At 64.3% G+C, this 55,089-nt stretch carries 59 protein-coding genes and 1 pseudogene (2 of these 60 cut by a window edge); 26 read left to right on the top strand and 34 right to left on the bottom strand.

All coding sequences use genetic code 11. From position 1 onward, the window contains the following. From OKW27_RS34700 to OKW27_RS34715, 4 genes are all read right to left on the bottom strand, one after another. A protein-coding gene (locus tag OKW27_RS34700; RefSeq protein WP_429336090.1) for a substrate-binding domain-containing protein crosses the window boundary here: on the bottom strand, positions 1–229 show its 5' end (the start). The gene continues 776 nt to the left of window position 1, outside the view; 229 of the gene's 1,005 nt are visible here — the first part of the coding sequence; it begins with the start codon at positions 227–229; its stop codon lies beyond the left edge, outside the window. A gap of 29 nt (positions 230–258) precedes the next feature. After that, positions 259–1,299, bottom strand: a complete 1,041-nt coding sequence (locus tag OKW27_RS34705) for an ABC transporter permease (protein ID WP_429336091.1) — start codon at positions 1,297–1,299, stop codon at positions 259–261. After that, entirely contained in the window at positions 1,292–2,113 is an 822-nt protein-coding gene (locus tag OKW27_RS34710; RefSeq protein WP_221307813.1) for an ATP-binding cassette domain-containing protein, read from the bottom strand. Before OKW27_RS34710 ends, OKW27_RS34705 begins: the two co-directional genes overlap by 8 nt. A 785-nt stretch (positions 2,114–2,898) precedes the next feature. Continuing rightward, complete coding sequence (locus OKW27_RS34715; protein WP_429336092.1) at positions 2,899–3,933, bottom strand: AraC family transcriptional regulator; 1,035 nt, start codon at positions 3,931–3,933, stop codon at positions 2,899–2,901. Between the two features lie 144 nt (positions 3,934–4,077). Between OKW27_RS34715 and OKW27_RS34720 the strand changes: the two genes are divergently transcribed. From OKW27_RS34720 to OKW27_RS34750, 7 genes are all read left to right on the top strand, one after another. Continuing rightward, on the top strand, positions 4,078–4,485 hold the full coding sequence (locus OKW27_RS34720; RefSeq protein WP_429336093.1) for a carboxymuconolactone decarboxylase family protein: 408 nt from the start codon (positions 4,078–4,080) through the stop codon (positions 4,483–4,485). 45 nt (positions 4,486–4,530) lie between these two features. After that, positions 4,531–5,586 carry a 3-keto-5-aminohexanoate cleavage protein gene (locus OKW27_RS34725; protein ID WP_429336094.1) on the top strand — a complete coding sequence of 352 codons (1,056 nt, stop codon included), beginning with the start codon at positions 4,531–4,533 and terminating at the stop codon, positions 5,584–5,586. 74 nt (positions 5,587–5,660) lie between these two features. Next, complete coding sequence (locus tag OKW27_RS34730) at positions 5,661–6,938, top strand: MFS transporter (RefSeq protein WP_429336095.1); 1,278 nt, start codon at positions 5,661–5,663, stop codon at positions 6,936–6,938. A 5-nt stretch (positions 6,939–6,943) separates the two neighbouring features. Beyond that, a complete protein-coding gene (locus tag OKW27_RS34735; RefSeq protein WP_429336096.1) occupies positions 6,944–7,780 on the top strand; it encodes an SDR family NAD(P)-dependent oxidoreductase in 837 nt (278 codons plus the stop codon). Between the two features lie 230 nt (positions 7,781–8,010). Further along, the gene (locus OKW27_RS34740) at positions 8,011–9,651 is read left to right on the top strand and encodes a 3-(methylthio)propionyl-CoA ligase (RefSeq protein ID WP_429336097.1); all 1,641 of its coding nucleotides are present in this window, start codon (positions 8,011–8,013) and stop codon (positions 9,649–9,651) included. A gap of 91 nt (positions 9,652–9,742) precedes the next feature. Next, positions 9,743–10,867, top strand: a complete 1,125-nt coding sequence (locus OKW27_RS34745) for a porin (protein WP_090803927.1) — start codon at positions 9,743–9,745, stop codon at positions 10,865–10,867. Between the two features lie 124 nt (positions 10,868–10,991). Beyond that, a complete protein-coding gene (locus OKW27_RS34750) occupies positions 10,992–11,366 on the top strand; it encodes a BON domain-containing protein (protein WP_429336622.1) in 375 nt (124 codons plus the stop codon). Between the two features lie 259 nt (positions 11,367–11,625). Here OKW27_RS34750 and OKW27_RS34755 read toward each other — a convergent pair whose 3' ends face one another. Next, positions 11,626–12,021, bottom strand: a complete 396-nt coding sequence (locus tag OKW27_RS34755) for a VOC family protein (protein WP_429336098.1) — start codon at positions 12,019–12,021, stop codon at positions 11,626–11,628. A gap of 317 nt (positions 12,022–12,338) precedes the next feature. Between OKW27_RS34755 and OKW27_RS34760 the strand changes: the two genes are divergently transcribed. Both OKW27_RS34760 and OKW27_RS34765 read left to right on the top strand, forming a co-directional pair. Next, entirely contained in the window at positions 12,339–12,785 is a 447-nt protein-coding gene (locus tag OKW27_RS34760) for a lipocalin-like domain-containing protein (protein ID WP_429336099.1), read from the top strand. 392 nt (positions 12,786–13,177) lie between these two features. Next, positions 13,178–13,501 (top strand): hypothetical protein, encoded by a 324-nt coding sequence (locus OKW27_RS34765; RefSeq protein WP_090803934.1) that lies wholly within the window; start codon positions 13,178–13,180, stop codon positions 13,499–13,501. A 273-nt stretch (positions 13,502–13,774) separates the two neighbouring features. Here OKW27_RS34765 and OKW27_RS34770 read toward each other — a convergent pair whose 3' ends face one another. The 7 genes from OKW27_RS34770 to OKW27_RS34800 form a co-directional block, all read right to left on the bottom strand. Next, entirely contained in the window at positions 13,775–14,923 is a 1,149-nt protein-coding gene (locus tag OKW27_RS34770; RefSeq protein ID WP_429336100.1) for a WD40/YVTN/BNR-like repeat-containing protein, read from the bottom strand. An 83-nt stretch (positions 14,924–15,006) separates the two neighbouring features. Continuing rightward, positions 15,007–15,276 carry a MoaD/ThiS family protein gene (locus tag OKW27_RS34775; protein WP_090803938.1) on the bottom strand — a complete coding sequence of 90 codons (270 nt, stop codon included), beginning with the start codon at positions 15,274–15,276 and terminating at the stop codon, positions 15,007–15,009. A gap of 271 nt (positions 15,277–15,547) precedes the next feature. After that, complete coding sequence (locus OKW27_RS34780) at positions 15,548–15,994, bottom strand: copper chaperone PCu(A)C (protein WP_244145121.1); 447 nt, start codon at positions 15,992–15,994, stop codon at positions 15,548–15,550. A 115-nt stretch (positions 15,995–16,109) separates the two neighbouring features. Further along, on the bottom strand, positions 16,110–17,015 hold the full coding sequence (locus OKW27_RS34785) for a CopD family protein (RefSeq protein ID WP_429336101.1): 906 nt from the start codon (positions 17,013–17,015) through the stop codon (positions 16,110–16,112). Between the two features lie 2 nt (positions 17,016–17,017). Beyond that, positions 17,018–17,383 (bottom strand): copper resistance CopC family protein, encoded by a 366-nt coding sequence (locus tag OKW27_RS34790; RefSeq protein ID WP_090803941.1) that lies wholly within the window; start codon positions 17,381–17,383, stop codon positions 17,018–17,020. An 18-nt stretch (positions 17,384–17,401) separates the two neighbouring features. Continuing rightward, a complete protein-coding gene (locus OKW27_RS34795; RefSeq protein WP_090803942.1) occupies positions 17,402–18,295 on the bottom strand; it encodes a hypothetical protein in 894 nt (297 codons plus the stop codon). Positions 18,296–18,401: 106 nt separating this feature from the next. Beyond that, positions 18,402–18,782: a DUF2946 domain-containing protein gene (locus OKW27_RS34800; protein WP_090803944.1), complete on the bottom strand. Its 381-nt coding sequence runs from the start codon at positions 18,780–18,782 to the stop codon at positions 18,402–18,404. A gap of 354 nt (positions 18,783–19,136) precedes the next feature. Here OKW27_RS34800 and OKW27_RS34805 point away from each other — a divergent pair, with 354 nt between their 5' ends. Genes OKW27_RS34805 through OKW27_RS34815 form a run of 3 tightly spaced genes read left to right on the top strand, consistent with a single transcriptional unit; the run spans position 19,137 to position 21,048 of the window. Then, the gene (locus tag OKW27_RS34805) at positions 19,137–19,904 is read left to right on the top strand and encodes a sugar phosphate isomerase/epimerase family protein (RefSeq protein ID WP_429336102.1); all 768 of its coding nucleotides are present in this window, start codon (positions 19,137–19,139) and stop codon (positions 19,902–19,904) included. Positions 19,905–19,907: 3 nt separating this feature from the next. Beyond that, a complete protein-coding gene (locus OKW27_RS34810; RefSeq protein WP_429336103.1) occupies positions 19,908–20,540 on the top strand; it encodes a Gfo/Idh/MocA family protein in 633 nt (210 codons plus the stop codon). After that, a complete protein-coding gene (locus tag OKW27_RS34815; protein ID WP_429336104.1) occupies positions 20,437–21,048 on the top strand; it encodes a Gfo/Idh/MocA family protein in 612 nt (203 codons plus the stop codon). The genes OKW27_RS34810 and OKW27_RS34815 overlap by 104 nt, the downstream gene beginning before the upstream one ends. A gap of 105 nt (positions 21,049–21,153) precedes the next feature. On the opposite strand, the gene OKW27_RS34820 is transcribed toward OKW27_RS34815, so the two are convergent. Together OKW27_RS34820 and OKW27_RS34825 are read right to left on the bottom strand one after the other, a co-directional pair. After that, positions 21,154–22,401: an MFS transporter gene (locus tag OKW27_RS34820; protein ID WP_090803946.1), complete on the bottom strand. Its 1,248-nt coding sequence runs from the start codon at positions 22,399–22,401 to the stop codon at positions 21,154–21,156. Continuing rightward, on the bottom strand, positions 22,398–23,483 hold the full coding sequence (locus OKW27_RS34825; protein ID WP_429336105.1) for a PRC-barrel domain-containing protein: 1,086 nt from the start codon (positions 23,481–23,483) through the stop codon (positions 22,398–22,400). Before OKW27_RS34825 ends, OKW27_RS34820 begins: the two co-directional genes overlap by 4 nt. 444 nt (positions 23,484–23,927) lie before the next feature. Here OKW27_RS34825 and OKW27_RS34830 point away from each other — a divergent pair, with 444 nt between their 5' ends. Both OKW27_RS34830 and OKW27_RS34835 read left to right on the top strand, forming a co-directional pair. Next, positions 23,928–25,322: an NCS2 family permease gene (locus OKW27_RS34830; RefSeq protein ID WP_429336623.1), complete on the top strand. Its 1,395-nt coding sequence runs from the start codon at positions 23,928–23,930 to the stop codon at positions 25,320–25,322. A gap of 89 nt (positions 25,323–25,411) precedes the next feature. After that, positions 25,412–26,158, top strand: coding sequence for a DUF899 domain-containing protein (locus OKW27_RS34835; protein WP_090803951.1), 747 nt, complete (start codon positions 25,412–25,414; stop codon positions 26,156–26,158). Positions 26,159–26,258: 100 nt separating this feature from the next. Here OKW27_RS34835 and OKW27_RS34840 read toward each other — a convergent pair whose 3' ends face one another. Continuing rightward, complete coding sequence (locus OKW27_RS34840; RefSeq protein WP_018418561.1) at positions 26,259–26,441, bottom strand: hypothetical protein; 183 nt, start codon at positions 26,439–26,441, stop codon at positions 26,259–26,261. Positions 26,442–26,571: 130 nt separating this feature from the next. Continuing rightward, positions 26,572–27,486, bottom strand: a complete 915-nt coding sequence (locus OKW27_RS34845; RefSeq protein WP_090803952.1) for an NAD-dependent epimerase/dehydratase family protein — start codon at positions 27,484–27,486, stop codon at positions 26,572–26,574. 158 nt (positions 27,487–27,644) lie between these two features. Here OKW27_RS34845 and OKW27_RS34850 point away from each other — a divergent pair, with 158 nt between their 5' ends. From OKW27_RS34850 to hutG, 8 genes are all read left to right on the top strand, one after another. Further along, on the top strand, positions 27,645–28,568 hold the full coding sequence (locus tag OKW27_RS34850; RefSeq protein WP_429336106.1) for a LysR substrate-binding domain-containing protein: 924 nt from the start codon (positions 27,645–27,647) through the stop codon (positions 28,566–28,568). A gap of 328 nt (positions 28,569–28,896) precedes the next feature. Further along, on the top strand, positions 28,897–30,417 hold the full coding sequence (hutH, locus tag OKW27_RS34855; RefSeq protein ID WP_184062092.1) for a histidine ammonia-lyase: 1,521 nt from the start codon (positions 28,897–28,899) through the stop codon (positions 30,415–30,417). Between the two features lie 25 nt (positions 30,418–30,442). Continuing rightward, entirely contained in the window at positions 30,443–31,138 is a 696-nt protein-coding gene (hutC, locus tag OKW27_RS34860) for a histidine utilization repressor (protein WP_429336107.1), read from the top strand. Between the two features lie 61 nt (positions 31,139–31,199). Further along, entirely contained in the window at positions 31,200–32,888 is a 1,689-nt protein-coding gene (gene hutU / locus OKW27_RS34865; RefSeq protein ID WP_429336108.1) for a urocanate hydratase, read from the top strand. An 8-nt stretch (positions 32,889–32,896) separates the two neighbouring features. After that, positions 32,897–33,547, top strand: a complete 651-nt coding sequence (locus tag OKW27_RS34870; protein WP_429336109.1) for a HutD/Ves family protein — start codon at positions 32,897–32,899, stop codon at positions 33,545–33,547. An 84-nt stretch (positions 33,548–33,631) separates the two neighbouring features. Beyond that, on the top strand, positions 33,632–34,861 hold the full coding sequence (hutI, locus tag OKW27_RS34875) for an imidazolonepropionase (RefSeq protein WP_429336110.1): 1,230 nt from the start codon (positions 33,632–33,634) through the stop codon (positions 34,859–34,861). Positions 34,862–34,876: 15 nt separating this feature from the next. Further along, positions 34,877–36,262 carry a formimidoylglutamate deiminase gene (locus OKW27_RS34880; protein WP_429336111.1) on the top strand — a complete coding sequence of 462 codons (1,386 nt, stop codon included), beginning with the start codon at positions 34,877–34,879 and terminating at the stop codon, positions 36,260–36,262. 51 nt (positions 36,263–36,313) lie between these two features. Further along, positions 36,314–37,126, top strand: coding sequence for an N-formylglutamate deformylase (hutG, locus tag OKW27_RS34885; protein WP_429336112.1), 813 nt, complete (start codon positions 36,314–36,316; stop codon positions 37,124–37,126). A gap of 278 nt (positions 37,127–37,404) precedes the next feature. On the opposite strand, the gene OKW27_RS34890 is transcribed toward hutG, so the two are convergent. Continuing rightward, positions 37,405–37,539: a hypothetical protein gene (locus OKW27_RS34890; protein ID WP_279613323.1), complete on the bottom strand. Its 135-nt coding sequence runs from the start codon at positions 37,537–37,539 to the stop codon at positions 37,405–37,407. A gap of 342 nt (positions 37,540–37,881) precedes the next feature. On the opposite strand from OKW27_RS34890, the gene OKW27_RS34895 reads away from it, so the two are divergent. After that, positions 37,882–38,544, top strand: a complete 663-nt coding sequence (locus OKW27_RS34895) for a hypothetical protein (protein WP_090805671.1) — start codon at positions 37,882–37,884, stop codon at positions 38,542–38,544. Between the two features lie 187 nt (positions 38,545–38,731). Beyond that, positions 38,732–40,651 (top strand): DUF3857 domain-containing transglutaminase family protein, encoded by a 1,920-nt coding sequence (locus tag OKW27_RS34900; protein ID WP_429336624.1) that lies wholly within the window; start codon positions 38,732–38,734, stop codon positions 40,649–40,651. A gap of 58 nt (positions 40,652–40,709) precedes the next feature. On the opposite strand, the gene OKW27_RS34905 is transcribed toward OKW27_RS34900, so the two are convergent. The 5 genes from OKW27_RS34905 to glgC all read right to left on the bottom strand — a co-directional run bounded on the left by OKW27_RS34905 (position 40,710) and on the right by glgC (position 46,897). Continuing rightward, positions 40,710–41,861, bottom strand: coding sequence for a branched-chain amino acid ABC transporter substrate-binding protein (locus tag OKW27_RS34905; protein ID WP_090803969.1), 1,152 nt, complete (start codon positions 41,859–41,861; stop codon positions 40,710–40,712). A gap of 429 nt (positions 41,862–42,290) precedes the next feature. Beyond that, positions 42,291–42,752 (bottom strand): hypothetical protein, encoded by a 462-nt coding sequence (locus OKW27_RS34910; RefSeq protein ID WP_090803970.1) that lies wholly within the window; start codon positions 42,750–42,752, stop codon positions 42,291–42,293. Between the two features lie 145 nt (positions 42,753–42,897). After that, positions 42,898–43,764 (bottom strand): pyridoxal kinase PdxY, encoded by an 867-nt coding sequence (pdxY, locus tag OKW27_RS34915; protein WP_090803972.1) that lies wholly within the window; start codon positions 43,762–43,764, stop codon positions 42,898–42,900. A 270-nt stretch (positions 43,765–44,034) separates the two neighbouring features. Further along, positions 44,035–45,495: a glycogen synthase GlgA gene (gene glgA, locus OKW27_RS34920; RefSeq protein ID WP_429336113.1), complete on the bottom strand. Its 1,461-nt coding sequence runs from the start codon at positions 45,493–45,495 to the stop codon at positions 44,035–44,037. A 139-nt stretch (positions 45,496–45,634) separates the two neighbouring features. After that, positions 45,635–46,897, bottom strand: a complete 1,263-nt coding sequence (gene glgC / locus OKW27_RS34925) for a glucose-1-phosphate adenylyltransferase (RefSeq protein ID WP_090803975.1) — start codon at positions 46,895–46,897, stop codon at positions 45,635–45,637. Positions 46,898–47,373: 476 nt separating this feature from the next. Between glgC and OKW27_RS34930 the strand changes: the two are divergent. Together OKW27_RS34930 and OKW27_RS34935 are read left to right on the top strand one after the other, a co-directional pair. Beyond that, positions 47,374–47,796: pseudogene (locus tag OKW27_RS34930) on the top strand (alpha/beta fold hydrolase); the annotation flags it as partial. Positions 47,797–47,866: 70 nt separating this feature from the next. Beyond that, positions 47,867–49,657, top strand: coding sequence for a recombinase family protein (locus OKW27_RS34935; protein ID WP_429336114.1), 1,791 nt, complete (start codon positions 47,867–47,869; stop codon positions 49,655–49,657). A 45-nt stretch (positions 49,658–49,702) separates the two neighbouring features. On the opposite strand, the gene OKW27_RS34940 is transcribed toward OKW27_RS34935, so the two are convergent. From OKW27_RS34940 to OKW27_RS34995, 12 genes are all read right to left on the bottom strand, one after another. Then, a complete protein-coding gene (locus OKW27_RS34940; protein WP_429336115.1) occupies positions 49,703–49,984 on the bottom strand; it encodes a hypothetical protein in 282 nt (93 codons plus the stop codon). Positions 49,985–50,132: 148 nt separating this feature from the next. Next, positions 50,133–50,354: a hypothetical protein gene (locus tag OKW27_RS34945; protein ID WP_429336116.1), complete on the bottom strand. Its 222-nt coding sequence runs from the start codon at positions 50,352–50,354 to the stop codon at positions 50,133–50,135. Continuing rightward, a complete protein-coding gene (locus OKW27_RS34950) occupies positions 50,320–50,529 on the bottom strand; it encodes a hypothetical protein (RefSeq protein WP_429336117.1) in 210 nt (69 codons plus the stop codon). The genes OKW27_RS34945 and OKW27_RS34950 overlap by 35 nt, the downstream gene beginning before the upstream one ends. An 8-nt stretch (positions 50,530–50,537) precedes the next feature. Beyond that, positions 50,538–50,765 carry a hypothetical protein gene (locus tag OKW27_RS34955; RefSeq protein WP_429336118.1) on the bottom strand — a complete coding sequence of 76 codons (228 nt, stop codon included), beginning with the start codon at positions 50,763–50,765 and terminating at the stop codon, positions 50,538–50,540. After that, positions 50,752–51,258 (bottom strand): hypothetical protein, encoded by a 507-nt coding sequence (locus OKW27_RS34960; protein WP_429336119.1) that lies wholly within the window; start codon positions 51,256–51,258, stop codon positions 50,752–50,754. The genes OKW27_RS34955 and OKW27_RS34960 overlap by 14 nt, the downstream gene beginning before the upstream one ends. Then, positions 51,255–51,803: a hypothetical protein gene (locus tag OKW27_RS34965; RefSeq protein WP_429336120.1), complete on the bottom strand. Its 549-nt coding sequence runs from the start codon at positions 51,801–51,803 to the stop codon at positions 51,255–51,257. The genes OKW27_RS34960 and OKW27_RS34965 overlap by 4 nt, the downstream gene beginning before the upstream one ends. A gap of 3 nt (positions 51,804–51,806) precedes the next feature. After that, the gene (locus OKW27_RS34970) at positions 51,807–52,319 is read right to left on the bottom strand and encodes a hypothetical protein (RefSeq protein WP_429336625.1); all 513 of its coding nucleotides are present in this window, start codon (positions 52,317–52,319) and stop codon (positions 51,807–51,809) included. Further along, positions 52,316–52,555, bottom strand: a complete 240-nt coding sequence (locus tag OKW27_RS34975) for a hypothetical protein (RefSeq protein ID WP_429336121.1) — start codon at positions 52,553–52,555, stop codon at positions 52,316–52,318. The genes OKW27_RS34970 and OKW27_RS34975 overlap by 4 nt, the downstream gene beginning before the upstream one ends. A 5-nt stretch (positions 52,556–52,560) precedes the next feature. Next, complete coding sequence (locus OKW27_RS34980; RefSeq protein WP_429336626.1) at positions 52,561–53,634, bottom strand: hypothetical protein; 1,074 nt, start codon at positions 53,632–53,634, stop codon at positions 52,561–52,563. Positions 53,635–53,639: 5 nt separating this feature from the next. Further along, entirely contained in the window at positions 53,640–54,548 is a 909-nt protein-coding gene (locus tag OKW27_RS34985) for a YqaJ viral recombinase family protein (RefSeq protein WP_429336122.1), read from the bottom strand. Positions 54,549–54,574: 26 nt separating this feature from the next. Next, positions 54,575–54,895, bottom strand: a complete 321-nt coding sequence (locus tag OKW27_RS34990; protein ID WP_429336123.1) for a hypothetical protein — start codon at positions 54,893–54,895, stop codon at positions 54,575–54,577. A gap of 18 nt (positions 54,896–54,913) precedes the next feature. Then, positions 54,914–55,089 carry the 3' portion of a hypothetical protein gene (locus tag OKW27_RS34995; protein ID WP_429336124.1) on the bottom strand. 112 nt of this gene lie beyond the right edge of the window, so 176 of the gene's 288 nt are visible here — the last part of the coding sequence; the start codon falls outside the window, past its right edge; it ends in the stop codon at positions 54,914–54,916.

Consider the following 55,089-nt stretch of genomic DNA (forward strand, 5'->3'; position numbering starts at 1 on the left):
CCGAGAACTGCTCGATCACCTTGATGCCTAAGGCATGCGCCGCGTCCGCAGCCCCGGTCTGACGTGGCAGCGTCGCGCCGTCGCCAGGGTTTCCGCCCATCTGCATATACATTGTCATACCGGCCCCGAGCGGCCCCGTCGTGGTCGGCTCGGTGGCACCGGCCGTCTGCGCGAGGCCAAACGCGAGAATACTCGCCCCCAGGAGGGATCCCGTCATGATCTTGATCATTTCTGCTCCTTTCTCCTGATTTAACGGCTTTATCGCCCCCCAAGCCTGAATCTTTCGCGCAACACGCGCAGCTTGGCGGGATTCTCTACCAACAGATGCAGCGTCACAGCGACGATGAACACCACCCCTTCGATCGCCTGTACCCAGAAGCCGGCGATACCTGTCGCAACGATTCCGGCCTCCAGCATGCCAATCACGAAAGTGCCGAAGAAGGTACCCACGATCGTCGCCGTGCCACCAAACACCGAGGTTCCGCCGATGAACACGCCGGCCAGCGCCGGCAGCAGATAGCCCTGCCCCTGGGTTGAAAAATAGTTCAGATTCTCGAGCGTGAGCAGCACCGTGGCGAAACCGGCCAGCACACCCATCAGCGTGAACAATTTCACTGTCTCACGCACGACATTGATGCCCACGACCTTCGCCACGTTTCGGTTGTCTCCGATGAACAGCAGGTGCTCGCCAAAACGGTGACGATTGAGGATGAACCACATGAACGCTGCAAGCCCGAGCGCCCAGAGCGCTTGCATCGGGACCACACCGAACAACGTGCCCGCGAATACTGCATAGGCTGAACCGTTGGCGAGCTCCTGTAGCGCATTGGAGAGCCCGCCGGACAGGATCGAAGCAACCCCAGCCCAGAGGAACTGCGTGCCGATTGTCACGATGATCGAAGGCACACCGACCACCGCGACCAGCACCCCGTTCACCACGCCGACCAGCGCGCCGCCCGCCAATGCCGCGATCACGGCTAGCCAGGCTGATCCGGTGGTGTTCACGCACCAGGCGAACAGAAAGCCCGAGAATGCCATCACGGAGGGGAAGGACAGATCAATTTCCCCCGCCGCAACCACCAGAGTGAGCCCGATCGCCAACACCGCCAGCGGTGGCACGGTGGTCAGGAACGAGAAGTAGATTGGCCAGCCTAAAAAGACGCGCGGTGCGGTTGCCATGAACAGGCCGACCACCAACGCGAACACGACCAGGCTCGGCACTCCCTCGATGCGTGCAAAATCCGGCAGGCGAAAACGCACCAGCCGCGCCGGCTGTTCGTCTTTTATCGGATCACTCACGTCCTTGCCCCGCAGCCAGCGCCGGCCCGTGCCCGCTCTGCTGTAGCGAAATCAAGAACCGGGTGAGTTCCTCGAGGCTCATCTCACCCGACTTCATATCCGCGACGATCCGGCCACGATCGAGCACGACGAGCCGATCGGCGAGCTCGTGCACATGGGCGAGGTTATGTTCGATGTAGATGCAGGCGCGGCCGGACTCCTTGATCGACCGGACGAAGTCGAGAACCTTGCGTACCTCGCTAATGGCAAGCGCAACCGTGGGTTCATCGAGAATGATCAGATCGCTGTCGAAATACATCGCCCGTCCGATCGCGATGCCCTGGCGCTCGCCACCGGAGAGTTTCGCAATCAGCGAATCCGCGTCGATCCCCACGCCGCGGAAACCGAGCTGGCGCTTCAAAATATCATTGGCAATGCGCCGCTGTTCGGCAACTTTGATGAAGCCGAACCGGTTGGTGATCTGCCGGCCGACAAAAAAATTACGCCACAGCGGCTGCTTCTCGCCCAGCGATTTTTCCTGATAGACCGTCTCGAAGCGCAGTCGGTGCGCCTCGCGCACCGAAAAGCGGTTCCAGTCGACCTCCTCGTCCCGGATGAACAGCTTGCCCGTGCTCGGCCGCACGACACCGGTCAGTACCTTGATGAGCGTCGACTTACCCGCGCCGTTATCACCGATCAGGCCGACGATCTCGTTCCGCCCAATGGCCAGATCGATGCCGGAAAGCGCCCGTATCTTGCCGTAGGACAGGCTGATACCTTGGGCGCGCACGATATGCTGATAGGCGCACGTACCGGGCGCTGCCTGGTTCGGCATCACGCCACGCTCCAGCTCGAATGACCCACAGCGATGTTGTGAACGACGACAGCCATAGATCTTTCCCCTTTGCTTATCGATCGCCGCATCAACTTACATTGGAAGTGTCCCTGAAATTTAGCAAGCCTTAGAGTCCAGTTCAAGAATCGCTTACGAGACCGCTTATATTTCATCGGGAAAATATTAGTCCTGGGCACTTGAACAACGCACAACCTGAGGGATAGAAGAAGCGCGTCAGAAGGGTCCCACAGGACGAGCGGCCACAAACGCCCGGTCAAAAAAGCGCAAAAAGCAGAGGTATCGGCATGCATCCGCCACGCCAGCGGCTATTCTTCAGACGCTACGACTAACGCGTTTCAGGCCGGCTCTGCGGGTCGTCGTCAGCCATTCCGCGCCCACGCGGAAAGGGGGGTATGTCACGTCCAGAACTTCAGATGAGCAACCCCGTCAGCTTCGGTCCCACATACGACTTCGGACCTGGCGGGGTATGGGCCATGCCCGCCGGAGCAACGCCCCCGTGCTGCGGTGGCAACTGGGTCAGTAGATGGCGAAGGCTTGTCGACAGGGTGGAACTCGACACGACGCAGATGCTGTCGTGAAAATCATTTGGGCGGGACAACTCCGGTAGGTCGGCGATGAATTGCTCCATTCGCGCGAGGCTTATCCAGTCTGCCTGGATCATCCTTCTGGCCGTGCCCTGTGCGGCATGGGCGCAATCGCAAACGATAGTCACGATCGCTGGCAATGGGGCGCAAGGGTAGAGAATCAGCGGCCCAACGCGATGGCTAGCCAGGCGATGCATCGCGGGCCCCGGCACTTCGTTGTGCATTTTTGCGGCGCCACGTCGAAACGCTGCAGCCGAAGCGGCCGTTGAACCAGCGGGAAAACGCGCTCAGCGATGAGAAGCCTACCAGCGTAGCCACTTCAGACAGCGGCCGGTCGCCGCTACTGACATACCGCATCACCTGTTCAACCCGCACCGCATCGACAATCGACAGAAAGCTGTCACCCTGACGGGCGAGGTGGCGATTCACGGTCGTGCGATCCACGCCCAGATGCTGCGCGATCCGGTCGGCCGAGCAGGTGCCAGACGGCAAAAGCGCAATGACCAGTTTCCTGACCTTGTCGGACATGGTTGCGTTGGACTGAAGCAGCATCGAATCCAGATACTGGCGCACCTGCTGCGCCATGACCGGATCGTAAGCTGGAATCGCGGCGTCGAGATCCGCTGCGAGGCACACGATGCCGTCGAAATCCTGGTTGAACTCAACGGGCGCGCCAAATACACGCGCATGCATGGCGAGGCTGGCTGGAGCGCTGTACGTGAGACAGATGGTGCGGGGCTTCCAGGCGGCGCCCAGCACCAGCCCCAGCGTCCGGTACAGGACGCCCAGTATCAACTCCGTTGCCTGGCGCATCGAGCCAGGCATGCCGCCCATGAGGTCTTCGCGGATGATGGCGAGTCCTGCCGTTTCCTCGACGCGCATCACCACCGCTTCGTTCTGCAGGCGCAGATAGTGCGCCATCGATTCGAGGGCGCGGCGCAACGTCGGCTGTTCCCGCATCGCAAAACCGAGAGGGCCAAGGTTGGAGAGGTGGCGGCTCTCGGCCATGCGCAGCGCGAAATCCTCGACGGCAGCGGCCCGGGCGGAGGTTTCCAGCAACCGCGCCACTGCCTCGGCCGGAATCATGAAGTCCGGGTTCAGCAACGCAGAACGGTCAATGCCGGCATCACTTAACTGCTGGTAGGGATCAAGGCCCACCGATCGGGCCACTTCGACGTAACTGGTCAGGGCGGCACTGCGAAGCAGATAGGACATATGGTTTTCCCTCGTGCATCAAAATGTAAATTTTTTGCCTCAATTTGTCAAACCGCTATTTGCCAGTAGTCCGATACTTGCCTCCAGAGACGCGTAATGACCAACGCGTACGGAAATTCGAGAAGTTCGAGAGGAGGCGAAACAATGAGCAATGAGACGAGCCGCAGCGCGACCCCGGTCTGCGATCAGCTGCGCGCAACCGGCAACTGGAATCCCGCCTGGGATGCGATTGCAGAACTCGATCCTGTCTGGGCCGAGAAATTCATGGCGATGGGCATGCACACCGTGATGTCGGGTGTGCTGGAACCGAAGGTGTTCGAGTTCCTCGCCATCGCGGTCGACGCGTCCTGCACTCATATGTATGCGCCGGGCACACGCCGTCACATCCGCCGCGCGCTCGAACTGGGCGCCACCAGGGAAGAAATCGCTGCGGTCTTACAGGCGGTTAGCGTCCTTGGCATTCATTCCTCCAGTCTCGGCGCGCCGATCCTGCTGGAAGAACTGGCCGACTTCGGGAAGGCAAACGTCGACGCTGCGCAGGCCGTTGCCTGACGTCAGCGCCGTCACTTCATTAATTTTCAAAGAGGAACACAGACCATGCATTTCATGGACGACTCCCTGCTGCCTGAAAACCAGGAAAAACTCGTGATCCAGGTGGCGCCCTATGGGCCGCAATGGATCCCCGGCGATTCGGACGATATCCCGGTCACGATGGACGAGCAGGTGCAGAAGGCCGTCGACTGCTACAACGCAGGCGCGACCGTGCTGCACGTGCACGTGCGCGAGGAGGACGGCAAGGGCAGCAAGCGTCTGTCGAAGTTCAACGACATGCTTGCCCGTCTGCGCGATGCTGTGCCGAAGATGGTGCTGCAGGTCGGCGGCTCGATCTCATTCGCGCCGGAGAATGAAGGCGAAGCGGCCCAATGGCAAAACGATGACACACGTCACATGCTCGCGGAGTTGAACCCCCGTCCGGATCAGGTCACCGTCGCAATCAACACCAGCCAGATGAACGTGATGGAGTTGATGACCGAGGCCGACATCGCGGGTACCTCGCTCATGAACCCGGCACTGCAGGCTGCCTATCGCGACATGATCGTGCCGTCCAATCCCTCATGGCACGTCGAACACATCAGGCGTCTCGTCGCCAACGGCATCCAGCCGCAGTTCATGCTGGGGAATCTGACGCAACTCGAAACGGTCGAGCGTCTTATTCGCAACGGTGCGTATAGCGGTCCGCTGAATATCAATTACGTGGCAATTGGCGGCGGCGCGGCCGGGTTGCATCCCGCCGACATGATCGAGTTTGCCCGCCGCACCCCGGAGGGCGCGGTGCTTACGTTCGAAACGCTGAACCGGAACGTGGTGCCGATGAATACGCTGGCGATTGCGCTGGGCCTGCATGTACGGGTCGGTATCGAAGACACGCTGTTCGGCCCGAACGGCGAGCGGGCGACTTCAGTGCAGCAGATCGAGCAGATGGTGCGCATTGCGCGCGAGCTCAATCGCGACATCGCGAGCGGCGAGGATGCCCACCGCATCTATCAGATCGGCACCCAGTGGGGTTCGGTCGACGAGACGCTCGACAACCTGCGCATGATCCCTAATCGCACGCCCGGCCGGCGCGACGTGCCGGCACGCAAGGTCGCCTGAGCGGGGATAACGGGGCGCAAGGCGGCAGCGTATCGCGTTGCGCCTCGCTCTGAACCTCTCAGGCATGGAGACAGATGATGTACTGGAAGAAAAGCCCCTCTGCGGTTCTGGCATCGCTACTGGTGATCCACCTGCTGGCACACATCGACCGCAATATGCTGCTCGGTTTCTCGCCGCAGATCATTAAAGACCTGGCGCTCAGCAACACGCAATACGGCTTTCTGGTCGGCGCGGTATGGGTGCTGAGCTTCGGCGTGATGGCGATGTTCATGGGCACCCTTGCGGACCGCTTCAGCCGCACCCGGGTCATCGCCGCCGGCGTGCTGATCTGGAGCGCCTGCACGCTGGCCTCGGGCCATGCCCAGAGCTTTGAGCAGATGGTGGTGGCGCGCTTTTTCGTCGCTAGCGGCGAGGCGGCGCTGGTACCTGCCGCGGTGGCCCTGCTGGCTGAACTCTTCTCGGAGAAGCGACGAGGCACGGCGATGGGGCTGTTCTTCATGGGGATACCCATGGGCGTCGGCTGCAGTTTCCTGCTCGCCGGCAGCTTTGGCGCCACGCATGGCTGGCGGACCACGTTCTATGTCCTTGGCATCGTCGGCGTCGCCGTTGCCTTGCCGCTGGCGCTGCTCAAGGAAGACCGTAGCCAGCTCGCACCGCGGGAACGCGGCGCGCCGTTCGTAGCCCAGGCGCTCGCGGTGTTGCGCACCGTCGGTGGCAACCGTGCGCTGGGCTTCGTGATCGTTGGTTTCGTACTGGTGCACCTCGTTTTTGCCAGCTTTTCCTTCTCGCAGTTGTGGCTCGTCAACGAGCGCGGCATGAACGCGGCTGGCATTGCCACCAGGATCGGCGCGCTACAGCTGGTGTTCGGCACGCTGGGCGCGGTGATGGGTGGCGTCATGGGCGATCGTGTGGCGAGCAAACTGCGCGGCGGACACGCCAGCTTCATGGCGCTCCTTGTCGTGATCTGCGCGCCGTTGATGCTGGCCTGCCGTTTCGTCCCGGTCAGTTCGCCGCTGTTCTACATCGGCATGTGCGCGGGATTCTTCCTGCCGCTGGCGGTGTACGGCCCGGGCGCGGCGGCGATCATGAGCATGGCACCCCAGAAGATGCGCTCGACGATCTTCGGTTTCACGATGCTCTCGATCAACGTATTCGCCCTTGCCATCGGCACCGTGGTCATCGGGATGGCCGCCGACCATTTCATCAAGGCTGGCGCCACCGCTCCGCTGACGGGTGTCCTGATCGCCACTGACGTGCTGACGATCAGTTCAGCGCTGTTTTTCGCCCTCGCGGCGCGCGCCTCGCGCAGGCAGCGTGCGCTCGCGCTGCACAACATACAACCTGTGAGGTAATGGACATGCAAGACCAACGTCGGAATCTGGAAGGGCGTGTCGCCCTCGTCACCGGTGCCGGTCGCGGGATGGGCGGTGCCATCGCCGTGGATCTGGCGCGCGCCGGTGCACGGGTCGCGATCTGCGATATCGACATGCCGGCCCTCGAAGAAACGCGCGCTGCCGTAGAAGCGGCCGGCGCACCGTGTCTGGCGCTGCGCTGCGACGTCTCGTCCAGCAGCGAAGTCGCCAACCTGTTCGCCGCGATCGTCGAGCGCTTCGGGACGTTGCACATTCTCGTCAACAACGCCGCGCTCGTGCCGAACACGCCGATCGATACGGCGCGCCGCAACAGGCATTACGCCTATCTCACCACGCCCGTGCAGCGGCAATCGCTGGCTTTCACCAGCAGCATCAGCGACGAGGAGTGGCATCGTTACTGGGACGTCAACGTGCACGGCCTCTTTTACTGCACCCGCGAAGCGCTCAGGCTGATGCAGCCGCAGCGCGACGGCAGGATCATCAACATCGCGTCGATTGCGGGCATCTCGGCCATGAGCGCCCATAGCCCGCACTACAGCGCCACCAAGGGCGCGGTGGTTGCCTTCACGAAGTCGGTCGCAGCCGAAGTCGCGGGTGCCAATATCTTCGTCAACGCGATGGCGCCAGGGGGTGTGGCCACTCCCGAATTCACGGAATACTTCGAAGCCGCCGGTGAGGAAAGGCGCAACCAGTTCTGGCAAGTGGTGCCAGCCGGACGCCTGGGCACGATGGAAGAATACGCCTCGACGGTGACCTACCTGGCCGGCGACCACTACCTGGTCGGCCAGGTGATCAGCCCGAATGGCGGCGTGGTGATATGACCGGGTGCGCCGCGTGACCTGAAGCGATCACGCCTGAAAATCCTTGCATCGACCTCTTCAGCATCTGCCATAACGATCAGTTCTGCGAATAGGATTGTGAGCGCTTCTGGAGATCGGTCTTTGACAAAAGACGACTGACCGGCGGTAAAAGACCGCAGGCGCCCAATGGCTCGAATGCTGCCGCGGGCGATGTCGGCTCGTGACTTTGCATTAAAGAATGGACGGACGAAATGAACGGTTTGATGCTGCAAAAGCAGTTGCTGATTTCCTCGCTGATCGTGCATGCCGATCGCCATCATGGGGATACGGAGATCGTGTCGCGGCGGGTAGAGGGTGACATCCATCGCTACACCTTCCGCGACTGTCACCGGCGCGCGCGACAGATGGCCAATGCGCTCACGAGTCTGGGCATCAGGCCGTCCGACCGTGTCGGCACCCTCGCCTGGAACGGTTATCGCCACATGGAGCTGTACTACGGCATATCCGGCATGGGCGCAGTGATGCATACGATCAATCCGCGCCTGCACGCAGACCAGATCGCCTACATCGTCGACCATGCGGAAGATCAGGTCCTGTTCTTCGATCTGACGTTCCTGCCGCTGGTCAAGGCCATTGCCGGCCGCTGCAAGACTGTCAAGGCGTTTGTCGCGATGACCGATCGCGCGCATATGCCGCTGGATACCGGCATTGCCAACCTGCTGTGCTACGAAGATCTGCTCGAGCGCAGCTCGTCGACCTATGTGTGGCCGAATTTTGACGAGGATACCGCCTGTGCGCTGTGCTACACGTCCGGTACCACCGGCAACCCGAAGGGCGTCCTCTACTCGCATCGCTCGTCGCTGCTTCACACCTTCGCTGCCGCACTGCCGGATGCGCTGGACTGCTCGGCGCGCGACGTGATCCTGCCGGTCGTGCCGATGTTCCATGTCAATGCGTGGGGCATTCCGTATGTCGCGTGCATGGTCGGGGCCAAGCTGGTTTTCCCCGGCCCCGGGTTGGACGGCCCAGCGCTCTACGAACTCGTCGAAGCCGAGCAGGTCACCTTCGCGGCTGGCGTGCCGACAGTATGGCAAGGCCTGCTGACCTGGCTCGAGCAAGGTGGCCTGAACTTCTCGACCCTGAAGCGCACCGTCATTGGCGGCGCAGCCTGCCCGCCCGCAATGCTTCACACGTTCCAGGATGGGTACGGCGTGGAGGTCCTGCACGCATGGGGCATGACCGAACTGAGTCCGCTCGGGACCATCGGCGCGTTGAAAGCAAGGCACCTCGCACTGGGTCCGGAAGACCGTTGCGCCCTGCAATCCAAACAGGGGCGCGCGGTATTTGGCGTCGATATGAAGATCCTCGATGAGAACGGCCAGGAACTGCCATGGGACGGCGTGAGCTCGGGCGATCTGCTGGTGCGTGGCCTATGGGTGGTGCGCAACTACTTCCGCAATGAAGGTGGCAACCCGCTGCGGATCGATGCCGACGCGCATGGCTGGTTCCCGACCGGCGATATCGCGACCATCGACGCCGACGGCTTCATGCAGATCACCGATCGCAGCAAGGACGTGATCAAGTCCGGCGGCGAGTGGATCAGCTCGATCGAGATCGAGAACCTCGCAGCCGCGCATCCCGCGATAGCGAGCGCGGCCTGCATTGCGGCGAAGCATATGAAGTGGGACGAGCGGCCACTGCTTGTCGCCGTGAAACAGCCCGGTGCACAGGTCACAGCCGAAGAATTGCTGGCGTTCTTCGAAGGAAAGATCGCGAAATGGTGGACGCCGGATGCAGTCGTATTTGTCGACGCGGTGCCGCTTGGCGCTACCGGCAAGGTGCTGAAGAACCAGCTGCGCGAAGCGTTTCAGGACTATCTGTTGCCGACTTAAGGAAGCCGGTGGCCTGGCGTGATGAGTATTGAACGTACGTCTTGAACGTACGTCGTTACGGGTGGATTAAAGCTACAAAACTGGAGACGCAATGAAACTGAAATGGGTAGCTGCGGCCGCGGTGGCCGTCCTTGGAAGTCCGGCCTATGCGCAGTCGTCGGTGACGCTGTACGGCGTCGTGGATTCCGGTCTGCTATATCAAAGTACCTCGGCGGCCTCGTTCAGCCCGACGGCGAAGAATCTGGGCAAGGTATATCGCTACAAGGATGGCGGGATCTACGCGAGTATCTGGGGGCTCAAGGGTTCCGAGGACATCGGCGGCGGCTATCACGTCAACTTCAAGCTGCAGGGGTCGTTCGACAGCGGCACCGGCAAGTTCGGCCTGGCGGATACGCCGGGCGCGGTGGCGCAGTTCAACCAGTTCGCGACGCTCGGCGTGTCGGGACCGTTCGGTACGGTGAACTTCGGTCGCCAGATCGTGCCGATGGCCTACGCGATGGCCGATACCGACGTGCGGGCGGGCCAGTATTTCGGCAGCATCCTGACGGCATGGCTGGGCATGAACCAGGCCGCAGGCTGGTCCGGCACCAGCACCAACGGACCGATCGGCGCGCTGTACGACAGCAATGCGATCGTCTACGAGTCGCCGACATTCGCCGGCGTGTCCGCAGCGCTCGAATATGCGCCCGGCGGTGTGGCAGGCAGCTTCCAGGGCGGCACGCGCGAGTCCGCCGTGCTCAAATACTCGAACTATGGCCTCAATCTGAGAGCCGTCTACTACAACGGTCACGACACCAATCCCGGACCGACGACGGTGCCCACCGGACTCGCCAACAACCGCCTCTACTACCTCGGGGCGCTGTACACCTATCACGCCTTCTCCATTTCCGCGTCATATTCCAACGGCAGGAATCCGGCGCACGCGAATCTGGTCAACCTCGACCTGTATTCGGCCGGCCTCGGCTATCAGTTCTCACCGGCATTCAAGCTCACCAGTGGCGTGTATTACCTGAAGGACGCGAACAATTCGGCCAACAAATCGCTCGAGGTCGCCGGAGGCGCCGAATACAGTCTGTCCAAGGCCACTTTGCTCTATGGCCAGGTGGGTTGGGTGAACAACCACGGAGATATGACGCAGACGATTACGTACGGCCAGCCCGTCGCGCCGGGCCTCGGGACGACGGCGGTCATGCTCGGGATACGCCACTACTTCTAGGGATCCTCCGTATTGAGCTCGAAATGAAGACCTCTGGCCGGTGAAGCGTGCCGGCTCGCCCCGCGGTAGCAGAACAGCGATTCCAACGGGGATCCCACAAGACTCAGGAAGATTGGAGAAAGCAATGAAGGTAATCAGGGCACTCAAACTGGCGGTCGGCGCACTGATCGTGACGACATGGATCAATGCATGGTCCCAGCCTGGCGAATCGGGCAGTGGGCCAGCGTCAACCGTCATGGCGTCGCCGGGCAGCGGCGCTTCGACGAGTTCCAGACAGGCCGATCGCGCGCTCGGCAGGAAGGTACGCGCTGCGCTCATGAAGGACAAGGAGATCAGTGCTTCAAACATCAGTGTCCGTGCGAGAGGTGGCGCGGTGACGCTGTTTGGCACGGTGCCCGATGCAGCGCAGATCGACAGGGCGGCCGGGGTTGCCGAAGCCGTGCCGGGCGTGACAACCGTGAAAAACAGTCTGACACTCAAACGCGTATTCGGCCAGTAAGTGGTCATCCTAAGTAAGTCCGGATCGCTGCCAGGCTTGCACCGAAGCGACACCGCTCTGCCTACGACGTCAGTCTGCCGGCGCATCTGGTTGGCGGACGGCGCAAATGGATCGATTGCGCAGATGAGCCCGGTTTCGTCGAAGGGGTGACGGCATTGGTCGGGAGGCAAAACACCCAACGTCGACCGAGCGTGCCGCACCGTTCTTGAGCTTTAGCGAATAGACGAACCGACAGAAAAGTGCTGCTGTCGGTAACGTCCTACCTTGAACGAATCTCGGCAGCACGGAGGGCGCGCTGATGTGTGGCAATCTGCCATGTGTTTCCCCACGGATCTCTTACCATCGCTCGCCTGTCGCCGTATGGCATGTCGGTCGGAACTTCGAGTGAGATCGCATTCGCCGCAATCGCTCGCAGGTAGGTCGAATCGGCGTCCTCGACGTAGACATACAGAAATGCCGGCATCGGATCGCGAAGGCCGTCTGCGCCGCTAACCATCACGACGGAATCGCCGATCATGATTTCGGCAGGCCGCCCGTGACGGAATTCGCCCAGTGCCTGAAACACCATCTTGATGAATGTGATCAGGTTTTCCGGATCCCGTACGACGATTCGGGGCGTGACGGTACGCCATCCATCGGGCTGAAATTTAGCCATCTTGGGCAGCCTCGGAAGAGATTCGCAAGGGCATTGTCCTCCGGGCGCCGGATGTCCGCAAAGGGGGGCGAACTCGGCCGAATCGGCATCCGGCTCGGTTCGTCGGCCAGAAGCGGAACTATGCAGCGGCCTCGGAAATTTCTCGTAAGCGGACGATTCCGGTCACGCGAGATTGATTGATCTGGTGAACGACTGCGAGTAGTGTCGCCAGAATCGGAGGACGGAAAGTCAGATCCGAGATACCAGAATGAGCGTCATCTAAGAGCTCGACTCAGTTTCAGGCCACACGGTGTATTTGTCTTGGAAGGGTGGAAGCTATGGCACATGAGCGACAGACCTGCACCGGTGCGCAGCTAGGAACGTGGAAGCTACAGTCCTTCACGACTGAAGACCTGGCCACCGGCCAGAAGACCGATTTGTTCGGCGCTCGCCCAAGCGGTTATCTCAGCTATGGTCCCGACGGCCGGATGTACGCAATTCTGGTCAATGAGGGACGAAGGGCGCCATCCGATCTGGTTCCTACCGACGCGGAACGCGTCGATCTCTACAGCGGGTTTAGCTCATACGCGGGGACCTACAGCATAGAGGGCGACAGGGTTAGTCATCGTATTGATGCATCGTGGAACCAGTCGTGGACAGGAACGACCCAAGTGCGTCAGTTCAGAATCGACGGCAAGTACTTGTACATTAAGACGCTGCCCGACAGGAACCCATTAACTGGCAAGGAAAGCACTTCCGTGTTGGTCTGGGTTAAGGTCGAGTAGAGTGGAAGCACGCCGGGCGTTCTCAACCCATACTTGACACACACGAGAGGCGACCACTCCCTTCCGCGCGCTTTGCGCGTGTTGGAGCGAGCGTTTTGAATGGGCGTCTGTTTTCGCAGATTGGCAACGACTGCTTGCGGCGGTGGCGAAGGACCGCACGGGTCGACTTGCGACGATCCTCCGCTGCGGGCCGGCAAGCGGTTCCATCGAACTATTGCATCGACCGGTTGAATCCGCCGACCGATATCCGAACGTTGCGATATGACAGCGCCTCTTCATCCAAAAAAACCGTCTTATTTTCGCTCGAAATCTGTCACCATTTCATGCGACACCGACCGTGAGCGTAGCGCTGGTCCTGCATTGCGGAAGTGTGTCCTAACGGGAGAGTCCTGATGAGCAAGAAGTCCGAAACGAGCGGTAAGAGCGGCGCGAATGAGTCGACCGCTGCGACGCTGGCCGCGCTGGCGAATTACATCAGTGAATTCGTCATCAATGGGACGCTCGACACCCGATGCGCCGCGAAACTAGTTAAGCGCCTGAGAAAGGAAGCGGAAACCATTTTGGAAAATGGAAGCGCGACAAAGCTGGCACAAAAGGATCTTAAGAAAGCGTTCGACACGGTTGACGCTGCAGTCCAGGACCACGATGCGAAACTGCTGGTCACAGCTAACGCAGCACTACGTACAGCAGACGAGGAGAAAAAGGCGGAAAAGTAGCACTGAAGACTCGCACGCCTTGACGCCGTAGTAGCTGCGTCCTCCGCCAAAAGCTGTCTCTCGCGCAGGAGCGTCCGCGTGACTGCTGGTGCTGATCAGACGTTCGGCGAAGTGTCAAAAGGTCTCTTGCGACAAGCCGAGCTACACCAAGCGGTTCGCCGGCGCGTACAGCTCGAAGTATCGATCCATCACGCCGATGCACGCATTCAGGCTATGTCCGGCGCATGAATGGCAATGTAGGCGTTTCATGTCTCACCAGTCCGCCCCGCGCCCTCATCCAAACCGAACACAATAAGCAGGCGGCAAATGCGCTGAAATCAAATGCCAGCTTTCGCCGCCGTCGTCGGACGTCCATAGCGCGCCGGTGGTCGACGCCATTGCGAGGCGCGTGCCGGAGTCATCTACAGCGAGCCCGTGCCGATACACGAGGTCATACGCCGGTGCAGGCGGCAACCCGTTCGAGAAACGCTCGAACGTGCGGCCGCCGTCGCGTGTGCGCGTGACGACGAACTGGCCGTCCACCGGGATCCGGCACTGGTCTTTCACGGCGGGCACAAACCACGCGGTGTCCGGCTCGCGCGGATGCACGGCAACCGCGAAGCCGAAGCTCGAAGGCTGCGCTTCGATCCGCTGCCAGTGCGCCGCGCCGTCGGTCGAGCGGAAGATCGCGCAGTGATGCTGCGTCCACAGCGCATCTGGATTTGCGGCGCATTGCACGACGCGGTGCGGGTCTTGCACGTTGGCATCGCCGCGCCGCTCCGGCGGCATGTAGTCGGCCTCCATGCCTTCGGCACTAACGCGCCAGGTCGCGCCGCCGTCGGCGGTTTGCCAGACGCCGCCACACGACACGCCGATCGTCACGTGCCGGCTGTCGCGCGGATCGACCATCACGGAATGGATGCCCGGCGCGTCGTAGCCGCCTCCGAACCATTCGCGGCGCTCCGGGCGATCCCACAGCGCCCGGTTGAGCAGCCATGTGTCGCCGCCGTCGTCGGAACGGAAGAGCCCGCCGGGAATCGTGCCGGCCCACAGGACGCCCGGCTCGTCCGGGCCGCCGGTTTCGAGCGACCAGATTTGCTGGAGCGTCCAGGGAGGAGCCGGCGGGCTGGGCACGGCCGCGCTCGGATTGTCCGCGCTCGTGTCCGCGCCGTCACCGGCATGCGTCTCGTCGGCAGGCTGCGGCGGGTAGACGGGGACCGCGCACTCTTCCCAATCCTCTACGCCCGCGCGCCGGCGATGCAGCTTCACGCCGAAGTGGCCTAGATTGAGCGCGGCATACAGCGAACCGTCGCGCGGATCAGGCAGCACCATGCTCACCGGCTCGCCGACGAAATACGGCTCACCGAGCGTCCAGCCGCCCTCGCCGTCGGCTTGCAGAACGAACAATCCCTTGCGGGTTGCAACAAGCAATCGATCGCTCATGTGGAGTGTCTCCTGTCGACCAGAGTTGGCGCTTTAGCGCTTACTCTGGTCCCATGCAAAGCTCGAGTAAGAGTGGAACCTTCTTATCCGCCCGACAACGCCTGTATGACGTAAACCCGGCTTTCCTCGCCGAGCGCATCGGACAGATGTTGTCGGTCGCGCACCGGCCGGCCGTCGACAAACACGGCGAGATGTCTTCGCAGTGAGCCCTGATCGTCAAGGATGTAGCCGCGCAGTCGAGGTTGCGCGGCGAAGACGGCCTTCAGTGCTTCGCCGAGCGTGCGCGCGTCGATCTCGCGCTCGGGCGTTGCGATATGCCGTTGAATCGAAGCAGCGAAGAAGATGTGCGCCATGGCGGGGTAGCCGAGCGGGAATGGCCTGTTCGTCGATTCTGCAGTTTAGACGATCCGCCGGGTGCTTCGGGGCATCGCCATACAACAGACGACAGGTTGCGCCTCCGAAGCGGCCGTTGCGGTGTCGCGAGTCCGAAAGTCGGCTCGGGCTCGCGTGCCGCCGAGCGCATCGAGCATCATTGACCAGATACAAACGTCCGCCGCTTGCCCGAATCGTTGCAGCCCGCGTTCTCAAGTCTCGCGATCGATTTCGCGCGGGCTGCAAGCGTCATTACTGGCCGGTTGCGCTCTTCACCGCGCATTGCCCGACGATACTCTCCCCGTCACTGAATTTGAACGTGACGGGAACCGTCGAACCGACCGTCAGCGGCTTCTTTTCCTTCTCGAACATCACGTGATACCCCCCCGGCGCGAACGCGAGTGTCCCGTTGGCCGGGACGGTCACCTTGTCGACCATGACCATCTTCGACGTGCTCCCGGTAGTCTGCGTCTGATGCAGCATGGACATCCCGAACGCATCGGTGCTAACACCTTCGAGATCGACGGGCTTGTCTCCCATGTTCATCAGCTTGAAGTAGCCGCCGGACGGCACGTCGCCCGGCATCGAGCGGATCCAGCAGTCGGACACCATCATGGCGCCCGACGAAGCGGCGAAAGCGGTTAGCGAAGCAGCCGCGAGCGGCAGCGCGATAGCCAGGCGGAAGAAGGGGTGGTGCATGGCATAACCTCCTGTTCTACGTTAAGGAAAATGTGATGGGTTGGCGGGACGTACGTCGCGGCACCGGGGCGCCGCTCGATCGTCATATCGGTCGCATGTCTATATGGTCGCTCCGCTATCCGCCCGTCGGCGACGTATGGCCCAGCACCGCAGCCAGCGCAAGTACGGCTAGCATGACGAGCGCTTCGACAGAGACAACGCCGTCGAAGCGGCGTTGCGCGGCAGGGTAGTCCGGATCGTTCCGCTCGGCAAGCACGAGCAGATCGGGCAGAATCGCCATCCGGTTCCAGCCGCCGAGCAATGTCGCCAGGACCACACATGCAAGCTTTGCGGCGAGCAACCGGCCCCAGTGTGTGCGCAACAGCGGCGCGCTGGCCTGCGCCGTGTCCTGAACGGCGTTGTAGAAACCGGTGACGAGAACAAACACGAGCGCAGTCGTCGCCAGATGAGACAGCGCCGAGCAGAACGCAGCCCTCTGGCCGGGCGGACGGCCTGGTTCGCGTTCGAGCCGGCGCAGCAGGATCGCGGCGACGATGACACTGCCGGCCCAAAGCGCAGTCGCGGAAAGGTGGACGACGTGGATCGCCTCACGCCACGAGAAGTCGCCGGAGTCGGCCGCATGGCTCGCGGCTGCCTTGCCCGCGACCCACAGGACGAACCCCGCAGCAAAGAGCGCTGAGCCGCGCTCTTTCTTGAGGCCACTCAACGCCGCGAGCAGCGCGCCGGCAACGCCGATCGACCATGCCTTACCGAAGTGGGACTGCGTCAGTACTGGGGCGATAGCCGAACCAGCTTCACCGAGCGGCGAACCGCTCATGATTGCGGCCTGAAGCCAGAGGTACGCCAGCGCGGTGAGAGCGAGTGCGACTGACGCGACGGTCCGCCAGACTCGCGTCGTGTCTTGCCCAGGCAATCCGCTACGCGCGCCCAGGACCCCGCATGCAAGAGCGCCGGTAGCGACGGCAAACAGAATGTCCTGCATCGCGGCCAGTGCAATCTGGGCGACGACGAGCGGATCCACCGTTACTTCACCGTGAACGTGTAATGCCCCTGGGTGCGATGGCCGTCGTCGGCAACGGCGACCCACGAGACGGTATAGGCGCCGGGCACGAGGGGATTTAGCCCTACCGACATGTGCTTCCTGTTCGACGGGTCAACCGCAGCTTTGCCGCTCGTCACGGACTTGCCTCGCGAGTCGGTGACGGCGATCGAGCTGAAGGCGGGCTCCAGACCATCGTCGAAATCGATCGCCACGTCCTTCTGCGAGGTCGTGACGGTCGCACCGGCCCCCGGCGCCTCCTGAGTCGGGTAGGCGTGCGCCTGCGCGAGATTGCAGCCGGCGATCATCAGCGCGGCGATGGCCGCGCGTGCAGTCGTGTGCAGTTTCATGAGAGGACTCCTTACACGTTAGAACAGCGGCTTGCCGAGCGTTTTCGGCGCAATATCGTCGAAGAAAAGATGGGCCTGTACCAGGATGCCCACATGCGAACCGCTCGCGCTGTTGATTGGTATCTGGGCTTCGACACCGAACTGGCCATAGCGGTTGATCCAGATGAACCCTGGATTGATTGTGCCAGTGGTTTGGCCCTGACTTCTCGATAGCGGAAACTCGACGATGGGAACAATGTTCGAGAGCGGCTGCGGCAAGCCGAAATCATGCACCTGCTGCTGCAGATAGGGCAGGCTGTACTGGACCGTGAAACCGTAGTCGAAAGAATTGGGCTGACCGGCCCCGGTGGTCAACGAAGGCCCAGCTTCGGCGGTAATCGCAACGGGTCGGAGATAGGCCAATGAGTCGGGCAGATCGCCCATACCCTTGCCCACGTAGATCGTCGGCGAGATGGTCGAAAAGCTGTCCGCAATCGCGTGGCTGCCGGTTCCACCCAATTCCGCATGCACCCCGACTGAAGTCATGAATTCGTGCGGGGCGTTCACATACAGCAGATACTTCAGGCCGACTCCAAAGTTATCGAACCCGCGCGCAGTCGGATTGTTCTGCATCACGTAAGCGCCGTCGACGGACAGGGCAAGCCTTGACGTGATCAGCTTGTCGTACTCGAAGCTGAACGTATTGATGCTTTGATCGCCGTTGTCTCCAGGAACACGCTGATGCCCGTATTCGAAGTTAGCTTCATCGCCGACACCTGGATCATCGACAGCCAACGTTGACGGAAAGACGCGGTCGCCCGCGATGGCATGGGCAGCGGCTGGCGATGAGGCGAGCAGGAGCGCAGTTGCGGCGAACGAGATCGTTGCCGTGGCGAAGAAGGGTTTCCCATGGCGCAAGGTATTGTTATTCATGTTTCATCCATTGATTGAGGTCGTCATCGCGCCGCCGCGAGTCTGTGAAGAGACACGACGACGCCTGGCGATGCGTTCGTGCACGGCATCGCCACCAAGGCTCAATTCAGGATGAAACGGGGGGCGCGCGCGGCTGGGCGGATGCCAGCGGTTCGACGCGACGGATGCTCTCGAACCGCGTCGCAACGCGATGCTGGATGGCCCAGACCGTGACCGCAAATTCAGGCTGGACGCTCGGCAGTACGGGCGTGTGCGCAATCAGGTTGCAGTAGCCGCAAGCATGCCAGTGAGCAGCCAGCGAGTGCGAGGTGTCCTCGTTGCCCGGCGGATTGCCTGGAGTCGAATGTGCGGAGCAGAGCGAGGCTGAAGGAAGCCCAGCCTCGTTGCGGTCAGCCAGTGCGTGCGAAACCGTCGGCGCGAGCGTTGCCATCAGGATTGCCAGCAATCCCAGATAGGAGCCCAATTTCCGGCAGAAGCAGCTCAGCATAAGGCCGACGATTCGATATTGGTCTGGTGAAGGTGAATGCGGCGCATTATGCCATGTGTTGTTACTTGCAGGCATCGACCTATGACAGCTTGCCGCGTTGCCGGAAATCTCAAGTAGCCCTGGAATGAGACGCTCGCAGGCCGCGCCTGACTGACTCCTGAGGGTCGACAACAGCCGAGCGCATCGGGTGGTAGCCGGCCCATCTCCAGCCATTCGCCCGCACCTGCTATTTGCTGATGGGTCTTCGGCTGGCTCGACTGAGCAAAAACCGCCACAGCGACGGCGCCAACCACTCGCGCCCAGCTCCGTAGGCCATCCGTGCCGCATCCACCTTGACTCTTCGGATTGACGACCATGAATCAAGCCTTGCCCATTTCCATCCAGATTTACAGCCTGCGTAATGCGGGCGAACTCGACCGGCAGTTCGACATTGCCGCTCAAGCCGGATTTCGCCAGGTGGAGCTGATCGGGTCCTTGCTCGAAAATGCGGCCGACACCCGGAGCAAGCTTCAGGCGCGCGACCTTAGCGCCTCCTCCAGCCACCTCGGCATGGCCATGCTGCGTGAGCGTTTGCACGAAGTGAGCGCGGCGTGCGAGACCCTCGGTATCACCCAGTTGGTCATGCCCGCGGTGCCGCCCGCCGAGCGCGACAGTGACGCCGCATACTGGCGGGCGCTCGGCAACGAGTTGGGCAGCCTCGCCCATCGGCTAGCCGCTCAGGGCATCGCCCTCGCTTACCACAACCATGATTGGGAACTCAGCGCCAAGGAGAACGGCGCAACGGCGCTGGAACTGCTGTTCGAGTCCGCCGGGGCAAGCCCGCTCGGCTGGCAAGTGGATGTAGCCTGGCTCGTGCGCGGCGGCGCCGATCCTCTGCCATGGCTTCGTCGTTATACGGGCCGCGTGGTCTCGGCCCATGCGAAAGACCTCGCGCCCGCGGGTGAAAAACTGGACGAGGACGGCTGGGCCGACGTCGGTCACGGCGTCATGGATTGGCCCACGCTGGCCGCCGCCTGCCGCGAAGCGGGGGCGCGTTTTCTCGCCGCCGAGCACGACAATCCCAGCGACGGCGAACGCTTCGCCCGCAATGCCTTTGCCTATCTGCACCAGCTCGGAGCCTGATCCATGAAACCTGTCTTCGTCGGCATCATCGGTTGCGGCAACATCAGCGATGCCTATTTCACCGGCGCGGCGAATTCGGAATTCGTCCGCATCAAGGCCTGCGCCGACTTGCGTCCGGAGGCCGCCCGGGCCAAGGCCGCGCAGCACGGTGTTGCCGCGATGACGGTGGATGCGCTGCTGGCCGACCTCGACATCGAAATCGTCATCAACCTTACGGTGCCGCACGCGCATGTGCCGGTAAGCCTGCAGATTCTGGAGGCGGGCAAGCACGTCTACCTCGAAAAGCCCCTGGGCACCGAGTTCGCGTCCGCACGCGCGATGCTGGCGCGAGCCGAGGCTTCGGGACTACGCGTGGGCTGCGCACCGGACACCTTCTTCGGCGCGGCCCATCAGGCGTGCCGCGCGGCGCTCGATGCGGGCCGCATTGGGCGTGCCATTGGCGGGGCCGTGGCCGTGTTGTCCCGCGGCATGGAGTCCTGGCATCCCAATCCTGAGTTTTTTTTTCAAGCCTGGCGGCGGCCCGATTCACGACATGGGCCCGTATTACGTGACGCAGTTGGTCAACCTGCTTGGGCCGGTGGCACGCGTGTCTGCTTGCGCCACCATCGGTTTTCCCCAGCGCATCATCTCCAGTGAGCCGCTGAGGGGGCAGGTCATCGAGGTCGAGGTGCCCACCACGGTCAACGGTATCCTGCATTTTGCGGGTGGGGCCAACGTGGTGATGAGCGCCTCCTGGGACGTGTGGGCCCATCAGCGTGCGCCTATCGAGATCTATGGCACGGAAGGTAGCCTGTTGGGCGTCGATCCCAATTTCTTTGGCGGGAGTCCTCGCGTGGCTGAACGTGATAGCGGCTTCAAGCCGCTCGACACACAGGTCCATGCTTTTGGCGTCGACAACTTCACGTTGAGGAGTGGTGCGCGGGTGGCCAATTACCGCGCTGTGGGCGTGCTGGACATGGCCATCGCGTTGCGTCGAGGTCGGCCGCATCGCGCGAGCGGCGAACTGGCGTTACACGTGCTGGAGGTGCTGGATGCCTTCGAACGCTCGTCGCGCGAGGGGCGGCACATCGATATCGAGACCGTCGTGCAGCGACCTGTCGTCGTGCCATTGGGTCGAGGCGAAGAGGTGTTTCTCGCCGACTGACTCACCTGACTTCCGCAGTGATCAAGCCGGTTGCGACGTGATCCGACTGCGACCATCAGATCACGCCCCGGCTCATACAGCTCGCGCGACTCACCTCGCCGCCGACTATCCACGACCGGGCACAGCCGCGCCGTCGCCGTTGCTGGCCGTCGCCGCGTCGCGCGTCTCGGGCATCGCCGCCCACACCAGCAGCACCGCGAGCGCACCGGCCGCCGCGAGGCAGAAGAAGCTCACCGTGTTGCTGAAACGATCGGCGACGAAGCCCGCCGCCGTCGTGCTCAACGTCGCGCCGATGCCGGCCGCGAGCCCGAACAGGCCGATACACAGGTTGTAGCGGCCCTTGTCGCCGGCGACGTCGGCGGCGATCAGCGGCAGCATCACCCCGAACACCGCGGCGCTCAAGCCGTCGAGCATCTGCACCGGCACGAGCAGATAGGGGCTGCTGATGCCCGCGAACAGCAGCGCGCGGATCGGCAACGCGGAGAAGCCGAGCAGCAGAATCGGCCGGCGGCCCCAGCGTTCGGCCGAGCGCCCGACCCACGGCGACATCATCGCGACGATCGCCTGCGGCACGATGATGCATGCCGCAATCACGAGCTGCACGTTGTCTCCCATGCCGGCCGTCACTTCGCCGGCGGCCAGGTTCAGCATCGCCGCGTTCGACAGATGGAACAGCACGATGCAGGCGGCGAACAGCAGCATGCGCTTGTCGCGCAGCAGCTCGCGCAGGCTTTCGCGCCGCTCGAGCTGCTCGGGGGTGGGCGCCGCTTGCGGCAGCTCGATCGTGTCGGTGCGCTGGATCATCGCGAGCGCGATCAGCGCGGGAACCGCGAGGCCCGCGGTCAGGACGAACACCGCGCGCGGCGAGTAGTACTCGCCGAACAGTCCCATCAGACCGGCCGCGACCGCGCTGCCGATCGATGCCCAGCGCGCATTGCGGCCGAGCCGGTCGCCGAGATTCGCGCGACCCACCAGCGCGAACGAGATCGCCGCGAGCGCCGGCGTCAGCATGCAGCTCGCGAAGCCGTGGAACACCTCGGCGGCGATCACCGGCAGCACGGTCGGGCTGATCGCGAGCAGCATCGCGCTGAGGATGATCGCGCCGATCGCCCACGCGGCCGCCGCTTTCTTGTTGCGCAACGCGTCGACCGCGGCGCCGCCGGGCACCTGGCTGACCATCGCGCTGATCGTGCCGACCGACAGCACCATGCCGATCTCGCCCTGGGTCCACTTGTGCGATGCGAGGTAGGACGCGATGAACGGCCCGAAGCCCGTCTGCACGTTGGCGACGAAGAAGTTGAGCCAATCGAGCGCGCGCAGACTTCGCGCCGTGACCATAGTACGGACCGTCATCGGACCGCCCGTGCGTTGGAAACCGCGACGGCCGACGACGCGGCCGGCGGCGCCGGGACCGCCGGCGCGGCGCTGGCGGCAGGCTGCGCGGGCGGCGCCGGCGACACCGCGCGAATCGGCTTGTCGCTCGCGTAGGGCGGCGTCGCATTGATCTGCGCGTCGCTCAGATCGATCTGCGGATGCAGTTCCTTGTCGCGCGTGACGAAGCGCAGCGCCGACCAGTTCGCGGCGATCGTGCGCCGGTCGGGGCTGACCAGGCCGCCGACGTCGAGGACGATCGCCTGCGGCTGCGCGTTGCCGTCGATCAGCACGTCGACCACACGGCCCACCTTGGCGCCGTTCGCGCGCTCGACGGTCGCATCGAGCAGCGGCAGTTCCAGCGGGTTCGATTTGTTCGCGGTGCTCGGCACGGCCGTCGGGTTCAGCGTGATCGGCGGCCCCTTCGCGGTCGGCGTGAAGTGGAACGCGCCCCACGGGAAGTTCACCTTGCGGTCGCCGACGCCGAGGAAGCCCTGCAGATTGACGACCATCTCGCGCGGCTTGCCGGCTGCGTCGGCGATCATGTCGACCGCGCGGCCGACCACCTTGCCGTCGGGCTTCTGCACCTGGCTGTCGAGCAGCGCGCGCGCGTCGCTGCGCTCGATCGTGCGCAGCACGATCAGCGGCGGCGGCGGCGGGGGAGGCGGCGGAGCCGGCACGACAACGGGCGGCGGCGGTTCGACCTTGTGCGGCTTCACGACCGGCTTCTTCGGTTTCTTCGGCTCCTCGGGCCCCTCGTTCGCCTCGCTCTCGACCGGCTCGGGCGCGGACGCGGCGACCGGCGCGCTTGCCGGCTCGACCGGCATCACCGTCGCATCGACGATCGGCGCCTGCTGCGTACCCCACAACAGGCTGCTGCAGCCGGACAGCGCGGCGAACGCGAACAGCGCGGCCACGGTGCACAGCCTGCGGAACAGTCGAAGCACATCGAGCGAATCAGGCGAATCAGGCGAATCAGGCGAATCGAGCGGGCGAAGCGATCCAAGCGGTCCAAACGGGACAATCGGCAGGCGCCCGGCGGGGCGCGGAAAACCGCCAGTCATCAGGAAAAACTCCACGGGCAGGTGCGGACGGGCGCGATGAGCCGCCGCGGTTGGATGGGGTACGGCCCAGAGTTTAACCTGCGCTGCCGCGCGGGCAGCCTTTCGCCGGTTGCGTTGCAGGCGGTTTCGCCGATGCGCTGGCGGTATAGCGCTGCACGCCGCGTGGCTGGAACGCGATCGCCGGGGTGGGTTCGGCGCGTTTGGCGGCTGCCCGTATGCCGTAGGTGTATACGCGCGCAGCGCTCGCGCGAGCGACCGTCGCGCAAAAGATATAAGTCGCGCGACATGTCCGGCATGCCATTCATGCGATTGGACACATAGTTCGCTTCACCTACATTTCGACTCAGAAAAGCGTTACCCACACCAACCAATCCACGAGACGAACCTGATGACGGCCGCTTTAGCGGCCGTTTCAGCGCGCTGATAAAGGAGGCACTCATCATGATGGAACCCCAGGCCCTCGCGAATGCCGACGTCGCGAGCGAATCCTTCGACACCGAATCATTCCGCGGTAAGGGCTTTCTCGACCGCTACTTCGACATTTCCGCGCGCGGCAGCACGCAGCGCCAGGAGATCGTCGCGGGCATCACGACCTTCCTCGCGATGGTCTACTCCGTGTTCGTCGTGCCCGGCATGTTCGGCAAGGCAGGCTTCGATACCAGCGCGGTGTTCGTCGCAGTGTGTCTGACCACGGCGTTCGGCTCGCTGCTGATGGGCGTGTGGGCGCGTCTGCCGATCGCGATCGGCTGCGCGATCTCGCTGACCGCGTTCACCGCGTTCGGCCTCGTGCTCGGCAAGGGCCTGCATCCAACCGTTGCGCTCGGCGCGGTGTTCCTGATGGGCGTCGTGTTCACGACGATTTCGGTGACCGGCGTGCGCTCGTGGATTTTGCGCAACCTGCCTGTCGGCATCGCGCGCGGCACCGGGATCGGCATCGGCCTGTTCCTGCTGCTGATCGCCGCGAACGACGTCGGGCTCGTGGTCAAGAATCCGGGCGCGGGGCTGCCGGTGTCGCTCGGCAATATTGCGGCGTTGCCGGCGCTGATGTCGGTCGCCGGACTCGCCGCGATCGTCGGGCTCGTGCGGCGGCGCGTGCCGGGCTCGATCCTGATCGTGATCGTCGCGATCTCGGCGATCGGGCTCGCGATCGATCCGGCCGTAGCGTTTCACGGCATCTTCGCGGTGCCGTCGTTGAGCGCGCCGGGGCATGCGTCGCTGATCGGCGCGATGGACGTGAAGGGCGCGCTGTCGATGGCGGTGCTGCCGAGCGTGCTCGCGCTCGTGATGACCGCCGTGTTCGACGCGACCGGCACGATCCGCGCGGTCGCGGGCCAGGCGGGGCAGCTCGACGAAAACGGCCGCATCATCAACGGCGGCCGCGCGCTGACCGCCGATTCGCTGAGCTCGATCTTCTCGGGCCTGCTCGGCGGCGCGCCGGCGGCCGCGTATATCGAGTCGACGGTCGGCGTCGCGGCGGGCGCGAAGACGGGGATGGCGGCGGCGGTCGTCGGTCTGCTGTTTCTCGTCGTAATGTTCTTCTCGCCGCTCGCCGCTCTGGTGCCTTCGTATGCGACCGCGCCCGCGCTGATGTACGTGGGGCTGCTGATGCTGTCGAACGTCAGCAAGCTGCATATGGACGACATGGTCGACGCGATGGCGGGGCTCGTGTGCGCGGTGTTCATCGTGCTGACCGCGAACATCGTGACCGGCATCATGCTCGGCTTCGCGACGCTCGTGATCGGACGCGTGGTCAGCGGCGAGTATCGCAAGCTCAATGTCGGGACCGTGGCGATCGCAGTCGTGCTGGTCGGGTTTTATGTCGGCGGCTGGGCGATCTGAGTTTCGTTGCGGCTCCTTGACTTTCGCGTCAGCGTCTCTAAACCTTAAGCTTGAGGTCAAGCCCTGCATCCGCAGGAAAGGAGACGCAGATGGAACCGCAACATCGCATCGGCAGCCAGGAAGAGTGGCTTGCCGCGAGCCGCGCGCTGCTCGCCGACGAAAAAGCGCATATGCGCGCCGGCGACGAACTCGCGCGCAAGCGCCGCGAATTGCCGTGGGTCAAGGTCGACAAGGTTTATACGTTCGATACGCCGGAAGGCCGCAAGACGCTCGCGGAGCTGTTCGACGGCCGCAGCCAACTGATCGTTTATCACTTCATGCTGGGCCCGGACTGGGAAGAGGGGTGCGTCGGCTGCTCGTTTCTGTCGGACCATATGAGCGGCATTCTCACGCATCTGGTCCATCACGACGTCAGCTATGTGACGGTATCGCACGCGCCGCTCGAGAAGATCGACGCGTTCAAACGGCGCATGGGGTGGACCTTTCCGTGGGTGTCGTCGAGCGGCAGCGATTTCAATTTCGACTACCACGTGTCGTTCACGCCGGAGCAGCTGGCGAGTAAAAAGGCGTTCTACAACTTCACCGAGCAGGACGTCGGCATCGACGAACAGCACGGCCACAGCGTGTTCTACAAGGACGCAAACGGCGACGTGTATCACACGTACTCATGCTACGCACGCGGCGACGAGCGCTTCGTGAACACCTACGCGCTTCTGGACATCGCACCGAAAGGCCGCAACGAGAACAGTGGTCTGACCGACTGGGTCAGGCATCACGACCGCTACGACGACCACGCGCGCGCGGCTTGCCCGGCGTGCGGATCGTACACGGTGTGAAGCGGTGAAGTGGTGAAGCGGGCCGACGAAGGGGGCGAGGGGCGCGCGCCGCGCTAGCTGGCGCGGCGCCTCTGTGCTGCACGAGCGCTGCATCAGCTCGCTACAGCGCCATCTCGAAGGCGGGTCTGAGGAACATTTCCATCGCCATCACGATGAGGCTCATCGCCGCGGCCGCGAGCGTCAGCACGCCGTATTCGTCGTAGCGCGTGTCGTACAGACACGCGACGACGAACAGAATCGCCATCAGGTTAGTCAGCCAGTCGAAGTTCAGCGCGAAGCTCATCGGTCGAATCGGGGCGTGTGCGCGACGGTGGAATTGCACCGTCAGGTGCCCGCGATTTTATCGAAAGGAGCTTACGGATTCGCAACGACCGCGCTTACATAGCTTACGTTGCGCGGCGCGCAAAGCCGCGTCAAACGGTGCTTTGCGGCCCCATCATGTCGCGTTCGATCCATTCGATCACCGACCTGCGCCGCGGTTGCCAGCCGAGCAGTTTGCGCGCGCGTTCGCCGCGCACGCGGCTGTTCGAGCCAAGACCGTACGAGGCCATTTCGTAGCCCCATTCCTGTTTCGCGTCTTCGAGCGGCCAGTCCTGCGGCGCGCCGAGCTTCATCGCGCGTGCGATCGCGGCGCTCATGTCGCGGAACGATGCTTCGCCGCTTTCGACGAAATAGAACGTGCCGGCGGGGGTTTTATCGAGTGCGAGGCGATACAGCTCGGCGACGTCGTCGATATGCACGTTCGACCAGACGTTGCCGCCGCTGCCCACATGACGCACGACGCCGCTTTTCTGCGCCTGGCGCACGAGTCGCGGCAACTGCACGCTCGCGCTGCCGGCCACCGCGCCGTGACCGTAAATCAGCGTGTTGCACAGCACGGCCGAGCGCACGTTGCGTTGCGCGGCGTCGAGCACCAGTTGATCGATCGCGACGCGCGCGGCCTTGTCGGCGGTCGGGGTGGGCAGCGCGTCTTCGTGATAGATGCGTGCTTCACCCGCTTCGCCGCCCGACGCATCGCCGACGATGCTCGACCCGCTGGTGTGCAGGAACACCTTGCCCGAACCGGCGAGTCCGTCGATCAGCGCGCGTACCGCGCCTTCGTGATCGCTGCTCGCGGCGTTGATCACCGCGTCGGCCGCTTGCGCTTCGGCGATCAGCAATGCGCGGTCGTCGAGCGTGCCGGGCACGGGCTCGATGCCGAGCCGCTGCAACTCGCCGCTGTGTTCGGGTTTGCGAATCAGCCCGCGCACCTGATGGCCGGCGCGCGCCAGATGCGCCGCGATCGAGCCGCCGATAAAACCGCTTGCACCAGTAACGAAAATCTTCAAGACGTTCTCCTGAGGGAAATGCCAAGAGCGCAATCTCTTGCATGGGATCGGAGTAAGCGCTAAAGCGCCAACTCCGATCGACAGGCACGCAGTATCGCTCGCGCGGATTCTCGCAAAAAGCGTGTTAGTCTCAAATCAATCTTGATCTGAAATCAACAATGAAAACCTCCACCGACGAATTGCTGGTGTTCGTCACCGTGATCGACAGCGGCTCGATTACCGCGGCGGCCGAGAAGCTGGGGCAGACCGTCTCCGGCGTGAGCCGCGCGCTCACGCGCCTCGAGCAGAAGCTCGACACCGCGCTCGTGCGGCGCACGACGCGGCGTCTGCATCTGACCGAGGAAGGCGACGCGTTCCTGCGGCGCGCCCGCGCGATCCTCGACGCGCTCGAAGAGGCCGAGGAGTCGGTCGCGCGCGGGCGGCAACGGCCGTCGGGGCGCTTGCGCGTCGATGCGGCGTCGCCGTTCATGCTGCATTGCGTGGCGCCGCATATGACCGCGTTTTCGGCGCTGTATCCGCAGATCCGGCTCGAATTGACCAGCAACGAGCGGATCGTCGATCTGCTCGAACAGAAGGTCGACATCGCGATTCGCATCGGCGCGCTGCAGGATTCGACGCTGCATGCGCGCGCGCTCGGCGAGAGCAGGCTGCGCGTGCTCGCGAGCCCGGCGTATCTGGCCGAGCACGGCGAGCCGACCACGCTCGACGCGCTGCACGCGCATCGGCTGATCGGCTTTACCGCGCCGGAGCATTTGAATCGCTGGCCGTTGCGCGAAGGGGGCAGGGGAACGAAGCGCGCCAAGGGGCAGCGCGACGAAGCCGCGCTGCTGAAGATCGAACCGTCGATCACCGCGTCGAGCGGCGAAACCTTGCGGCAACTGGCGCTGTCCGGCTGGGGCGTCGCCTGTCTGGCCGACTTCATGACCGCCGGCGACGTGCGCGAAAACCGCCTCGTGCCGATTCTCGGCAACCTGCTCGTCGATGAACGGCAGCCGGTGCATGCGGTGTACTACCAGAGCGCATCGCTCGCGGGGCGCGTGCAGTGCTTTCTGGATTTCATCGCGGCGCGGGTCAAGCTCTGATCCGCGTCGCAGAGCCTTCTGTCCTATAACCCAGATATCGGCGGAGCCGGCGTGTCCGGCTTCCCGCCAGCGAGAGCGCGCCAATTTTGGCCAGATGGCGACCCGCGCCGCGAAGGTGTATATACAACTGTCGGCTACATCACGGCGGCCACGACGACCCATGCGTCCAGCACACGCCGCCTACGACCTGCCGCCAAACCCGCCGCGCTCCCGCCGAGCCACGTGCCAAATAATGGAAATCCCCAGGCACGAAATCTCGAAAAACAAGTTGTATATACAAGGCCCGCCGGCTAGACTTATTTGAACTTGTATAGACAGGACGACAACCATGATTCTGAAGCCCGGCTACCTGAGCCTCCCGCAACTGCGCCAGATCGCGCGTGAGCAGGTCACCCTGCAACTCGATCCCGCAAGCCACGCCGCCATCGACGCGTGCGCGCAGGCCGTCGCCGACATCACCGCCAGGGGCGAGCCGGCTTATGGCATCAATACCGGCTTCGGCCGCCTCGCCAGCACGCACATTCCGCGCGATCAGCTCGAACTGCTGCAACGCAATCTGGTGCTGTCGCACGCGGTCGGCGTCGGCGAGCCGATGTCGCGCCCGGTCGTGCGTCTGTTGATCGCGCTGAAGCTGTCGAGCCTCGGTCGCGGCCACTCGGGCATCCGCCGCGAAGTGATGGAGGCGCTGATCGCGCTGTTCAACGCGGACGTGCTGCCGGTGATCCCGGTCAAGGGCTCGGTCGGCGCATCGGGCGACCTCGCGCCGCTCGCGCATATGTCGGCGACCCTGCTCGGCGTCGGCGAAGTGTTCGCGAAGGGCGAGCGCATGCCGGCCACCGAAGGCCTCGCGCTCGTCGGTCTGAAGCCGCTGACGCTGCAGGCGAAGGAGGGTCTCGCGCTGCTGAACGGCACCCAGGCTTCGACCGCGCTCGCGCTGTACAACATGTTCGCGATCGAAGACCTGTACCGCACGGCGCTCGTCGCCGGCGCACTGTCGGTGGATGCGGCGATGGGCTCGGTCAAGCCGTTCGACGCGCGCATCCACGAACTGCGCGGCCATCGAGGCCAGATCGACGCGGCCGCGGCTTATCGCTCGCTGCTGCAAGGTTCGGCGATCAACGTGTCGCACGCCGATTGCGACAAGGTGCAGGACCCGTACAGCCTACGCTGCCAGCCGCAGGTGATGGGCGCGTGTCTGGACCAGATGCGTCAGGCCGCCGAAACGCTGCTGATGGAAGCGAACGCGGTCTCCGACAATCCGCTGATTTTCCCGGACACCGGAGAAGTGCTGTCGGGCGGCAACTTCCACGCCGAGCCGGTCGCGTTCGCGGCCGACAACCTGGCGCTCGCCGTGGCGGAAATCGGCGCGCTCGCCGAACGTCGCATCGCGCTGCTGATCGACGCGACGCTGTCGGGCCTGCCGCCGTTCCTCGTCAAGGATGGCGGCGTGAACTCCGGCTTCATGATCGCGCATGTGACGGCCGCCGCGCTCGCGTCGGAAAACAAGACGCTCGCGCATCCGGCTTCGGTCGATTCGCTGCCTACGTCCGCGAACCAGGAAGACCACGTGTCGATGGCGACGTTCGCCGCGCGCAAGCTCGGCGATATCGCCGACAACACCGCGAACATCCTGTCGATCGAACTGCTCGCTGCCGCCCAGGGTGTCGATCTGCGCGCGCCGCACAAGACCAGCCCGAGCCTGCAGAAGGTCATGGACCTCGTGCGCAAGGACGTCGCGCACTACGAGCTCGATCACTACTTCGCGCCGGACATCGCGGCGGTCACGAAGCTCGTGCAGGCCGGCGCGGTCGCGAAGCTGAGCCCGTTCTCGTTCGCGTCGGAACAATGAGTCGTCGAGAGCGCGGATCACACCCATGAACGCACCCGCTTATCAGGGCATCAAGGACTTCATCCTCGCGCGCATTCATGCGGGCGAGTGGGCCGAAGGCGACCAGGTGCCCTCCGAAAACGAGCTTGCGCGCGAATTCAGCGTCGCACGCATGACGGTCAACCGCGCGTTGCGCGAGTTGACCTCGGAGCAGGTGCTGACACGTGTACAAGGCTCGGGTACTTTCGTCGCCCGTCCCAAGTACGAGTCGACCCTGGTGGCGATCCGCAGCATCTCCGATGAAATCGTTGCGCGCGGTCATCGCTATCAGGCGAGGGTGCTGAACATCGGCGCCAGCATCGCCGATGCGGCGCTCGCCGAAGAGATGCAGGTGAGCGCGGGCAGCCCCGTGTTTCATTCGCGCCTGCTGCATTTCGAAAACGAGGAGCCGGTGCAGCTCGAAGAACGCTGGGTCAATCCGGCCGTCGCACCCGAATACGCGCTGCAGGACTTCACGAGCACCACGCCCAACCAGTACCTCGTGCGCGTCGCGCCGCTGCAGCGCGTCGAGTACCGCATCGAGGCGCTCGCCGCCGACGAGATCACGCGCGAGCTGTTGAACATGAGTGAACGCGAGCCGTGTCTGGTGCTGCACCGGCGCACGTGGTCGCAAGGCGAGGTCGCCTCGATCGCGAATCTGTGGCATCCGGGCACCCGTTACCGCTTCACTGGGCATTTCTGAATTCGCTTTTTCGTCTTCGCCGAATCTTTATCGAACCTCTTCACGCATGATTAGGGACACCATGAACAATCCGAAACACGTCGATCCGCGTCTCGATCCGACTCGCACGATCCGCGCACCGCGCGGCGCGGAAAAGACCTGCAAGACCTGGATCGCGGAAGCCGCGTACCGGATGATCCAGAATAATCTGGACCCCGAAGTCGCCGAGCACCCGCACGCGCTCGTCGTGTACGGCGGCATTGGCCGCGCCGCGCGCAACTGGGATTGCTTCGATCAGATCCTCGCGTCGCTGAAGGACCTGAACGAAGACGAAACGCTGCTGATTCAGTCGGGCAAGCCGGTCGGCGTGTTCCGCACCCATGCGGACGCGCCGCGCGTGCTGCTCGCGAACTCGAACCTCGTGCCGCACTGGGCGACGTGGGAACACTTTCACGAACTCGACCGCAAGGGCCTGATGATGTACGGCCAGATGACCGCGGGCAGCTGGATCTACATCGGCAGCCAGGGCATCGTCCAGGGCACCTACGAGACCTTCTTCGCGGTCGCGAACCAGCACTTCAACGGTGACCCGAAGGGCCGCTGGATTCTGACCGGCGGTCTCGGCGGCATGGGCGGCGCGCAGCCGCTCGCGGCGACGATGGCGGGCTTCTCGATGATCGCGGTCGAATGCGACGAGTCGCGCATCGACTTCCGTCTGAAGACGCGCTACGTCGACAAGAAGGCGAAGACGCTCGACGAGGCGCTCGCGATGCTCGACGAAGCGAAGCGCGCGGGCAAGCCGATCTCGGTTGGCCTGCTCGGCAATGCCGCCGACGTGTTCGCCGAGTGCGTCGCGCGCGGCATCACGCCGGACTGCGTGACCGACCAGACGAGCGCGCACGATCCGATTCACGGCTACCTGCCGCAGGGCTGGACGGTCGGAGACTGGCGCGAGCGCATGAAGACCGCGCCGGAAAGCATCGTCACGCCGGCCAAGCAGTCGATGGCCAGGCAGGTGCAGGCGATGCTGACGCTGCAGGAACGCGGCGCGGCAACGCTCGACTACGGCAACAACATTCGCCAGATGGCGCTCGAAATGGGCGTGGAAAACGCGTTCGATTTCCCGGGCTTCGTGCCGGCGTATATCCGGCCGCTGTTCTGTGAAGGCAAGGGCCCGTTCCGCTGGGTCGCGCTGTCGGGCGATCCCGAGGACATCTACAAGACCGATGCGAAGGTGAAGGAACTGATCCCCGACGATCCGCATCTGCACAACTGGCTCGACATGGCGCGCGAGCGCATCGCGTTCCAGGGTCTGCCGGCGCGGATCTGCTGGGTCGGCGTGAAGGATCGCTATCGTCTCGGCCAGGCGTTCAACGAAATGGTCAGGAGCGGCGAGCTGAAGGCGCCGATCGTGATCGGCCGCGATCACCTCGATACCGGTTCGGTCGCGAGCCCGAACCGCGAAACCGAATCGATGAAGGACGGCTCGGACGCGGTCAGCGACTGGCCCTTGCTGAACGCGCTGCTGAACACGGCGGGCGGTGCGTCGTGGGTGTCGTTGCATCACGGCGGCGGCGTCGGCATGGGCTTCTCGCAGCACGCGGGCGTCGTGATCGTCGCGGACGGCACGCAAGCCGCGCACCAGCGCCTCGGCCGCGTGCTGTTGAACGATCCGGCCACCGGCGTGATGCGTCACGCGGATGCGGGCTATGAACTCGCGCAGCAGACGGCGCGCGAGGCCGGTCTCAATCTGCCGATGCTGGGCCGCTGATCGTGACCATGGCCAACCACGCGGGCGGCATGGCAGGCGTCACGCTGATTCGCGGCGCCGACCTCGTGGCGACGCCGTGGAAAAACGGCGGCGGGCTCACGCGTGAGGTCGCGGCGTTTCCGTCGCCAGGCGGCGGGCAGGGTGCGGCGAGCGCCGACTTCGTGTGGCGCGTGAGCGTCGCCGATGTCGCGCAGGCGGGACCGTTCTCGCGCTTCGACGGCGTCGACCGGACGCTGGTGTTGCTGGCTGGCGCGGGCATGCTGCTCGATGAGCCGGGCGACGCGGGCGTCGCCTCGACGCATGTGTTGCGGCAGCCGCTCGACATCGCGCGCTTCGATGGCGCGACGCGCATCGACGCGCGGCTCGTCGAGGGGGCAACGCGCGACTTCAACCTGATGGTGCGGCGCGACGTGGCGCAGGGCGAGTTGGACGTGTGGCGCACTGGCACGCGGCAGGATGGGCCGCGCGTGCTCGACGGCGACGTGGCGCTGCTGTTTTGCGCGGGCGGCGCGGTCACGGTCGGACTGGCGGCGGACCACGCGCAAGCCGTGCGGCTCGACACCGGCGACACGCTGCGCGTCGACGGGCCGAACGCGCTCGCTTGCACGCTGACGGGCGACGGCGCGGTGCTCGCGATCACGATCCGCTACACGCGATGACGAATCAACCGTGAGAGGGCCTCACATGCGCTCCATCACGGACAACCCATCCACAGACACGCAACGAGCGGCAAAGAGCACGCGATGAAGCAAACCGTCTGGCATCACCTGAATTTGTGCCCGCAGGGCGATCCTCGCCACACGCTCGCCGATGCCGCGATTGCGGTCGACGGCGGCCGTATCGCGTGGCTCGGCGCTTTCGCCGCTTTACCCACGCGCTATGCCGCATGGCCGCGCGAAGATCTGCGCGGCGCATGGGTGACGCCGGGCCTGATCGATTGCCATACGCACCTCGTGTACGGCGGCCAGCGCGCCGACGAATTCGCGCAGCGGCTCGCGGGCGTCAGCTACGAAGCAATCGCGCGACAGGGCGGCGGCATCGTGTCGACGGTGCGCGCGACGCGCGCCGCGGACGAAGCGTCGCTGTTCACGCAAGCGGCCGCGCGGCTCGAACCGCTGCTCGCCGAAGGCGTGACGGCGATCGAAATCAAATCGGGCTACGGCCTCGATCTCGCGAGCGAGCGCAAGATGCTGCGCGTCGCGCGGCAACTCGGCGAGCGCTATCCGGTCACGGTCTATACGACGTTTCTCGGCGCGCACGCGTTGCCGCCTGAATTCGCGGGCCGAGCGGACGCGTATATCGACGAAGTCTGCAACACGATGCTGCCCGCGCTCGCGGACGAAGGCCTCGTCGATGCGGTCGACGTGTTCTGCGAGCGGATCGGTTTTTCGCTGGAACAGAGCGAGCGCGTGTTCAACGCGGCCGCGCGCTACGAGCTGCCGGTCAAGATGCACGCCGAGCAGTTGTCGAACGGCGGTGGCACCGCGCTCGCGGCACGGCATCGCGCGCTGTCGGCGGATCACCTGGAGTTTCTTGACGAAGCCGGAGTCGCCGCGATGAAGGAAGCGGGCACCGTCGCGGTGCTGCTGCCGGGCGCGTACTACTTCATCCGCGAGACCCAGTTGCCGCCGCTCGAACTGCTGCGGCGCTACGAGGTGCCGATCGCGATCTCGACCGACAGCAACCCGGGCACCTCACCGGCGACTTCGTTACTGCTGATGATGAACATGGCGAGCACGCTGTTTCGCATGACCGTGCCCGAGGTGCTGCAAGGCGTCACCGCGCACGCTGCGCGCGCGCTCGGCAAGAGCGATCGGCACGGTGCGCTGCAGGTCGGTCGCGCGGCCGACTTCGCGGTGTGGTCGGTCGATTCGCTGGCGGAGCTCGCTTACTGGATTGGCCGGCCGCTCTGCGCGCGCGTCGTGCGCGCGGGCGAAACCGTCTATACGCGGCGCGAGTCGCGTGTGACCTGAACTAGAACCTGAGAGATGACGCAATCCAATCAATCGCTGTTCGCCGCTGACGCGTATCTGCCTGAAGGCTGGCGCCGCAACGTGCTGCTCGAATGGGACGCTCACGGCACGCTGAGCGCGGTCACGACGGATCAACCCGAGGCGCCGGCGGGTGTGCCGAAGGCGGCGGGCCCGCTGATGCCAGGCATGCCGAATCTTCATTCGCACGCGTTTCAGCGTGCGATGGCGGGGCTCACCGAATATCGCGCCAATGCGACGGATAACTTCTGGTCGTGGCGCGACCTGATGTATCGCTTTGCCGCGCGCATCACGCCGGAAGGCCTCGCGAGCGTCGCGCAGTGGCTCTACATCGAGATGTTGAAGGCGGGCTATACGTCGGTGTGCGAGTTCCACTACGTGCACCACGCGCAGGACGGCCAGCGCTACGCGAATCAGGCCGAGCTTGCGCAACGCGTGGTGGACGCGGCATCGGTGAGCGGTATCGGCATCACGATGCTGCCGGTGCTGTATCAGTACAGCGGCTTCGGCGCGCGCGCGCCGCGCGACGATCAGCGGCGCTTCATCAATACGCCTGAGAGCCTGCTCGATCTGCTCGGCACGCTACGCGCCGCGCGCCCCGAACATGCGGCGCTGCGTTACGGCGTGGCGCCGCATTCGCTGCGCGCGGTATCGGAGGCGTCGCTGCGCAGGTTGCTCGGCGGCATCGACGCAACCGTGCCTGTCCACATCCATATCGCCGAACAGACCGCCGAGGTCGACACGTGCCTCGAAACCGAAGGCACGCGGCCGGTGCAATGGCTGCTCGATCGTTTCGATGTGGACAGCCGCTGGTGTCTCGTGCACGCGACCCACGTCGATGCGAACGAAACGCTCGCGCTCGCGAAGAGCGGCGCGGTCGCGGGTTTGTGTCTGACCACCGAGGCCAATCTCGGCGACGGCATTTTTCCCGCGCAAGACTATCTCGACGCGCACGGCCGCATCGGCGTCGGCTCGGATAGCCATGTCGGCGTCGATTGGCGCGCCGAGTTGCGTCTGCTCGAATACGGCCAGCGTCTGACGCGCCGGCAGCGCAACGTGCTGGCGTCGGCGCAAGCTCCGCATGTCGCGGATCGTCTGTACGCGGCCGCGCTCGACGGTGGCGCGCGTGCGACCGGCCGCGCGGTCGGCGCGTTGCAGCCGGGCCATCGCGCGGACTGGCTCGTGCTCGACGCCGACCATACGAGCATCGCCGGGCATGAGCGCGAGGCGTGGCTGTCAGGCGTCGTATTCTGCGAGCACGGCGATACGCCGATCCGCGACGTCTACGCGGGCGGCGTCAAGGTCGTCGACGATCGCCGGCATCGCGACGAAGAGGGTGCCTATGCGCGCTATCGCGCGGCGCTCGCGGAACTGCTCAAATAACGGCCATGACCCGCCGAACTGATTCTCCGATCCCACTGATTCCGGACTGACATGACTGCTTCGAACCTCACGCCGGTTTTCTCGCTGCATCAGGGAAGCCTGCCGCTGCTGATCTCGATCCCGCATCTGGGCACGCAAATCCCCGCCGACATCGCCGTGACGATGACACCGGTCGCGCAACGCACCGACGATTGCGACTGGCATCTCGATCGCCTGTACGCATTCGCGAAGCGCCTCGGCGCGTCGATCCTGACGCCGACCTACGCGCGCTACGTGGTCGACCTGAACCGTCCGCCCGACGGCGCGAACCTGTACCCGGGGCAGGACACTACGGCTCTGCTGCCGGTCGACACGTTCGACAGGGAGCCGCTCTATCGCGACGGCCATCTGCCCGATGACGCCGAAATCGCGCGCCGTCGCGACGCTTACTGGAAGCCGTATCACGACGCGCTGGCCGGCGAGCTCGCGGCGCTGAAGGCGAAGCACGGCAAGGTGCTGCTGTGGGAAGCGCATTCGATCCGCTCGCGCGTGCCGCGTTTTTTCGACGGACGTCTGCCCGATTTCAACTTCGGCACGTCGAACGGTGCGAGCGCCGCGCCGGGCCTGGCCGACGAACTGGCCGCGCTGGTCGGGCGTCAAAGCGGCTATACGGCGATCGCGAATGGCCGCTTCAAGGGCGGCTATATCACGCGGCAATACGGGCAGCCCGAGCAGGGCGTGCATGCGGTGCAACTCGAGCTGTCGCAGATCACCTACATGGAAGAGCGCCTGCCTTATGCATACGATGAAGACCTCGCCGCGAAGGTCGCGCCGCTGCTCGAAGCGCTGGTAACGACGGCGCTCGCTCGCGTGAAATCCGCCTGAAGCTTGTATTCCTTTCTCACCACGCGGATCACGATTGCTGCAGGAGCGCGCGGCATCGTGGTCCGCGTCGGCCTGCATCGGTCAGCGTATCGCGAAGGTGTAACAGCATGTGTCCGTGATTGCGTGCCGGCGCGTTCATATGGAATGGTTTGAGCGTCGAGCGCGCACAGCGTATCGTGCGCCGGCTGTTTCAAGACGCGGCGCGCCATGAAAAAAAGCCCCGCGAAAGCGGGGCTTTTTGATGTGCACCGCGTCCCTCGGACACGGTTTCACCGCCATTAGTGGCAGCGCTTTTCCCAATGATGATGCACGCGCACCTTATGGCACTCGTGGTGATGCTCATCGGCCTGAGCGGGGACGATCACGCTCAGGGTGGCAACGGCTGCGGCGATGGCGAGAACGATTTTCTTCATTACAAAACCCTTAAGTCAGTGTTGTGGAGCAAGCCATGCAGCACGACGCGTGCCGCATCGGCGTGTAAGCATGCCACATCAAGCGGCCGCGGATAGGACCGGCGCGCAAATACGTGTGTCGATGCAACACGCGATGTGTCGTAAGCCCTGTTTTAACGCGCTTTGCGCTGAATTGGCCGGTGCGTACCGTGTCAAATGTGTACCTTCGGCATCTGGGCCCCACCGCACGCAAAGCGGCATAGCGGCATTGCACGCGACACCGCGAGACGACGACCCTTTCAAAACGATGACATGCGCGACGCGGTCATCGATTCATCAGGCGAAAAGATGGAAGACCCAGCGATGGAAGATTCCGACGAATTGCTGCTGCCAGTCTGGCGCGCGAACCTGGTGTTGCTGACCAGCGAGGTCGGCGCCGCGAGCCGGCTCGCGCGCATGATGACGTTTTCCGCGAGCTACCTGAAGCTGATGCTGTCGGGCCAACGCGAATTCAGCGAGGAATTCGTGCGCGGCGTCGAGGCCGTCACCGGTTTGCCGGGCGGCTGGATGAACGTGCCGCACACCGGTCAGGAGATCCCGCCGAATGCGCGCGAGGCGATCGACAACGAGCAGCCGCTCGCGCGCTTTCGGGGCACCGCGCATCCGGTGCGCAAGAAGACGGTGTTGCGGCCCGAGCCGATTTTTGGGCAGCCGCCGCCCGCGCGACGCCTCGAGGAAGAAACGCTCGATGTCGAAGCGCACCGCCGTCATGCGCATTTTCGCAAGGTGCGCGATCTCGCGACGCAGGAAGTGCGGCGCTTCGAGCGGCATCTGCTGCACGCGCCGGTGGAGCTCGCATCGATGCGCGCGAAGGTCGAGGACGTGATGGCCGCGGCCGAACTCGACGACCGCATTCAAGCCGACCTGGAGGGCCGGCTCGAACAGATCGACAAGCACCGGCACATGCTGCTGCGGCACGTGGAAAAACTGCAGGCGCTGCTGAGCCAGCTCGACGACGGCGAGTGAAGACGATCGACGCCGGCCGCTGCGTCGCGGGAGCGCCTGTGACTCCAATGCCGCTCGAGCTCGACGCGGCAACGCCGACCCCACCCCGAAACGCACGGGTCGGCGATGTGCTACAACGACGACACGAACCTGGCCGAGGTGGATCTTGGGGAACGTCGTCGTCACGTTGGCGCACACGTCGATCGCGATGATCGGGCGCGCATGCCGCGTGCGCGCCGCGGCGTTGCTTGCCGCGCTATCCGCCGCGAGCGGCATCGCCTTGCCGCTTTGCGCGGCAGCCGGCGAAATCGCCACCTCCACCAACGAACGTGCCCCTGCGACGATCGAGCGCGACGTCCATTTGTTCGTGATCCAGAAAGACGGTTCCGTCGAGGAACACGACGACACGCTGATGCGCGCGGACACGGCCAGCGGCGTCGACGAGATCGCGCAACGCTACGTGTGGTTCAACAAGGACATCGAGCAGGTGCAACAGTTGGCCGCCGAAACGATCGACCCTGACGGCACCGCGCATGCGGTCGGTCCCGAGGCGATCCGCGACGTGCAGGAGCCGCGCTCGTCCGGCGCGCCGAGCTTCGAGGACGGTGTGTTGCGCACCGTGATCTTCCCCGGCGTCACGATCGGCTCGCGCGTGCACCTGGAATTTCGCAAGACCCGCGCGAAGGCGCTGCAAGCGGGCACCTTCGCCTATCTGGTCGAGCCGTCGCTCGAGCCCGTCGACGAGCAGCGTCTGATCTTCGACCTTCCCGCCGACGTACCGCTCTATGCGGATGCGCGCGGCTACGTCGCGATGCCGACCATCACCGCGAACGGCCGCACGCGCTACGAGTTCGACTACCGGCACGGCCCCTATGCGCGGCTCGAAGCGGGCGCGGTCGGCTACGCGAACTGGGGCGACCGGCTGATGGTGTCGACGGTGCCGGACTTCGCGAGCTTTGCCGCGCGCTATCGCGGTCCCGCCGACAACGACGCGACCCGCGACGATCCCGCGATCATCGGTCTCGCACAGCAACTGACGGCCGGCCTTACCGATCCCCGCGACAAAGCCCGCGCGCTGTACGACTGGATGCGTCTGAACATCCGCTACGTCGCGCTTTTTCTCGGCGAGACGGCGGCGATTCCGCACAAGGCGGCCGACATCCTGCGCAACCGCTACGGCGACTGCAAGGACCACGTCGCGCTATACGGCGCGCTGCTCGCGGCCGCCGGCATTCGCAGCGAGCCGGTGCTGCTCAATCTCGGTCCGTACTACACGTTGCCCGAGGTCCCCGGCTACGGCGCGAGCGCGATCAATCACGCGATCATCTGGATTCCCGAGCTGGCGCAATTCGCGGACACGACGGCGGGCGGCACCGCGTTCGGCTATCTGCCTGGCGGCGTCATGGACCGGCCGGTGCTGCTCGTCGACGACGGCGTGCTCGCGCGCACGCCGGCCACTCAACGGCGCGAACGCAAGGCGCGCGTGCAGATCGACATCGACGAAAACGGCACCGCACATTATGCGTACCGGGTCGAGGATCGGGGCTATACCGCGGAGCTCGAACGCAACACGTTCCGCCGCGCGACGCGCGAGGGCGCGCAGCAGCTTGCCGCCAGGCGTCTGCTGCAAACGGGCTTGCACGGCTCCGCGCAATTGCAGACCGACGACGTCGCCGTGACCGGCGGTCCGTTCGCGACGTCGATGCAGGGCAGCGTGCCGCATCTGATCTGGCCGGACGGCACGACTGCCGTGCGGGCGCTCACGAGCCTCGCTGGCGGCATGGGCTCGCAGGTCGAGGCGTGGCTCGCGGAGCCCGTCAGAACGCAGCCGTGGGCGTGCATCGGCGGGGAGTTCGATGAAACGCTGGAAATGAGCTTGCCGCGCTTCGTACGCGTGACCGACCTGCCGACCGACAGCACGGTCGAGGACCCGTTGCTCACGTTTGCGTCGCACTACGTCTTCGATCCGGCGACGCGCACGTTGCAGGTCAACCGGCATCTGCGCGCCGCGTTCGGCCATCAGATGTGTACGCCAAACGAATTCGCGGCGATTCGCGACGACCTCGTGCGCATCGAGCGCGATCTCGATGCCGAGGTGGTCGTCCGGGCGGCGAGCGCGTGGCAGTAGCGCGCCCCGCGCCGGCCACGCGCCGGGCAGGGCCGCGACGATTTACCGGACGTGGAGCTTAGGTGCCGCTCTTCGTCACGACCGGCACCCACGCGCCGTTCTTCACCTGATACAGCGTCGACGCGCCGCTCTTCAACGCGCCGGTGCTGTCGAACGAGATCTTGCCGGTCACGCCGTCGTAGTCGATCGACTTGAGCGCCGGACGGTACACGTTCGGCGAGTCGGATTTGGCCTGCTGCATTGCCTTGATCGCGACCCACGCGCCGTCGTAGCCGAACGGCGCATAGGACAGCACGTCCGCGCCGAAGCGCTTCTTGAACTTCGCGTTGAAGTCCTTGCCACCCGGCAGTTGCGCGAGCGGGCGGCCGTATTCCCAGGCCATCGCGCCGTCGGACGCATCGCCCGCGAGCTTGATGAAGTCCTCGTCCATCACGCCGCCGCCGCCGACCAGCTGTGCGTTCAGGCCGAGCTGCTTCATGCGCCGCGCGAAGCCCGCCGCCTGGCTGTCGAGGCCGGCGAAGAACACGAGGTCCGCATTGGCGCCCTTGAACTTGGTGATCTGCGTGCTGAAGTCGACCGCGTGGTTGTCGGTGTAGTCGCGCGCGACGATGTTGCCGCCGTGCGCCTTCACGGCCTTCTCGAACTCGTCGGCTTCGCCCTGGCCGAACGCGGTGCGATCGTCGATGATCGCGATGCGCCTGGCCTTCGTCACGTCGACGGCATAGGCGCCCGCATTGCCGGCGTTCTGCGCGTCGGTCGAAATCACCATGAAGGTGTTCGCGAAGCCGCGGCCCGTGATGATCGGATTCGTCGCGGCGGGATCGAGCACCGGAATGCCAGCCTGCTCGTAGACCTGCGAGGCCGGGATCGTCGTGCCCGAGTTGAAGTGGCCGACGACCACCGCGACGCCCGAGTCGACCAGCTTCTGCGCGGCCTGCACGCCGACGCGCGGGTCGGCCTGGTCGTCCTGCGAGACGATCTCGAAATGCGCGACCTTGTCGCCGATCTTGATCTTCTGCGCGTTGGCTTCGTCGATCGCGAGCCGCACACCGTTTTCCAGATCCTTGCCGTAGCCGGCATTGGCGCCCGTCAGCGGCGCGGCAAAGCCGATCTTGACCGGCAGGTCGTCGGCGAAACTGGCAACAGGCGCGACGGCAAACATCGCACCCACGAGCATGGCCAGCGGTTTCAGCGTGTTGCGAAGACTCATGGTCTCTCCTTGCATCGACGGTTGTTATGAAAGCGGTACGACAGCGAAGCGGTACGACACGTGAGGCCGAGGCAAGCCCTCGCGCATCGCAAGACTACGAAGGATCGCTCGCCGCTCACAATGCTGGAATACGCGCACTGGCGTTGAGCCTCGCAGCGTGTTCGCGACGTCAATCTGGGGCGAATATAGAAAGCCAAATTGCCGTCGTCTTGGCAATTCGTGGCGTTTTGGATGAGCATTTCGGCATAGGCGGCAACAGGTGCATGTGGTGCATGTGGTGCGCATGGAGCGTGCGTGAGGCATGCAAGCTGGCTTGCCGTGCGAAGGTCCGCCTGGGCTGCGGATTACGGCATATGCTTAAGAAGCCGGCGCGAGCGCGCCGGCCGGTGTTGCGGTGTTGCGGTGTCGGAGGAGATTCGAGCCTGTTGCCTAGCGCTCGCCTTGCTGGCGCAGCAGCTCTTCACGCAGACGCAAAAGCGGCGCCTTCGTGTCTTCGTCGGCCCACGTGTCGAGATCGTCGATCGCGCGCTGGCAGCCGTCGAGCACCACGTCGAGATCGACCGGCACGCCGTTGTTCAGCGCGAATTCGATCGTCTCGGCGAACTGCTGGCAGTCGTCCTCGCCGTACGAGATGTCGAGATTGTCGGCGATGATTTCGGCGATGTTGCTGCGTGCCTTGTCGTCGGCCGTCACCATGTCGACGATGCCGCGCGCGACGGCGGCCGAGTAGTAGAGCGCGATATCGAGCCATTGCGCGGGATCGAAGTCGGGCTGGTCGAACTGGTTCTCGAAGAACTCGATCGCTTCCTGTTCGTGCGCTTCGTCCGCGTCGACGCTGATGCACAACTGCTCAAAAAATTCTTCCCGCTCGCTGCGGATATGACCGTCCATCGAATGCCTCGTCTGCTGAATGCCGGATGCTGAAAATGCCGTGGCGCGAGGGCGCAAGCCCTGGTCCACGCGGCACGCATTATAGGACGGCCGCCAGCAGGGTGCTGGCGAGGGCGCTCGGCAACGAGCCACGTGCCTAAGTCATCTAAGCCGTTTCCGCGACCCACGCATCGAACCACTCGCGCGGCTGGGCGATTTCATTTTGCATTGCCACCAGTTCGAGTTCATAGCGTCCGGCCTGCCAGGTCGCCTTGACGACCGCGTTGACCGCGGCGAGCGTGTGCTCGAAGGCCGAGCGGATCGAATCGCCGAGCAGCGTGCGCGCGACGAAGACCGCGCTCGTCAGATCGCCGACGCCGACCGGCTGGCGCGCGAACGGATAGAGCGGACGCTGTCCCATCCACGCTTCGCGTTCGGTGACGACGAGCATGTTGAAGCGGTCGGCGGGGCTGTTGCGATCGAGCAGATGCTTGACGAGCACGAGCTTCGGCCCACGCGCGAGCAGCTCGCGGCACGCGGTGACGGCTTCCTCGAACGTCTCGATCTCGCGACCGACGAGGCGCTGCAATTCGATGTGATTCGGCGCGATCCCGTCGGCGACTTGCGGCATTTCTTTCACGAGGAATTCCTGGATGCCGGGCTCGACCTTGTAGCCGCCCGTGGCGCCCATCACCGGATCGCAAAAGTACCAGGCGCGGGGATTGGCCGCCTTCACGGCCTTGACGATGTCAATCACCGCCTGCGCCTGTTCCTTCGTGCCGAGATAGCCGGAGACCACTGCGTCGCAGCGCGGCAGCATGCCGATCGCGCCGATGCTGTCGACGAGATCTTCCATTTGCGATGCGTCGATCGCGCTGCCGCTCCAATGCCCGTATTGCGTGTGATTCGAGAGCTGCACGGTGTTGAGCGGCCACACGTTGACGCCGAGCCGGCACATCGGAAACACGGCCGCGCTGTTGCCGGCGTGACCGAACACGACATGGGACTGGATGCTCAGAACGTTTTTCGTCATGGTAAGGCTCGCGCAACCGGTCATGCGCGGTCAACAAAACAACTGGAAGGGGAGGCTCGCGCGGGCGGGCCGATGGCCCGGGCGCCGTGCGGCAGACATGCCTGATACAGATGGTGCAGGAAAAACCCACGAACTGCATAGCCGGCAAGCCAGCAAACGATACAGGAGTTTGACAGCCGCGAGTTGATCCGTCCCCGTGCTGTTGCGCCGAACCATCAAACGCGCGTAAAGATTAACGAAACCTGACGGTTCAGCGTGCGGCCGGATGCTTCAGACGAGCTCGCGATACAAGGCCAGATAGCGGTCGGCCGACGCGCCCCAGCCGAAGTCCTGGCGCATCGCGCGCCGCTGCGTGGCCTTCCATTCGGTGCGGCGTCCGTACAGCGCGAACGCGCGGCGGATCGCCGAGGCGAGTCCCTTCGGATCGAAGCGTTCGAACACGAAGCCGGTGGCGAAATCGTCGGCGAGGTTTTCGAGCGATGCGTCGGCGACCGTATCCGCGAGCCCGCCGATGCAGTGCACGAGCGGCAGCGACCCGTAGGCGAGCGCATAGAGCTGCGTGAGCCCGCACGGCTCGAAGCGCGACGGCACCGCGACCACGTCGCTGCCGGCGATGATCGTATGCGCGAGGATTTCGTCGAAGCCGAGCTCGACCGCGACCGATTCCGGATGCGCCTGCGCGACCATCCTGAGGCCATTCTCGAGCGCCGGATCGCCGGTGCCGAACACGACCAGTTGCCCGCCGCGCTTGACGATCTCGGGCACCGCGCCGAGCAGCAGATCGAGGCCCTTCTGCTCGGTCAGCCGGCTCACCACGCCGAACAGCAGCGCGTCGCTTCTCTGCGCGAGGCCGAAGCGCTTTTGCAGCGCTTCCTTGCAGGCGAGCTTGCCCGCCAGTCTCGACGCGCTGTAGTGCGTCGCGAGCAGCGTATCGGTGGCGGGATTCCACACCGTGTAGTCGACGCCGTTCAGGATGCCGCTCAGATCGTGCGCACGATGGCGCAGCAGTGCATCGAGCCCGCCGCCGTGCGCGAGCGTCTGGATTTCGCGCGCATAGGTCGGGCTGACGGTCATGATGCGCTCGGCGTAGTAGAGCCCCGCCTTCAGGAACGACAGCTGACCATAAAACTCGACGCCGTGCATGTTGAAGAAATCGTGCGGCAGGCCGAGCAGGCCGAACTGATGCGCGGGAAAAATCCCCTGGTAGGCGAGGTTGTGGATCGTGAACACGCTGCGCGCGGGCGCGCGGCCGTGCTCGCGTTCGGCGGCCTTCAGGTAGGCGGGCGCGAGCCCCGCGTGCCAGTCGTGCGCGTGGACGATCTGCGGCGACCACGTCGGGTCCGTTTGCTGCGCGAGTTGCGCGGCGACCCAGCCGAGCAGCGCGAAGCGCTGCGCGTTGTCGCCGTACGGCACGTGTTCGTCGTTCAGATACGGGTTGCCGGGGCGATCGTACAGCGACGCGGCGCGGATCACGTAGACGGCGAGCCCGTTGGTGGGCAGCGTGCCGCGTTCGAGCGTCACGTTCGGCGCGCCGAAGCGGCTGCCCAGTTGCGCGACCGGCTGCAGATCGCGCAGGCCGGCGAGCACGGCCGGAAAGCCCGGCAGCAGCACGCGCACGTCGGCGCCGCGCTCGATCAACGCGGACGGCAGCGCGCCCGCGACGTCGGCGAGACCGCCCGTTTTGAGGAGGGGATACAGCTCGCTTGCGACGTGCAGGGCGCGAATCGTCATAGGCCGGGTCTCTGTCGGGGTGGCAGGGTTGCTCGGGGTCGGCAAATAGTCAGTGGTGGTTCGGGCGAAGCCGGGTGAAGCAAGGTGAAGCCTGGCCGGCGGCGCGTGGCCGCCGGCGCGGGCAGCGGTGGGCGCGCTACTACGGATGCTCGCGCAACGCCTCCTGCGTGACCAGCACGACGCCTTCGTCGGTGCGATAGAAGCGCTCGGCGTCGCGCGCCGGGTCTTCGCCGATCACCGTGCCTTCCGGAATCGTGCAGCCACGGTCGATCACGACCTTCTGCAGGCGGCAACTCGCGCCGACCGTGACCTGCGGCAATAACACTGCCTCATTGATATTACAGAACGAACTCACTTTCACGTTCGATGACAGCACCGAGCGCGAAATCTGCGAGCCCGAGATCACGCAGCCGCCGCAGACGATCAGATTGTTGCCGGAACCCTGCAGCCCCTTCATGTCGCGTACGAACTTCGCGGGCGGTAGCTGCTCCTGGTATGTCCAGATCGGCCATGACTCGTCGTACAGGTCGAGCGTCGGTATCGTCGAGGCGAGGTCGAGGTTCGCGGCCCAATACGCGTCGATCGTGCCGACGTCGCGCCAGTACGGCTCGACGCTCGGGTCCGACGACACGCACGACATGCTGAACGGATGCGCGATCGCCACGCCCCGCGTGACGACGCGCGGCAGGATGTCCTTGCCGAAGTCGTGATCGGTATCGATCGCGGCGATGTTCTCTTCGAGCTGCGTGTACAGGTAGTCGGCGCTGAACACGTAGATGCCCATGCTCGCGAGCGCCGTGTCGGGGCGACCGGGTATCGCAGGCGGGTCGGCCGGTTTTTCGACGAAGCCGGTCACGCGGCGATTTTCGTCGACGGCCATCACGCCGAACGCGACCGCTTCCATGCGCGGCACCTCGATGCAGCCGACCGTGCAGTCGGCGCCGCTGTCCGCGTGATCGGCGATCATGCGCGTGTAGTCCATCTTGTAGATGTGGTCGCCCGCGAGCACGACTACGTACTTCGGGCGGATCGAGCGGATGATGTCGAGGTTCTGGAACACCGCATCGGCGGTGCCGCGATACCAGTGCGCGCCTTCGACGCGCTGCTGCGCGGGCCACAGGTCGATGAACTCGCCCATCTCGCCGCGCAGGAAGCTCCAGCCGCGCTGCAGATGCCGCAGCAGCGAATGGGCCTTGTACTGCGTGACCACCGCGATGCGGCGGATGCCGGAATTCAGGCAATTGGACAGCGCGAAGTCGATGATCCGGTATTTGCCGCCGAAGTGCACCGCCGGCTTCACGCGCTTGTTCGTGAGCGGGCCGAGCCGGGTACCGCGTCCGCCGGCGAGGACGATCGCGAGGGTAGTGCGCTGTAAGTCGTTCAGCCGTGCCGGAGTATTCATATTTGTCTCCTGTCGATCGGAGTGAGCCCTTCAGCACTCGCTCCGACCGCATGCAAGATGGTTGCTTGATTGATATACCCCCGGGGGTGATCTGGTCGCTTCCTCTGCGCTGATGATTCGGGCTGCCTGGCAGTCGTGCCGCATTGCCGTTCTTCGCTGCCTGTTTTCGCGGGTCCGTCAGTCAGTTCTAGCACCGATTGGACGCGAGCGAATAATGTTTATTGCGGGGGCCGCGTGGCGGATCATCCTCAAACGATCGCCTGTTACGGCGCGTTTTTCGGTGCGGCGCAACACATTGGCCACGAGGTCGTGTCCGGACGATGCTTGAGCCCAGAACGCGCAATATGCATGCCATCTCGCCACGGCCGTGTGCCGTGTCCGCAGTGCACGACTGGCGGCGGAGTTCGGCGGCGCATCGTAGAATCGTGCGCTCCCTGCCTCGTGCATCCCTATTGCGTTTTTTGCAGAGCATCCCGATGAATCTTCACCGCCCATTCCTGCTTGCCCTGTCGAGTGTCTGCGCCTGCGCCATGTTGTGCGCGGCGTCTGTCGCGGTGGCCGCCACGCCGGCGGGCGTGCCGGTCGGCGAGGCGAGCCCGGCCGTCGCGAGCGCCGCGGCCGCGTCTTCCCTCGACGATTCCGGCCCGGCCTACGGTCCGGAGCTGCAGGGCTTCAGCTACCCGGCGCCGGTCGAACGCTTCGAATTCACCTCGCAGGGCGTGCCTTTGCAGATGGCCTTCATGGACGTGAAGCCCGCGCATGCGAACGGCCGCACCGTGGTGTTGCTGCACGGCAAGAATTTCTGCTCGGCGACGTGGGACGCGACGATTCGCCGGCTGAGCGATGCCGGCTATCGCGTGATCGCACCGGACCAGATCGGCTTTTGCAAATCGAGCAAGCTGGTTGTCTAGTTTACAAACCCGTTTTGGTATAATGGGGTCCCTTCAAAATTCACCCACCGACCCCGCCATGACCGCCACTACCGCCCCGCGCCCCGCGCGCCGCTTGCCCCGGAAACCGGCTCAAGCGACCCCGGCAACAGTCGCCCGTCAACCCCGCCTGTTCACCTACGCGCGCATCTCCAGCAAGAAGCAGGAGACGGGCACGGGTATCGCCCGTCAGGACGCCTACGCCGAGAAGTGGGCGGCAGAGAACGGCTTCGTGCTTGACCGCGAGTTGCGGCTAGAGGATTTGGGTCTTTCCGGCTACCACGGCGACCACGTAAGACGCGGCGCGCTCGGGCGATTTCTCGATGCCTTCGACGCGGGCGACGTCCTGCCTGGCGAGGGACTCGCCCTTGAGAGCCTCGACCGTTTGAGCCGTCAGGAACCCGTGTTCGCGCGCGAGCACTTCGACCGGCTCGTTCGGGGCGGAATACGCATCATCACAACGAGCGACGGCAAGGAGTTCTCCCTCGCCGCTTACCGCGAGGACAAGACGCGCTCGCTTTGGGCCGAGCTTGTGTTCATGCGCGCGAACGAGGAAAGCGAGACGAAATCGCGGGGCGCACGAAGCGCGCTCAAGACGCACTGCGAGAACTGGCAAAAAGGTGCGCGCGGGTTCCTCGTTGGTTCGCCGCGCATGTTCAGCGAGGCGAAGGGACGGATCACGCGCGGAACCGACCCGTGGTGGACGCTGTACGATCCGGCCACCAACTCGATAAGGCTGGTTGACCAAGGGGCCGCCGCCGTGCGCCGCCTTGTCGCTCTCTACATGCAAGGTAACGGAGCGCTCGTAATCGCGCGCCGAATGAAAGAGGAAGGGTTTGAAATTGGCGACGGCACCGGCAAGCACTGGAACACATTTCAGGTACAACGAACGCTTGAGTCGCGCGCGCTGATCGGTGAAAAGGTGTTTGAAATCGAGGGCCAGGAATACGCGCTCGAAGGCTACTATCCCCCGATCCTCAAACCCGACGAATGGGATGCGCTGCGGCTGTTCTGGAAGAATCGCGAGGTGCCCCGCGCAAACGCGGATGTGCCGCCGATCCTCACCGCTAACGGCGTTGCATTTTGTGGATCGTGTGGTCATCCCCTAATAGCGTCCAATCAATACAAGTCGCGCGCAAAGAGCGGCAGGGTGTTCATCCGCCGCCTGCGCTGCGGCCACTCAATCAAAAAAGACGGTGCCTGCCGGTGCGAGGTAGATAGTGTTCTCGCCGCGCCCATCGAGCGCGCCGTGCTCACCTTCTGCGGCGAACAGTCCAACCTCGACCGACTGTTCCGTTCAGACGCGAGCGCGAACCCGGCGGCGGAAAAACTGGAAGCGAAGCGCACCGAGGCCGTGTCGTTGCAAGCGAAGATTGCACGGTATGAGGAACGCCTTGAGGACGAGGACGATCCCCTTACCAAGACCGAACGCAAGGTGCTGCGAGATACTGAAACGGCGCTGGAGCGCGTAACCGCAGAGGTGCAGGAACTGGAGCGCGAGGCGCGTGTCGGTACACATCAAAAGGTGAGCACCGCGAAGGAATGGTCAGCGCTGCAAAAGCGTGTGCTGGACCTCGATCCCGACGCGCGCATGAAGGCTCGCAAGCTGCTCGCTGATACGTTCGAACGCATCGACCTCTACATGCACCCGGACCCCAAAGCGGATAAGTCGGCCCCCGTCCATGTTCGCCTCAGATCGACACAGGGGGCCATGATCGGGCTGGCAGTTGATCGGCGTACGGGTGACATCGTTGGCGAGTTGTCGAAGGTGCCAAGCCCGGAAAAGCTGACCGAGGCAAAGCACACGTCACGCGCGCCGCGCAAACGGTAAGCGCACCGGCAGAAAGAGAAAGGCGACCATCGCGGTCGCCTTTTTTTATGCACGGTCCTGTAATAGCCCATCGGGCGTGGAGTAGATTCGCAGCAGCTTCTCGCCCGTGAGGAACTGCCGATAGGCAAGGATCGCAAGCTCCCACAATTCCTTCGCCACGTCGGGGCCTGCATCGAGCACGTCGCCTCGCTCGTCGATGATCGCAAGCGTTGCCGGCTTGCCGTCCTTGCCCGTGATCGTGAAGCGTTCCCACATGAGCGCGGTCACGGTCGAGTGCTTGAGCACCGGACAATTCTCTGGGTCTTCGTTAGCGTTGGGTTTGCTCATTGTCCGTTCTCCTTTCTCAAGAATATTGCGGCCTGTTTGAGCGCCTGTGGGTCCTCGCCGTAGGGATGGGGCCTTCGCCTGCGGCCCGAGGCCAGCGTGTGTCCCTGTAGGGGGCTCGACGGTATGCGTTTGCTGGACTCACGGCCCATTACCCGTTCTCCTTTCTGCTAAACAGGCGTAGCGGCGGAAGCGGACCGCCCTTCACGACGAAGCGGACCAGCCGCAGCACCAGCACCGGCGTCGCGCCCGCGTCGACCTCGACGGACCCGCGCGTGACGCCCTGAAGCGCTTCGCCGTCGATGAGTACAAGCGGACGTTCACCGGTGAAGTCCAGTTCAGCGACTGGACCCGGAATCTTCGTCGATTGCATTTCCATCCTCGTCCCTTGCTATGAGTTCGAACAGGCTGGCGACCGAGTCGAAGCACGCTTCGCACAGGCCGGAGACCTGCGTCTCGATCCAGCCGACTTCGCTCCAGACGTTCGCGTCGGTGAACCGGGCACCGCAGGAGACGCAATGCGTGCGGTAAATGTCCTGACGCTGCACGCCGGCCCTCACCAGTTCGCCGGGTCTGCGCACGCGGTCTCGCCCCACGTACAGGCTCCGCACTTCGCGCCCGCATAGACGACGTGACCGTCAGACAGACCGTTCACGCACGGCGTCTCGCCACAGACCTCGCATTGCCGGCCGTAGTCGGGGACCCACGCGTCGACCAGCGTCGGCGGCGGCGCGGGCTCGGCCGGCGCGAGCTTCGCGCGGGCCTTGCGACTACGCGAGGACATCGCACATCTCCTCGAGCAGTTCGGGCGTTGCCGGCTCGTCCTGCAGTGAGCGCTCGACGTCGGCCTCGCGGCCATCAATTCGATCAATCGCCGCCGTGCTCAGGCCGAACATCGCGGCGAGCGTGCGCAGTGCGCTGGGCCAGAGTCGCGGCGGCGCGAGGTCGTGGACGTCCATCAAACCGGTCAGCAATGCGGCGTGAGCGAGCAGGAACGCGGCGAAAGTCTCGTGGCGCTCCGTTCTGAATTCCGGCGTATCGAGCCGCATGAGCAGACCGGGAATCCGGTTGTGCTCGAACGCCGCGCTGTAGACCGAATCGGGAATGACCGAGCCGATCGCGCACGCGCGGCCGCCCTGTCCACGGTAGAGACGATCCTCCGTCGTCCGGGACGTGCTTGGTGCGCCTTGAGCGAGCAGATGCCGGGCGACGTGATTGAATACGGCCTGCGCATCCATCCGTGCAAGCTCCTCGATAGTCGGATAGCGCGTCATCATGCGACCTCCTCGCGTTCGGTGGTGCTCGCCGTCGCGGGCGCGCGGGTTTGCGCCGCGACGTTCGCGATCAGGTCGAGCAGGTACGCCGACGTGGAGAGCCGGTGCGCCGGCGAGTGCTCGGGCGGCGCGCAGCGCTGCACGTGAGCAATGGATTTGCCGATCACCGTCTCGCGCAGGCCATAGCCGCGCGCGATTTCCCGCAGCGCTGCCGGCCACTCGGCCGGCGCTCGCGCGTCGTGCATACCCTGCAGGTCGCGCAGCAGCGACATATGCCGGCACAGGAACTCGGCGAATCTGATCCCGTGGTCCGTCTTGCACAGGATCGCCGCGACGTCGCGCACGCCGAGGTGTTCGAGGCGCGGCGAATAGACGTCGTCGGGGATCAGCCAGCCGACAGCGCAGCGCTTGCCATCGGGGGCACGGTACCTGCACCTCGCGGACTCATGCGCCATCGACTGCCCGTTCTGCCGGAGCAGTTGCCACGCGACGATATCGAATACATCCTGCGTATCGAGCGTCATCAGGTAAGCGGTCGTGATTCGCATGATCTACTCCTCCTCGTCGTCAGCGTCGGTATCAACTGCGTTCGTCAGATCGATGGTCGTCGGCACCTCACGCTTCAGCAGGCCGACGAGCTTCGCCGTCTCCTCGGGCGAGGGAAGCACCTGCGCGCGCGCAATGCACGCAACGGTCCCGCCTTCCTTGCACGCGATGGTGAGCCGTCCGAACTTCGATTCCGTAAAGATCAGATCGCCCTTGCCACGACCGTTGCCGAGGTGCAGATGCAGGCCGACCGATCCATACTCGCCAGCCCACTTGAGCGTGCCGAGCTGGGGGAACCTGACGTGCGTCGAGGGGCGCGCGTCGTCGCCGAGCAGGTCGGACTCGTCGGGTGCCTCGTAGAGCGAATCGCGCAGGCGGTCAGCGAGCGAGTCGAGGTAGGTGTTCGGCAGGTCGAAGCCGATCTTGATGTCGACCGCCGTGCGTTCCTCCTCGCCGTGCAACTCGGTCCTGACGTTCAGGTGAAGGATTTTGACGGGATGCCTTGAGAGTTCGATCACGAGCAAGCCTCCGAAGTAGATGAACGGGCGGCGAAGCGGCGGGCCTCGTCGTAGAGCAGGGCAAGCGCCTCGACGCCGGCAGGCTCGGGCAGAGCGGACAATTCGTGATTGAAGTTCAGCATCACCGTGAAGCCGGCAAAAAACGCGATCTTCAGGTCGTGCAGTTGCCCGTTCGTCGCGTCCTCCGCGACGTAGCGCTTGCGAAAGAGAAGCCAGCGGCCCTGGATGGTGTCCATGACGATTACTCCTCCTCGAAGCCGTCGGCGCGCTCGCGATAGAGTGCCTGGAGTTCGTCGCGCTGATCCTCGGGACTGACGTGGCGGATCAGGTCGGCCGCCTCGTTGAGCGCTTCGACGGTTGTCGCTGCGTTGAGCGCGTCGGCCACTTCCGCATAGGTGAGCGCACGAGGTGCTTCGTCGTGGTCGGCGGCGCGCGGCGCGCTGTCTTTCTTTTTCGCGCCCGCTTTCAGACGCGCCTTGGCCGCAGCCGTGCCGCCGCCCGAGGCGGCGCTCGCAGCGTCCTCACCGGCCGTTGCGTCCTTCGCGTCCTCGCCCTTACTGAACCACTCACTGGCCTCGCTCATGCCGTCGCGCAGCGACGCATAGATGCGCTTCAGGCCGACGACCTGCGCCGGCGCGATGGCGTCGAGCCGGCGCTGGATACGCCGCTCGATCATCTCCTTCGTGACGCCGTACTCGCCGAACGCATCGACCATCTTCGCCATCGCCTCGGGGCTCGTGTCGGCCTTTGCCTTGAGTGTCTTGTCGGCCTGGACCATCGCCGTATCGATCACGTCGCCGGGAATAATCGCCTCGAGGCAGGCGCGCACGCGGCGCTGCGCCTGATTCGCGCACAACTCGTAGATGTCGCGCTCGTCCTTGAGCATGTAGCCGCCCTTGTTCGTATCGCGCCAGTGCGGGACGATGAAGGCGATACGCTTGCGCGTACGGGTCTGGAGATCGACCGCGACGGCCTCGACCTCGGAGAACGGAACGCCGCGCGCATCGACGCCGCGCGAGCGCTCGCGCCACGCCGCATCGACGTTGCCCCAGATCGCCGCAATTTGCTCCATCGCCTTGATGCTCGGGCCACGGATCTCGGTGCCGCCGCGCGAGTACGCATACTGTGCTTTCTCGGCGAGGCCGAGACGCGTGAACGCGTTCTCGATGCGGTCAATCGCGCGGACCTCGTCGCGCGGGAATTGCTGCGCCATCAGATACGTCACCTGAAGGTCTGCGAGTTCGCGACTCTGATCCTGACGCGCGCCGGCCGTCTCAGTCAGATCGCGGCGCGGGCCGAAGGGCTGTTCGGTCATATCGTTCACTGCTTCTCTCCTTTGCGTGCGCTGAAACGGAAATCGACATACGAGGCTGGCTCGACGGTGTAGCCGTCCCGGTTGATGATCTTTCGCGTATAGCCGCCACCGTTCGGCAGCAGCCCGACCGATGCCTCGCCCATCAGGTGAAGAATTCGCGCCTTCGCGGCCTTCGCGCCTTGCTCCATCAACGCTGCCTGTTCATCGAAGTCCATACGGGCGTAGTGCAACGCCTCGGCCTCGGGCGGGAGCTTTACCGTCTCGCCGTTCGTGCCCGGGAACATCTTCTTCAGCAGGGGGATCGCGGACTTGTGGCGATAGTCGAGCGCGGGCGGATCGCCTGCCTGGACGTGCTGCCAGAATTCGGCCTCACCTTGCTCAACGAGGTCGATCATTTCCGGGTCGCGCTCGATGTGATAGACCTTCAGCGAGTTACCGCCGACGCACGCCGCAAGGTGCCAGACGTCATAGCCCGAGGTTGCAAGGTAGTGATGGCACTGCAACAGGAACTCTTGCGGCACCTGATCGGAGTGCTCCTCGCCCCATTCGCCGAAGCGGTACGAGAGGGCATCGACGTTCTTGCATTCGAGCCCTTCGCGCTTGCCGTCGATGGTGCGGTCGTAGCTCGCGAGCATGTAGGGCAGGCGCGGGTGCTGCGCAAGCTTGTTGTGCCGGCGCAGCTTTACGCCGTAGCGCTTCGCGTACATATCGGCGATCACCTGCTCGATCAGCGCGCCGAACTCCATACGCTCGACCGAGTCGGGGCTGACCATCACGTCGCCGGGGATCAGGTCGAGCTTTTCCTGATAGAGCTGGAAGGCCGTTTTGTGGCGCGACTGACCGAGCGCCGCCGCAGCGTCGCTACCACCCACGCCTTTCTTTCGCTCCTCTAACCATTGCTCACGCGCGTTCATCCTGTCTCTCCGTTTTCCCTGCCGTGTTAGTCCCGCGCGTTCCCGCGCCCGCTGTTCACCTCGCGGAAGTGAACGCGGTCGTAGGTTCGCCAGAAGTCGCTGTAACCTTTCGGCAACCAGTGAACCGCCACGTCTCCCTGCGAGTTGATCGTCCAGCAGCCTTCGACGCGGACACCCTTGGCGCTCGTTGCGTACGCGTACCTGAAGCTGTCCGAATGCTTCGCGCAGGGGCGGTCGGTCAAACGAATCTCGCCGCCCGCGTGGTTCGCCACGATGCCGACCGTCTCCCACGCGAGGCACGCGGAAGCGCCTAGCATCAGGACCGTTACTGCCAGAACTTTCCGCATCAGCGTTTCTCCTTTATCTCATTCGACTGCGCAGACCCGTTCCACCAGGTAGGCGATCAGGCCATCGATGCCGGCTTTGCAACCTTCGTGCAGCACTTCGAAATGCGCCGATTCGCCGAGCGCGCGGGCTGCGAAAATTGCCGCAGCGACGAGCGCAACGCGGCGTACCGACGCGATACGTCGGCGGGCACCGA

The sequence above is a fragment of the Paraburkholderia sp. 35.1 genome (assembly GCF_050436525.1).
Lineage (GTDB): Bacteria > Pseudomonadota > Gammaproteobacteria > Burkholderiales > Burkholderiaceae > Paraburkholderia > Paraburkholderia tuberum.

Coding starts and splice junctions, on each gene's coding strand:
- OKW27_RS34710 (WP_221307813.1), bottom strand. CDS start 2,113: ATGCCGAACCAGGCAGCGCCCGGTACGTGCGCCTATCAGCATATCGTG.
- OKW27_RS34715 (WP_429336092.1), bottom strand. CDS start 3,933: ATGTCCTATCTGCTTCGCAGTGCCGCCCTGACCAGTTACGTCGAAGTG.
- OKW27_RS34720 (WP_429336093.1), top strand. CDS start 4,078: ATGAGCAATGAGACGAGCCGCAGCGCGACCCCGGTCTGCGATCAGCTG.
- OKW27_RS34725 (WP_429336094.1), top strand. CDS start 4,531: ATGCATTTCATGGACGACTCCCTGCTGCCTGAAAACCAGGAAAAACTC.
- OKW27_RS34730 (WP_429336095.1), top strand. CDS start 5,661: ATGATGTACTGGAAGAAAAGCCCCTCTGCGGTTCTGGCATCGCTACTG.
- OKW27_RS34735 (WP_429336096.1), top strand. CDS start 6,944: ATGCAAGACCAACGTCGGAATCTGGAAGGGCGTGTCGCCCTCGTCACC.
- OKW27_RS34740 (WP_429336097.1), top strand. CDS start 8,011: ATGAACGGTTTGATGCTGCAAAAGCAGTTGCTGATTTCCTCGCTGATC.
- OKW27_RS34745 (WP_090803927.1), top strand. CDS start 9,743: ATGAAACTGAAATGGGTAGCTGCGGCCGCGGTGGCCGTCCTTGGAAGT.
- OKW27_RS34750 (WP_429336622.1), top strand. CDS start 10,992: ATGAAGGTAATCAGGGCACTCAAACTGGCGGTCGGCGCACTGATCGTG.
- OKW27_RS34755 (WP_429336098.1), bottom strand. CDS start 12,021: ATGGCTAAATTTCAGCCCGATGGATGGCGTACCGTCACGCCCCGAATC.
- OKW27_RS34760 (WP_429336099.1), top strand. CDS start 12,339: ATGGCACATGAGCGACAGACCTGCACCGGTGCGCAGCTAGGAACGTGG.
- OKW27_RS34765 (WP_090803934.1), top strand. CDS start 13,178: ATGAGCAAGAAGTCCGAAACGAGCGGTAAGAGCGGCGCGAATGAGTCG.
- OKW27_RS34770 (WP_429336100.1), bottom strand. CDS start 14,923: ATGAGCGATCGATTGCTTGTTGCAACCCGCAAGGGATTGTTCGTTCTG.
- OKW27_RS34775 (WP_090803938.1), bottom strand. CDS start 15,276: ATGGCGCACATCTTCTTCGCTGCTTCGATTCAACGGCATATCGCAACG.
- OKW27_RS34780 (WP_244145121.1), bottom strand. CDS start 15,994: ATGCACCACCCCTTCTTCCGCCTGGCTATCGCGCTGCCGCTCGCGGCT.
- OKW27_RS34790 (WP_090803941.1), bottom strand. CDS start 17,383: ATGAAACTGCACACGACTGCACGCGCGGCCATCGCCGCGCTGATGATC.
- OKW27_RS34795 (WP_090803942.1), bottom strand. CDS start 18,295: ATGAATAACAATACCTTGCGCCATGGGAAACCCTTCTTCGCCACGGCA.
- OKW27_RS34800 (WP_090803944.1), bottom strand. CDS start 18,782: ATGCTGAGCTGCTTCTGCCGGAAATTGGGCTCCTATCTGGGATTGCTG.
- OKW27_RS34805 (WP_429336102.1), top strand. CDS start 19,137: ATGAATCAAGCCTTGCCCATTTCCATCCAGATTTACAGCCTGCGTAAT.
- OKW27_RS34810 (WP_429336103.1), top strand. CDS start 19,908: ATGAAACCTGTCTTCGTCGGCATCATCGGTTGCGGCAACATCAGCGAT.
- OKW27_RS34815 (WP_429336104.1), top strand. CDS start 20,437: ATGGGCCCGTATTACGTGACGCAGTTGGTCAACCTGCTTGGGCCGGTG.
- OKW27_RS34820 (WP_090803946.1), bottom strand. CDS start 22,401: ATGACGGTCCGTACTATGGTCACGGCGCGAAGTCTGCGCGCGCTCGAT.
- OKW27_RS34825 (WP_429336105.1), bottom strand. CDS start 23,483: ATGACTGGCGGTTTTCCGCGCCCCGCCGGGCGCCTGCCGATTGTCCCG.
- OKW27_RS34830 (WP_429336623.1), top strand. CDS start 23,928: ATGGAACCCCAGGCCCTCGCGAATGCCGACGTCGCGAGCGAATCCTTC.
- OKW27_RS34835 (WP_090803951.1), top strand. CDS start 25,412: ATGGAACCGCAACATCGCATCGGCAGCCAGGAAGAGTGGCTTGCCGCG.
- OKW27_RS34840 (WP_018418561.1), bottom strand. CDS start 26,441: ATGAGCTTCGCGCTGAACTTCGACTGGCTGACTAACCTGATGGCGATT.
- OKW27_RS34850 (WP_429336106.1), top strand. CDS start 27,645: ATGAAAACCTCCACCGACGAATTGCTGGTGTTCGTCACCGTGATCGAC.
- hutH (WP_184062092.1), top strand. CDS start 28,897: ATGATTCTGAAGCCCGGCTACCTGAGCCTCCCGCAACTGCGCCAGATC.
- hutC (WP_429336107.1), top strand. CDS start 30,443: ATGAACGCACCCGCTTATCAGGGCATCAAGGACTTCATCCTCGCGCGC.
- hutU (WP_429336108.1), top strand. CDS start 31,200: ATGAACAATCCGAAACACGTCGATCCGCGTCTCGATCCGACTCGCACG.
- OKW27_RS34870 (WP_429336109.1), top strand. CDS start 32,897: ATGGCCAACCACGCGGGCGGCATGGCAGGCGTCACGCTGATTCGCGGC.
- hutI (WP_429336110.1), top strand. CDS start 33,632: ATGAAGCAAACCGTCTGGCATCACCTGAATTTGTGCCCGCAGGGCGAT.
- OKW27_RS34880 (WP_429336111.1), top strand. CDS start 34,877: ATGACGCAATCCAATCAATCGCTGTTCGCCGCTGACGCGTATCTGCCT.
- hutG (WP_429336112.1), top strand. CDS start 36,314: ATGACTGCTTCGAACCTCACGCCGGTTTTCTCGCTGCATCAGGGAAGC.
- OKW27_RS34890 (WP_279613323.1), bottom strand. CDS start 37,539: ATGAAGAAAATCGTTCTCGCCATCGCCGCAGCCGTTGCCACCCTGAGC.
- OKW27_RS34895 (WP_090805671.1), top strand. CDS start 37,882: ATGGAAGATTCCGACGAATTGCTGCTGCCAGTCTGGCGCGCGAACCTG.
- OKW27_RS34900 (WP_429336624.1), top strand. CDS start 38,732: ATGATCGGGCGCGCATGCCGCGTGCGCGCCGCGGCGTTGCTTGCCGCG.
- OKW27_RS34905 (WP_090803969.1), bottom strand. CDS start 41,861: ATGAGTCTTCGCAACACGCTGAAACCGCTGGCCATGCTCGTGGGTGCG.
- OKW27_RS34910 (WP_090803970.1), bottom strand. CDS start 42,752: ATGGACGGTCATATCCGCAGCGAGCGGGAAGAATTTTTTGAGCAGTTG.
- pdxY (WP_090803972.1), bottom strand. CDS start 43,764: ATGACGAAAAACGTTCTGAGCATCCAGTCCCATGTCGTGTTCGGTCAC.
- glgA (WP_429336113.1), bottom strand. CDS start 45,495: ATGACGATTCGCGCCCTGCACGTCGCAAGCGAGCTGTATCCCCTCCTC.
- glgC (WP_090803975.1), bottom strand. CDS start 46,897: ATGAATACTCCGGCACGGCTGAACGACTTACAGCGCACTACCCTCGCG.
- OKW27_RS34935 (WP_429336114.1), top strand. CDS start 47,867: ATGACCGCCACTACCGCCCCGCGCCCCGCGCGCCGCTTGCCCCGGAAA.
- OKW27_RS34940 (WP_429336115.1), bottom strand. CDS start 49,984: ATGAGCAAACCCAACGCTAACGAAGACCCAGAGAATTGTCCGGTGCTC.
- OKW27_RS34945 (WP_429336116.1), bottom strand. CDS start 50,354: ATGCAATCGACGAAGATTCCGGGTCCAGTCGCTGAACTGGACTTCACC.
- OKW27_RS34955 (WP_429336118.1), bottom strand. CDS start 50,765: ATGTCCTCGCGTAGTCGCAAGGCCCGCGCGAAGCTCGCGCCGGCCGAG.
- OKW27_RS34960 (WP_429336119.1), bottom strand. CDS start 51,258: ATGATGACGCGCTATCCGACTATCGAGGAGCTTGCACGGATGGATGCG.
- OKW27_RS34965 (WP_429336120.1), bottom strand. CDS start 51,803: ATGCGAATCACGACCGCTTACCTGATGACGCTCGATACGCAGGATGTA.
- OKW27_RS34975 (WP_429336121.1), bottom strand. CDS start 52,555: ATGGACACCATCCAGGGCCGCTGGCTTCTCTTTCGCAAGCGCTACGTC.
- OKW27_RS34980 (WP_429336626.1), bottom strand. CDS start 53,634: ATGACCGAACAGCCCTTCGGCCCGCGCCGCGATCTGACTGAGACGGCC.
- OKW27_RS34985 (WP_429336122.1), bottom strand. CDS start 54,548: ATGAACGCGCGTGAGCAATGGTTAGAGGAGCGAAAGAAAGGCGTGGGT.
- OKW27_RS34990 (WP_429336123.1), bottom strand. CDS start 54,895: ATGCGGAAAGTTCTGGCAGTAACGGTCCTGATGCTAGGCGCTTCCGCG.